A 57,671-nucleotide genomic window follows, 5' to 3' on the forward strand; every position below is an offset into this window, starting at 1 on the left:
AAAGCACCTGTAACAATGCGTTAAAAATATACCAATAGCAATATCTAACACATAATTCAACAAGGTGTAAAACGCTCCATAGTTATCGCGTGTATACACAGTATATGCCCAATAGATAGATACAATACTCCATCCTAACAATTGACATGTCCAATAAAGGGATGCTTTACTCTTATTATATACTTTATGACTAGTATTCATTTGTTAACAAAAAAAGAAAATACTTTTAAATAGTAAAAATAAAAGTACAGGAACGTAATTTACAAGGTTTAAGCGTATCAATGAAAATTAAATAATTCAAAACACATGTTTCTCTTTTGTTGATATTGTTGCGCTGTACTCTTATTTGTTTCCCTTTTTCATAAGCACAAGATGACAAGATAGACATGAGATTACTTTGTTGTAGTATGTTAAATTTTAATTAAATAACTAGACTTGGGAAACGAAATGATAGTAATACTATTATATTTGCAAGTAATAATTGTAAATTATGAATAACTTACTATCAAACATTAAAATTGAAGTCCCTTCAGGCACCTATTTAAAGGATCCTGAATCCTCTACTTTAGGTAAAAAAATACTCACTCACAGTATTATTTTAATTGATGAGATGGGATTTGAGAGTTTCAACTTTAAAAAGTTAGGTGCTGCTATACAGTCCAACGAAAGCTCAATATACCGCTATTTTGAAAGCAAGCATAAGCTGTTAGTGTATTTAACCTCTTGGTATTGGGGTTGGTTAGAGTATCAATTGGTTATTGAAACCTATAGCCTTACTTCTATTGAGGATAAGCTAAAAAAAGCGATTGAAGTTTTAACACGTACTACAAAAAACGACAATACCTATACGCATATTAATGAGGTATTGCTAAACATTATCGTTATTAACGAAAACTCAAAATCATACCTTACCAAAGATGTTGACGACGATAACAAAGAAGGGTTTTTTATGCCTTATAAACGTGTGGTGAAACGTTTTTCTGAACTCATTTCAGAGTATCAACCAGACTACGACTATCCGTTAAGTTTAGCAAGTACTGTAATACAAAGCGCATTACACCAACAGTTTGTTAAAGATCATTTTAAAACCATTAGCAATTTTGACAAACAGCACACGCCTACTCAATTTTTTACTGACCTCGTTTTAAACGCTTTAACATATGGCAAATAACAGTTTAACGCCTTGGCAACGCTTTATTGGATTATTAGAGTTAGAAAAAAAGGACATCTTTCAAATTTCGTATTACGCTATTTTTGAAGGTATTGTTGCTTTATCATTACCTCTAGGTATACAAGTTATTATAAACTTATTACAAGGCGCACAGGTTTCGGCATCGTGGGTGGTCTTGATTATTTTAGTAACTACAGGAGTGGCTTTTACTGGTATTTTAAAATTGATGCAATTGCGTATTATAGAAACCATACAGCAACGTATATTTACCAGAGCTTCTTTGGAGTTAAGTTATCGCTTTCCTAAAATAAAAATGAACGAACTGCGTAGGTATTACCTTCCAGAGTTAGCCAATAGGTTTTTTGATACGCTTACGATACAAAAAGAACTGTCTAAAATTTTAATTGATGTGCCTTCGGCATTATTGCAAATTATTTTTGCGCTTATCTTATTATCGTTTTACCATCCGTTTTTTATTGTATTTGGGTTATTACTCATCCTATTAGTGTACATCGTGTTTAAGTACACTGCCAAAAAAGGCTTGGAAACAAGCTTAAAAGAATCTAAGCACAAGTATAGGGTTGCGCACTGGTTACAAGAAGTATCTAGAGCTGTAATAAGCTTTAAGCTTTCAGGGAATACGAATCTTGCAATGCAAAAAAGTGATGCACTCGTTAATGATTATCTAAAATCTAGAGAAAGTCATTTTAAGATTTTGATACTTCAGTTTATACAAATGATAGGCTTTAAAGTACTTGTAACAGCTGGGTTATTGCTTATTGGTGGATTTTTAGTACTTGATCAACGTATGAATATAGGACAGTTTGTAGCTGCCGAAATTATCATCATCCTTGTGATTAACTCAGTTGAGAAATTAATATTAGGACTTGGGTCTTTTTACGATGTGCTAACGAGTATAGAAAAACTAGGACAAGTTATAGACAAACCTATTGAAGCGCAAACAGGAGAAGTTGTAAAGTCTGGAAACAACTTAAATATTGAACTTAAGAATGTGTTTTATGAAGTAAAAGAACGTAACACTCCTATTTTAAAAGATATAAATTTAACCATCGCACCAAAAGACAAAATACTCATTAAAGGCGAAAGTGGTGCTGGTAAGTCTAGTTTGCTACAACTTATTACAGGTGTTATCATGCCAACATCAGGATATATTTATGTGAATGACCTATCTATGGAAAGTTTATATATTAATAACTATAGAGCACAGTTAGGCTTATCATTATCTACCGAAACACCTTTTGAAGGTACCATTCGAGAAAACATCACTTTTGGAAATCCTAATATTAGTGATGATGCCATTTATGATGTTTTTGCTCAAATAGGTCTTACCGAATTTTTACAACAGCAACCAAAAGGATTAAATACTATACTAAAACCTGAAGGTAAACAGATAGCTTATACCACAGCAAAGAAAATAGTACTAGCTAGAGCTATTGTTAAAAAGCCTAAGGTATTGATACTAGAAGATCCATTAGATCAATTTAAGAAAGCAGAATCTAAACAAATTATAGACTTTTTAATATCAGAAAGCCAAACTTGGAGTCTTGTAGTCATTAGCAATAATGATTATTGGAGCTCAAAGTGCAACAAACAAATTACCCTTAAAAAAGGTGAAATTATAAACGTTAAATCTTAGTGTATGTTAAACATTTCAAAGAATAGTGTTTCAGAATATGTAGACCTAACCAAGTTTAAGTCTTGCCAAGAGATTTTTCATAAAGAATACCACAAGCGATTTAAAAGCTTTTTAATGGTATTTACTGTGATAATGATTATGATATTATTTTTACCTTGGACACAAAACATTACTAGTTCAGGTAATGTAACTACACTTAAACCAAACCAGCGACCACAAACCATTCAATCGCAAATACCTGGACGCATAGAACAATGGTTTGTACAAGAAGGCGACTTTGTAACCGCAGGTGATACTATACTTCGAATATCTGAAGTAAAAAGTGAGTATTTTGATGCACAACTTGCTGAACGTACTAACGTACAGCTTAACGCAAAATCATCGTCAGTAGACGCATATAAAAACAAGATTAATGCGCTAAACAATCAAATTTCTGCATTACAACGTGAACGTACCTTAAAACTTGAGCAAGCACAAAACAAGTTAAAGCAAGCCTATTTAAAAGTAAAGACAGACAGTATTGACCTTGAAGCCTTAAAAATTAAAGCAGCTATTGCCAACACTCAATTTGAGCGAACATCTAGTTTACAAACCGAAGGTTTAAAGGCTGTAAAAGATGTTGAAGATGCCAGAAACAAATTGCAAGAAGCTAGTGCTAAGTTGGTTTCAGCAGAGAATAAGTTTTTAGTTGCAAAGAATGAAGTTATCAATAGTCAGTTAGACATTTCAACATTACAAGCAACCTATGCTGATAAGATTTCAAAAGCGCAGAGCGATTTATACGCTACACAATCTAGCGCTTATGATACCGAAGTTCAGGTGTCAAAACTAGAAACTGATTTGGCAAACTACACCAAACGTAACAGTTTACTTTATGTAACTGCACCACAAGACGGTTACATTAACAAAGCTATAAAATCTGGTATTGGTGAAACCTTTAAAGAAGGCGAACAACTTGTAAGTATTATGCCTTCTAATTATGAATTGGCTGTTGAAATGTATGTAAGACCAATAGACTTGCCACTTATTCATGTGGGCGAAGATGTACGCGTACAGTTTGATGGTTGGCCTGCAATTGTATTTAGCGGTTGGCCTAATGTATCTTATGGTACTTATGGTGCAAAAATTATAGCGATTGAAAACTTTATAAGTAACAATGGTATGTATCGTGTTTTACTTGCTCCTAACAAAGAAGATGTTGAATGGCCAAAAGACATTAGAGTAGGTTCAGGAGCGCGAACTATTGCGTTACTGGACAATGTGCCAATATGGTTTGAGATTTGGAGGCAAATTAACAGCTTCCCTCCTAACTTCTATCAACCAGAACAAGCCACAACTAAATAAAAACAGATTATTGTAATATGAAAACAGTATTAAGTTATTTGTTGGCACTCATGTGTTTTAATGGATTTGCGCAAGAATCGTTAACTACATTAACCCTTGAGGAGTATTTAGGATACGTAAAAAAATACCATCCTGTGGTTAAGCAAACTCAATTACTGGTTAGCGAAGGTGAAGCAAAATTGTTAAAGTCTAGAGGTGCTTTTGACCCTAAAATTGAAGTTGATTTTGACAGAAAAAAGTTTAGCGAAACTACTTATTACAATAAGCTTAACACTACGTTTAAACTTCCAACATGGTATGGTGTAGAACTAAAAGCTAACTTTGAAAACAACGATGGCACATATCTCAATCCTGAATTACAAACTCCTGATGATGGTTTATACAGCGCAGGTGTTTCGGTATCTTTAGCCAAAGGGCTGTTTATGAATGAGCGTATGGCAACGTTAAAGCAAGCAAAACTGTTTACTCAACAAGCACAAGCCAACCAGCAATTGTTGGTCAACGATGTTATTTATAATGCTTTAGTAACCTATTACAATTGGCTTAAAAACTACCAATCATTAAAAACCTATGAAGGTTACACTCAGAATGCTAAAACACGATTAGATATTATAAAAAAGAGTTACCTAGCAGGAGACAAACCAGCTATTGACACTTTAGAAGCAAGTATTAATTTAAAAAACAGAATGGTTGATTTAGAGAAAGCTAAAATTGGCTATATCAAATCTAAGCTTGAGCTTTCAAACTATTTGTGGATTGATAACAACATACCTTTAGAGCTTGAAGAAGCCATTATACCAGACTTAAACACTATTAGCATCATTGATCAGGTTTTGAACAGTTCACTTTTAAACAGTGATGCTATTGACATTACTAATCACCCAAAACTAAAAGCACTACAAGTAAAAAAAGATATTTTAACTATAGATAAAAAACTAAAAACAAACAATCTACTTCCTACTGTTAACTTACAGTATAATTTTTTAACGACAGACTATGACAATTTAAACTCGTTAAACACTGCTAATTACAAAAGTGGGTTGCAAATTAATTTTCCTTTGTTTTTGCGAAAAGAACGAGGCGATTTAAAACTAGCACAAATAAAGCTACAAGACATTAACTTTGAACTTGCTACTACAGAAGTAACTTTAAAAAATAAGATTAACTCCAACTTACAAGAAATAGAATCTTACAACAACCAGCACATCATACTACTTGATTTGGTTGAAGATTACAAAGCCCTTATACAAGGTGAAGAACGCAAATTTGAAATTGGTGAAGGTTCTTTGTTTTTGGTAAATTACAGAGAGGTAAAACTTATTGAAAATGAATTAAAACGAATTGATGCCGAATACCAGTTACTAAGTAGTAAGTCTAATTTATCAAGAACTATCAATACACTGTTTTAATACCAAGTCTTAAATATTGCTTGTATTAGTAAAGAATATTTTTACGCGCTCTTCTTGCAAAAGTGCATTAGTATATTCGTCTACAGTTTCAGAGGTTAATTGAGGGCTTTTAATTTGTAATGACCTCAATGTACCATCTTTTTGTGGCGCTATAAGAATGGTGTTTCCAAAATTTAAGTCAAATAATCGTGTGTTTATAATAGCATAGCTATTGCTTTCAGCAGTATCAAATGCAAAGTAATCTATTCTATTTTCTTTAGTTTTCACAAAACCTTGCGCAACATAGTCTGGATGGTTTCTAGAAATACCTATATTTTTGTTCAGGTTATAATTTATGGTATCTAAAGTATCAGTTAGTACCAACAATTGAAAAAACACTTCATTATTTTTACCATTTAGTCGCTTTTTGTTTATTTCGTTATCAGCTACAAAAAAACTATTCATGATAACCATTTTATCGCCTATTTGATAGTTTTCGCCTTTACTACCCAATCCTTTAAAGCTGTCTTTCCCTAAAAGGTCATATTTTGGCACAGGAAAAACTCCAATCTCAAACGGACCAAAATCACCAATACCAATCATTTGCTTGTCAGTTTCAAGCATTTTAATGTCCCATGTTGTTGAATCGTTTCGGTTGGTAAGGTATTGTTCTCTTTTTTGTAGGTTCCAAGTTGAATTAGTTTCTATTGAATTTGAAGACCTATGATTTCTATCACAGCTAACAACACACAGAAATAGAATGACAACTATATTTTTCATGTATTTAGAGTTTAATTGCAAGATTAATCTGCCCAATTAATGGCGTTGGTTTTATCAAGATAAATAATAGCATCAAAAGCGCTTCCAAATGCTTTAGATTCTGTTTTAGAACTTCTAGCACGTGCTCCTGCTCCACTCATTGACATCAATGGCGAATTAAGAGTATACGCTAAATTTTTATTTGCTCTTGCTGCTCTAAAGTTTAGGAAAGTGTTAGGGGTTCCAAAGTTTTTTAGACATTGTGTAAATGTATCTTCAACTACTTTATCAATTGTAATTGTTTTAAAACGCCAATCGTTTGTTTTATTGGCATCATTAGGATATGCTATAAAATTGCCTGTACCAAAATCGGTAGCTATGTTAAAGTAATAATCGCCATACAGTTTTCTTAACTGGTGACCTGTAACATCTACAATACCATTATCTACCCAATCTCCTACATGTGCATTATGTGCCCAATACATTGCTTTTTTATTATGGTTATAATAATTCATAATCCATAGTATGTTTTCACCCATGTAAATATCTCTAAAATCGGATTTTCTCTGTTCGTTATTTTGATTGATGGTAGTGGCAAACTGACCAAGTATTTCCACTAGATGAAAGTTTAAGTTGAATTCTTCTTCTGAAGACTTGCTTTTAAAGTTCTCATGGTTTTCAACAAAGTGTTGTTTTAAATTTGCATATGCCATGAAATACATTGTTTTTTCCTGTTCATTAAACGCTTGCCAAAGGTGTTTTTCAAACCCATCTACTTTATAATCAGAACCTACTTTTAAAAGGTATTCTTTAATTCTATTCACTTCTGAAGCTACGTACTGCATCTCACAACCGTATAGATACAATTTATCTTCATTATTTTGATTGTAGGTTCGCATCCAATCCATTAACTGATAAAACTCTTTGGTTCTATACCTCCAAGATGAATTGTACTGATTTAGGATAGTTTTTAAATCGTCTCTTTTCCCTTGCACATAATCATTGAGATACAAGCCTTCACCAAAACCGGTTTCGATAATCAGTATTTTAAAATCGTGTTGTTCAGAAAGGTATTTCATTAATTCTTGAGCTAGTAAAGTGAACTCAGCTGTTCCATGAGTATCTTCACCATAACCCACAATTCTTATATCGCTGAGTACATTGTCTAGAAATGAAAACTCACTAGCTTGAACCGATTTAAAGCCTGTGGTGTATTGTTCTAATTCGGTATGGCATTGTGCAAAACTTATTTTTGTTGCCAGTACAAAAGCAAGCAGAAAAATGTAGTTTTTCATAGTTTATCTTGTTTTAAACTCTATTAAATAAGGCTTTAACGGTCTGTCGTCTGGTGTCCTAAAATTATTTGTTATAAATATTTGATAGGTTTTGTTAGGTTCTAACTCCACAGGAATTGTCCAAGACCTGTTATCTTCAGCCCATGTTCTTCCGTTTAAAGTTCCTTTTGGGAATGCTTCTCTTCCTAAGTTACCCAAATCCACACTTGTATGATAGCCATTTAAAGCTTCAGAAAATTTTATAGTAATGGCTTTTGTACTTGGATTTACATTTTGACTTTTATTTTCAAATTGTTCAATACCTATAACGGTTGGTCTTTTGCTTTCAAAGCTTTGCTCCAATTCATTTAGAGACGCTGAAAAATAATTCGCTTTTTGAACAAACGCTTCAATTATAGATTCGTTTTCATAATCTAATTCAATCATAGACTTTATAGCAGCTTGCTTATCTTCTGCTTGATTATAATAGTTCTCACAAATTTGATAACCTACATAATAGCCTAAATCTCGCATACCAAATTCGTTAGCCTCATTACTATTTAACCATTTGCCAAAGTTAGCAACGTAAAACATTTCGTCTTCAAACACTTCTCTAATACGTTCTGCGTTGTTTTTTCCGAATTCTATTTGCGGATTTGGTGATGGCTGATTGAGTGCTTGTACTGTTACAAACTCTGCAACACCTTCATAAATTACTGAAGATAATAAATTATTAACTCTCGATTTTTGTTGGGTATGTACAAACTCGTGGATGTTTAAAAACACCAAGTTTTTATTAGGATTAGTGGCATAATATGATTTTAAATGCGATATGCTTTCAGGAAACTCGCTTGTATCTGTATTAGGATTACCCATTGCTAATTCTGCACCTATAAGCACCAAACTGTCTATTGTAGTTCCTGGTGTACGGAAAGTTCCAATTGTAAAATATATTTTGGCAGGTTTTAATTCTGGATATAATGTTTTTAGTTTTTCAATTCCAACTTGTAATTTTGAACTGACTTTAGGAGCCTCTAATGTGTTCTCTCTTATAGAATTCCAAAATTTTGGATAGTTGTTGATAGCCTCAATATAATCTTGTGCTGTATAGTTTCTTACTTGTCTAACACCTTCTAACCCAACAGTTCCTTTCTTGAAATATAAGCTATCTAAATAGTTATATTGTAATACTGAATCTTGAGTTGTGACGATATGATCATAGGCATTCCAAAAGTTTATAACATCAGAAGTAATGACGTTGTTGCTTTGCGGATTTTCTTTTTCAGGATTTTTACAAGCTATTGCAATAAATACTAAAAAGAATAATAGAATTGATTGATGCTTCATTTTATTTCTTTATGATTAACAGGCTTTTAGAATAACAACTCATAAAACCTAATTTTATGATATTGTGAATTATTTCTCTGGTTTAATATTCCCTTCTTCATCAATCTGGAACTGCTCTACAGTTATTTCCTTGTCTTCGAGCCATAAGGTATATGTTCTTTCAATAGTATGGTTTTCAATTTTTGAGGTTATTCTTGCAATTCCTTCAGCAGTTTCATCATAAGCTACAACTTCATAGTCGATAATTTCACCATTAAGATCGTAATTGATTAGTACAGACTCCATTTCATTATTGTCTTTAAGAGCTGTTATTACAGCTGTATGAAAGTTATGAGACATTTCAATTTTGTATGAGGCTATCGCTTTGAAATTATAACCTTCTTTGTAAAAGTTTGGATAAACATCTATTAATTTAAAACCTTTAACATCAACTACTTTATAATCATCTTCATCAATAAAATCATCAAAATTTGTGCTATCTGTTATTGGTAGCGTTCTGGTTTTAGTATTGGCAATTAGTCTATCAAAGTTTACTGTGTTTTCTTCTGCAATGACTTTCATAGCTTCATATGATTCATTATTAAATTTTAAAAAATACTGCTGTTCACTTTTACTTTTCTCGATTGGATTACACTCCTCGTTTTCATCCTTGGCATAATTAATTTGTGTTATGGTTTGTAAGACTGTTATATCGTAATACCCATTTGTTGTTATATCGCTTATTTTTAGTTCATTTTTTTCTTTAACTATATCAGCATAACAATCACTAAAATTGACATTTACCTCTCCTGAACTTTCGTAAGTTGTAAAATTGTCTAATAGCTTTTGTAGAGTATGATTTTTCTTAGCGTATAAAGATACTATTGAGGTACTGTAAGGATTAGGTTGAGAATTATTTCTAAACTTGACCATGACTCCAAAGGCAGTAACGGAATCGTTAAGTGTATATTCTGAATCTTCTATCGCAATGTCTTCAGTAAATACCGCATCGGAAATCCAACCGTTTGTTTTAGAACTTTCAAAATACTTGTGTTTGATGTTTGCCGTAGTAGTATTAGCTATAACAATATGACTGTTGAGTTCATAAATATCTTCTTCTTCATTTACTATTTCAGGAATAATTATAATTATTTCATCTGAATTACTTGGGAATACTTTAGATACAATAGTTCCTAATTTGATTTCGTCTTGATCTAAATGAAGTGTTTTAACAACAGAATTTATAATTTCCTCCTGAGATAATGCAGTTTCTTCTGCTGTTTTTTCTTTTGGTTCTTTTATGTTTTGAGCACAAGAGCTTAATAGGCACAGAAATAAAACGTAAACGATTTTCATGATTTGCAATGTTAAACCCCTTAAAGTTATTCTATTAACGCTAAAAATAAGCTTTAAGGTATCATTTATAGTAATTCAATACGGTTATAAAAAAGAAATGAGCAGTAATTAACCCAAATATTACTGCTCAATCTTGCAACAAACTAAAGCACTACAACACAATCCATAAAATAATAGCAGTGTAGAATACTAATAAAAACAATTCTAATTTATATTCTTCTAATAGTTTAACCATGTTTTAAAGTGTTATAGTTATTGAATGACATAAGACTCCAAGCGCTTTTCTATGAAGTGTTCAGATTGGGTTACAAAAGACATAGTACTTAACACCTCTCCTATCCCATCTTCTCTATAGATATGATCTAATGCATTAGCGATATTACCATTGAAATCTTTAAAATAGTAATGATTATCATAGCAGGTAAAACTGCCTGCGTTGGTTGTGATGTTATCCATGACATTAGATAGCGCCAAATGACACGAATAATCAAAATCTAAATTGAACATAAAATGCTCATTATAATCGCTATTGTTGTATTTGATAAGCCCAACCTCGTCTATTAGAAATCCTAGAGAGTCTCTTAACGTGTAGTTTCTTTCGCCATTATCAGGAAAGTAAGGGTAAGTTCCATCATTACCTGTTACCACATGCTTAAAATTAAAGTAGGTATTATTATCAATTTCTACAGTCTCAGTAATATTAACCGTTTCAATTATTGTTGTGGGCAAAAAGGTGTTTGTGTCGTTATCTTTGAGGTAATAGACATACTCCCAAGTATTCCCTACCGTTAAGGCATAAAAATTGTCTGGTTGTTCATTTGGGTTTGTGTTGTCATCTGAACTACAAGCGTAACCCAAAATAAGCACACACAGAATTAACATTTTTCTTTTCATAGCATTTTATTTTAATTAAACATTTCGTTACAATTTTTGTTAGAACGTTAGTTTCTTTAGGACAGTTCCTATATTAAAATCTAGTTTTACAAAATAAATCCCTTTAGATAACTGAAACGTTTCTATCTTAGACTCATTTCCTTCTTTTACTTGATTACCAGATATATCATACATAGTATATTTATACAAGTGCGCGCCAGAATTGAGAGTATTTATCTCAATAGTGTTTGAGTTTTTACTGTAACGTAATTGCACACTATCAGACAATAAATAAGACTGATTATGTAACGTTGAGGATGACCAGTTGATACTGTCAATACCTAGGTTACCCAAATCGGCACAAGTAATTACTATTTTATCTACATCATCAAAAGCAGCATTGGGAGTAAAAATTGAATTCATTCCTCCAACCGAGAATGCTTGAGAGCCTGTTGATACATTGTTTTTAAAACCCTCAATTGTCAATTCGTAAGCGAAAACATAACATTGAAAAAAGTTGTCAAATTGTATAGTTCCAAAATCAACTTCATTTCCACTTTGAGTCTCTATAGTCCAAGTTGTAGCAGGAAATGTTCCTGAACTCAAGTGACTTAAACTTGTATTACCACAACCAAAAGAATCTGTAGTTCTATACCTATGAGTTGTTGGCCCTCCAGTTACTCCACTAACAGTAAACACAAAGGTTTCTCCGTTATTTGCTATCATGTATGGGTTTCCCAAAGCTTGACCATCAACACTACCTTGGTCATCAAAAGTAATGACCTGTGCCCAACTTATTGTAGACCCTAAGAATACACATAACAATATTACTATTGCTTTCATAACGCCGATTAATTAATCATTACTTTTTTAATCAGCATTCCTTGATCAAAATCTAATGCAAGGATGTAAATACCTTTTGACATTGTACTAGTTGAAATTTCGGTACTTGCACCAGTATGTATTTTTGCTCCAGTAATAGTATATAGTGTATAACTATTCAACTGTAGGTTATTAGTTGAAGTTATAGTTAAGCTTTCAGGGTTTGTTATGATTTTTACAGCATGTTGTAGCTGAAACTCATCAACACTTAAAGCGTCTTCGGTTACTGGATTAAAGCCTGTCCATAATGCTCCTGGATCAGTCACATACGCTCCCATAGTACCAGGAGGTATATGTAGATGGATATTACTACGGTACGTTGCAAATGTATCATAAGTACCACCAGTAGTAATTGTTGGAGGTGTTGTAGCAAGTACTGTTACATCGGTTAATGAAGAAATCCCAAAAGCATACTCTCCAATTGTAGTAACACTTGCAGGTATTATAACATTTGTGAGTATTGATAATGAAGGATTCATTGCAAAAGCAAAATCACCTATATTTGTAACATTATTTCCAATAACTAAACTGGTCATATTATCACTGTATATAAAAGCATTGTCTCCTATAGAAATTACACTATCTGGAATAGTAAGACTTAGTATATCATTCTCGGAAAAAGCTGAATCACCTATAATTTCAATACTACTACCTAAACTTAAATTTGTGATGTTATTATTACCAAAAGCATAAATACTAATACTTGTCACACTGTTAGGAATAGTAAGACTCGTTAAACTATTGTGCCTAAAAGCCCAATTACCAATAATCTCAACATTACTTCCTAGTGTTAATGAACTAATGCTATTGTTATTAAAAGCTCCTTCACCTATAGAAATAACTGTATCTGGAATGGTTACGCTTGTTAATTGATTTTGAAGAAAAGAATTGTTACCTATTTCAGTAACAGTGTAGGTTTCACAACCTCTAGTAACCGTAGCAGGTATATTAACCACAGCACCTCCAGTAGTATTATAATCGGTAGTTTTTACAGTATTATTTGTTGAAGAAGTTATTGCATATGTAATATGGTTTACAGTAAAATTTCCTGTTATTCCTTCCGCAACACTATTAAAACCTGTCCATGTTGCAGCTGCATAATCATTTGCTGTTCCTGTTGGTATGGTTAAGTCTATGTTGCTACGAGTGTTAAAAGAATCGCCTGTACCAGTAATTATTGTAGGTGGTACTGTAGCCTCTACTGTTATACAGGTTAGCTGATTATTACTTTCAAATGCTCTCCAACCAATCGCTGTAATATTATCTGGAATATTAAGACTTGTAAATTGATTATTTTGAAAAGATTGTTCGGGAATACTTGTTAAACCACTTCCAAAGTCTATATTAGTTAACTGATTATTTAAAAATGAATAGTTCCCAATATTTAAGACATTATCGGGAATCACAACATTGACTAATTGATTTTGTCTAAAAGCTGATTGACCACAGCTAATAATATTATTCCCAATGGTAATACTAGTTAACTGCTTATCAAAAAAACATGCTGAACCTACACTTGTTACATCAAATACAATGTTATTATAAGTGACAGTATCAGGAATAGTAACTACTGTACCTCCATTTGTATCATAATCTACAGCTTCAACATTGTTAGGTGAAAGTGAGGTAATTTCATAGGTTATAAAATTGTCTATAAAAGTATCTCCAATAGTTTGGGCGTAACTTACTGAAAATAATAAGGTTGCCATTAAAAGAAGTAATTGTTTTTTCATGATTTAAGGTTTATAATTAATAACTGTTTTTTTAGTAATCCATTTTAATTAGGTTGCCATCTAAAGTGTAGAAAAAGCTAAATGCTGTTCCTCCATGTTCAGGCTCTAGCGTTACTAGGTATTCTGCTTTAGAGACATCACCATTTTTTGGGAACTTTATAGACGCAATACTTAATTTTGGGTTTTTAAGGTTTTTCATATCCTTTAGTTTTTGTGTAGACGTTTCTACCAAACCACCCAATTTTGTCAGGTTTATATTGTCCCCTAGTTGATACATATAATCGGTAGCTTTTGTGCCTTGAGGCACTTCAATTATAATATCAGAACTTTGTTTCCAGTTGTTTTGCACCACATTCCACTCTTCCATTTTCATGGATTCAGGATCTTGTGCAACAGTTACATTAATAGTATTACCAATTGTTTCATTGTAAATAACACTTAAGTTGGTATAGTATGCATCTTCACCAAATTTGCTTTTTAGCTCTTGCTCTATAGCACTAAAGCCTTTTGCTGTTGTAGGCTGTTGACTTAAATTATCGCTACATGCCATAAAAAGTAGTGTTGTAATACATACGATTACAACCTGCTTGTTTAATTTTGAAATCTTGTTTTTCATACACTTATAGTTTTAGGTAGTATAAATGTATGTTACGATGATTGTCTATGAAATAGGAAATGGATTTCTACTATTTATGAATCCATAAGCGTGGTACTTCAAAACATATTTGAAAAACAGAATGTGCTAGATGTTCTAATTCTTGTTTAAGAACGCAGCTACAAATTGGTCTTTCTTTCGAGAAGATACTGGTATTTTTTTACCGTTTTTTAAATAAATGATACCAGATTTATCATATTTATCAATAAACTGAAGATTCACCATATACGATTGATGAGGACGCGTAAAGTTTGCAGCACTAAGTTGGTCCTCAAAGGCCTTTAGTGTTTTTGAAACCACATGTTTTTTACCATCACTACAATAAAAAGACGTGTAACCTTTATCAGATTCGCAATACATAAGTTCTTTTAAGTCTATAACCTGAAAACTATCATGAAGCGACAAAATAATTTTAGAATCTTCATTATTCCAAACAGACTTAACAGTTTTAATTTGTTGTTTTTGCTCAGCTACAGTTAAGTTGGTCACTTTTTTTAAAGCAACTTCAAGGTCTGATATATCTACAGGTTTAAGAATATAGTCTACAGCTCCTATTTTTAAAGCTTGTAGCGCATATTCTTCATAAGCAGTAATAAATATTATTTTGAAGTTGAGGTGTTCTGTTTGATCCAGAAAATCAAAAGCAGTGCCATCAGTAAGATTAATATCTAGGAAAATTAAATCTGGTTTACAAGCATTGGCTACTACAACTGCTTCTTTAACCGATTCGCACTCACCCAACACATTCACATTAGTATCAACAAGTTGCAAAAGATTTAATAACCCTTTTCGTATGTACGCTTTATCTTCAACTAATAGTGTTTTCATGAAATAGCAATGATTTTATGAGGAATTACTAAAGTAACTAAAGTTCCTTGCTCATCAAACTTTTTTCGATCTTCAATAGTTACCGACCCTTCCATGTTATAATCTTTTGATAATACTGCAAGACGTTCGGCAGTAATAACTGTCGCTAATGAACTTTTATTTTTGTTCTCAGATTTTGTAGCACTATCAATACCAATACCATTATCAGCAATGGTACATAACAGTTTTTTGTTAGTGTATGCAAGTTTTATATCTATACGCTTGTTATCTGTTTGGTCTTTAAACGCGTGTTCAATAGCATTTTCCACAAAAGGTTGAATGAGCATTGGCGGAACTTCAAACAATGTCACATCTATAGCTTCATCTACCAAAATAGTGCAATTAAAAGTGTCATTCTCTAAATTTTGAAGCGTAAGATAATTTTGAATAGCCAATAATTCTTGCGAAAGCGATACCATTTTATCTCGTGAATTTTCTAAGGTTATACGCAGTAACTTTGAAAACTTAGATAGATACTGAATGGATTTTTTTTCTTCTTTGTTTAAAATCATTCCTTGTAGTACTGACAATGAATTGAATATAAAATGAGGTGTCATTTGCGAGCGTAATAGTTTTTGCTCCATAACCACGTTTTGGGTTTTTGACTTTTCGTTTTTTAATCTTTGACTAAAAATTATAGACCCAAGGATAATTGACACCAATAACACACAAATAATTGCCCATAAATAATTACGCTTTGACTTTTGTAAATCTTGAGATGTAGCTTGTACTGTTTTAGTTAGTTTAAGCTCTCTTATACTTGCAGAGTCTAGTGCTTGTTTGTATTTGTATTCGTACTCTAATTGCGTCATTTTTTCAATATTATCTTCATTGAAAATACTGTCATTTAATATTTTGTATTGTTGATGGCTTTCAAATGCTTTTTTATAATTTCGGGTTTTCCCATAAATATCAGAAAGCAAACCATAGGCATTTTTTTTATGCCTTAAAAGACCATGCTTCTCCGATGAATCTGCTAATTTTTGAGCATTCTCCAACGCCAGATCATATGTTTTCAAACGATAATAGGTGTCTGCTAAACCATGATAGGAATCCATCAAATCGTACGATTGGTTAATTTTCAAATTTATGTTTAAGGCTTGATCAAAATAGCTCAAAGCTGTCTCATAATCTTTCCTTTGAAAATAGACAAACCCCAAACCGTTAAGTGCAGTAGCTAAATTTACTTTATCATCAATTTCTTTACTCAACACTATAGATTCCTTAAAATAAGTTATGGCTTTGTCCAACTCATCATTATCATAATAAATACCCGCAATATTATTTTTTAAGGCTGTTATATTTTTTACATTGTATTTAGCATTATCTATGGCATGCGCTCTGTTATAATAGCTTAAAGCCTTATCATTTAAGCCTTGAAATCGGTACAAATTCCCTAAATTAATCAGGGATTGGAATATACCAATAGAGTCTTTGCTTTTTTGCGCTATGTCTAAAGATTGATTGTGATAATTTAAAGCTAATGGATAATTGCTTTGCTGGTAATATACATTCGCAATCGAATTGTAACAATTCAACATACCCAATGAATCTCTGTTTTTTATGTTGTGTTCTAAGGCTAGTTTAAAATTTTCAAGAGCTTTTTGATACTCACCTGTGTCTGAATAGACATTTCCAATGTTATATAAATAACTATGTTTATTGGAATTATCTCCTAACTGTTCTGAAATGCTTAAGGTTTCTTTGAAATGTTTTAAGGCCAAATTATAATTACCTCGATATTGATGCAAAACGCCTAAACCATTGTTGCATTTTTTCAAACCATTTAAATCATTTATGGAGTTGTAAACTTCTAGGGCTTTGTTGTAATTCTTTATGGCAACTTCAAAATTGACTTGCTCTGTGTAAACAACGGCTCTTATGTAGTAGCTGTGGGCTATAAACTTGGTAGCGTTTAATGTTTTGGCTAGATTTAATGCTTCTTCGTTATAAGCTATAGCTTGAGGTGGATTGTTTCTATAATTATAAAACGCCAAGTAATTGAGTGTATTAACTCGAATCGTGTCTTGCTTTTGATAAGTTTTCAATACATTTTCCAAGCTATCTATTGCCCTATTTTGGGAATAGATTGAAATTGATTGAAATAAAATGCAGACTAAAACAAAACAAGACAAATGGATTCTTTTCATAAGTAGATTAGATAGATATTCTGTAAAATTTTCCGTACAAAAACAAAATAGAAAATTAATGGTTTTTAAGTATAAAGTTTTAATATAGACTTTAAAATTTAAATAAATAATCAAAATAACACTATAAAATGTACTAAAGTATATAGAGAATCCATTTTAGAAGGTTTTCAAGACATATATGTTGAGGATTAATACATATTTGTTAAGCCGATTAAACCAATTTACTTAATAAAACTATTTTCACTGCTGTAAAAGTTTCCATAGCACCTTTTATTTTATTTTTTGCTTTTACATCAAAGCGTGGACACATTCTCATATCTTAGGTTTAAATATTTGTAAAAATGAAAAGACTACCAAAATGGTAGTCTTTTCTGCTATTAATCAATGAAATGTCTTTTTTAATTATTAGGAAAATTAAATTTACCATTGGTGTTTTTTCTATCGGCTTCGGGTAAAATGGTTTCCATAACATCCCAATGTTCAGCAATTTTACCGTCTTCAACTCTAAACAAATCATAGTATGACGTTGGTTTACCTGCAAAACGACCTTCGCTAATGGTTAACACAAAATTACCTTGACCAATGATTATCATAAGCCACAATACCTCGTTTAAAATCAGCTTCAAGGAGTTTTTCTTGTTGTTCTAGTTCTTTACGAGCTTTAAAAATATAGTCATCGTCACGCCTTGGTTGCTCTGCCATTCGCCTTAAACTGGCTTCATCATATTTAATAAAATTTTGCACCTGACGGTTTAAAGTATATTTTCTAAACCCAAGCTTATGAAGAGCATCACTAGCTAAAGCCAATGACGTATCTAAGGTTTCACGATAAATATTATTTACATCCATATTAAGAAGCTCATAAGCGTCATACCTATTTTTGGTTCTTACCAAAAGTTCTACGTGTGGATATTTTTCTTTTACAATTTTGGTAATAGCTTTAGCAACAGACACTTTGTTAGTAGCGCAAATCAATAATTTAGCTTCAGCTATTCCTGCAGATTCTAATAAATCTTCGCGTGTGGCATCACCATAATACACTTCAAATAGTATTTTAGCACTAATAATTACTATTACTATGGAAATTGAGTATAAAAAACGCCTGATTAAGTTTAACGAAAAAGAGTACTCCTGCTCTACAAGTGTTGCTATGGAACTTATTGGGGGTAAATGGAAAAGTGTGATTCTTATTTATTTGCTCAACGGAAAGAAACGCTACAATGAGTTGTATAAACTTATATCAACAATTACTGAGCGCACATTAAGTTTACAGTTAAAACAACTTGAACAGGATGGACTTATTATTAGAAAAGTGTATACAAAGAAACCTCCATTGCGTGTAGAATATGAATTGACTGCCTTTGGTGAAAGTTTAAGACCTGTTTTACTTGCTATTGCTGAATGGGGAACTTATGTAGTTGCTGAAAAAGGTGAAGTTATTGCTTAGGTTAGTCTTACTGTATTACTACTATATATAGTCGGGTGTACCCAAACTCACCCGAGTAGACCCGAAGATAACCCGAAATAAACCCGGAGATGACCTAATAATGTGATTGGGTTCTTAGGTTTACTATTGTTTTTTTATTTCTCCAACATATACTTCATTTTCAAAATTGGCTTTGTAGATATAGCTATCTTCTAACAGTCCAATAATGTTTACATAGATAGTTTTTCCTAAAAGGGATTTGTTTTTTTCTTCTCGTACTTTGGTATAGGTCATGTTGTATTGACATGGTGTTACCCAATCTAGTTTATATTCAGCTTTAAAGGAGTCGCTTTCTTCTACTTGTTTTTTATTGTTTCGTTTTATTTTGGCATCGGCATATCTTAAATCTAGATACTTAAACTTACCTTTTTGGAACTTTTTGCATTTATCCCAATTGGACTCAGAAATACTTGCGTTTTGGTATTTTTTGTTTATTAATTCTGCTGTTTCAGTATAGCAATTGTTTTGGTATCCGCCATCTAAATCGCCTTGTTTACCAATAAAATCTCTTTTGATTTTATCAATCATCTCTTGATTGTTGTAAGATGTTAAGTCGTTAATTATTGTAACTTTATCCACAACAGCGTCATCATTAAAACATACTTCTATGGTTATAATTTCGACAGTTTCTACATCATCAACATAGGCTATTTTACTTTTTTGTGCATAATTAATTGATGAAAGTAATAAGCAGATAAAACAAATGGGAAGGGTTTTCATTTTTAATAGATTGGTTTAAAAACAAATATATGTTTTTATGTACATATTCTTTGCTTGTCCAAAAAAACGAACCAAAAGAAAAGACCCTTGTCTTAGTAATTTTGAATGCTTACTAGCTTTGAAACCACAGATATAAATGAGATTACTTTAATATGTTTTTAATGACAATAAGAAAAGATATTTTGTTGTTGTTGTTTGTTTTTATGCTAAAAGAGAATTGGTAATGTAAATTGCACATTAACTTTTTCATTATCATGCATACCTGGTTCAATCTTAGGTAGTGATTGTATAATTCGTATTGCTAATTGTTTTAATTCATCATTTTTTGCACGTGCTGTTATTTTTTTTATGTCACCTTCTTTAGTAATAACAAAAGACACATAAATAGCTTGATTAATTTTACCCTTATTTAATTCATTAATATAGTCTGGATTTTGCATTACATATTTTGTGATTTTTTGATTGAAACAATTTCTTCTTTCAGAAACTCTAACATCTTCACAACCAGGAAAAACAGGAGGTTGCCGTACTATAGCTATAGGATATGAATAACCTATGTTTTCTACTTTTTCTACTTTTTTGGTTTTTTTAGGCTCTTCAGGTTCTAACTTAATTTTTAATAGTTTTTGTCCTGTAGCGAAACGATATAAGTTTTCTCCGAATTGATTTCTCTCTTTACTATTACAGCTAAAGGATTTGAATAGAACTATTTGATGCACAGAAAAGTCTCCAAATTTTTCATAGTCAGATAATAATTTTTTAACAACTTGCCCAGAAAATCCTTTATCAATATATCCTTGTGCTACTTTTTGAAATTTAGGGTCTACATAAATAGTTTGCTTTTGAGTAGACTTTTTATTTTGGTACATATCAATAAATGGCATAGTGTTTCCTCCTGTATAAAAAGTGTGACTATATACTTGGCTAAAAACAGCTACATCTACCTGATATTCTATTTTATTAGATGGTAATGCCTCGGGACAACTTGAGGACATAAAGTTAATGTAGCTAAGAAATAATGTTTTAAAATAAATATCGTTTTCAATGTCTCCAAAATGACCATAATATATAGCTCTAAATAGGTTTTCGCTTTCTCCAAATTGATGCCAGTTAATTTTATCTTGAGCTGTTGCTTGCTTGACTAAAAGCAAACAGATAAAGAATACTATTTTTTTCATTTTATGCATTTAAATTGTGCTATACTTAATTTTTACTGCATTTGTAAAGCAGGTTTATTTAATGCCATTTTAGTCATATTTGTATATAGTTGCTTTGCCTCTTTACTATTACAACCAAATTTGGCGTTAAACTTATAAAGTAATGTTATTAATTGAGTCATTTCGGAATAATTGACTACGTGATACCTTAGGTTGATTAAAAAATAATTGTGTAATTGACCATCAACTAGAATATCTTGATAATATGAAATATAACCTCTACCATCATTTTCGATTTGCGACATGGCTTGAAACTCTGTTACTTTAACTGAGACCGTTTTGCCGTCACTAATACTTGAAGAGCACTTATTGGATTTGTATAAAATATACTCCCATAGTACCCAACTTTTTGACTTATATGGTATGAGATCAAAATGACCTTCAAAAACGCTCATCAATTGTTTAGCCTCATCAGTAGTACCAAAAGTGTTCCACCAAAACGAATCTTCAAAGGTTACAATATTGTTATTTTCTTTTTTATAGGCTTTCTGTTTTTCTTTTGAAACCAATAATGCTTGTTGCCAAGCTAATTCTTTGGCTTGTTGTTTTTCTTTATACTCTTTATATATTCTCTCTTGCTCTTGTTCTCTAGCTTTTTTTAGTTCTAACTCCTTTGCTTTTTTTGCTTCAATAGCTGTTATTTCTTTGTCCTTTAAAGCTATTGCTTCGTTTGTATTATTTATATCGAAGCTTAAACCGTAGCTTTCATGTTTGACATTTAACTTATATAGTAGTGCTTTGCTTTTACCATCTCTTACATGAATTTTATTTAAATTAGGGAAGAAATATGCTAATGGTTCCATGTTAGTGCCTCGTTTATGATTAAGAGCACTTGACAACATGTTTTGTTCATCATCAGTTTTTGAAGTGTACTGTAGTTGTCCGTCATAATCAGAAATCATTTCGATAGTAGAAGCGTTGTATAGCTCTATGACATTTATGAGCTTTGAGGTTAGCTCAATACCACTCTTTTTTACACTATTGTATCTTTGCCCTGAGTTTGCGGTTTTAGTTCCCCAAATGATTTCGTCATTAGCTTGTCCGTACACTCGATATTTCTCTAATAGTTTAGTGTAACTTACGTTTAAAAAATCATCAAAATCTGCTGCACTTACTGGATGACGCTTGTAAGTACCAGTGATGGTATTGTATGAATTTGTTTCGTTGCTTATTATAGAAACACTCGTATCAGAAATAATATCTATTCCTTTAATATTAAAATGATGATTTCCTATTTTGTGAAGAGTAAATAAACTACGTACATCAATATTTTTACTATAAACTTCTGTAGAGCCTACAAAATAACTTGCTTTAAATTTTCCTGAAGCGCGTTTACCTTGATATTGTATTACCTTACAAAAAAATCTACTACCCGTATTAGTTTTTCGATATTCATAAATGTAAATTTGAGTTAATCGTGGCCTTTCAAAATTTTTACCATCAATAATTGCTGAATAAAAACCGTTTATTCCAGAATTATCTATTTTAAATTTGGTTTGTGCACCCACAGAAAGGTTAAAGAATACAACAAGGCCTAATAAGAAAAGTTTTGACTTAATTGTAGGAGGTATGCGTTTAAACATAATAAGTGAAAGAAATAATGATTAATAGCTAAGAGTAAATATACAAATTACTAACTACTAAAAATCAATTATTTACACTTTTTACTAATATAGCTTGTTTCTGTTTTTGATTATATTTATTTATTTGATTACAATTATTGATTAATATCTTATAATGTGTGTTGTTATGTTTATTTTACCTTGATGCAAAATGAACCAAAACATCAAAACAGACTATAGGATATTCTTTCTTACCACTCGCCTCTTTATTTAGACCGCTTTTAGAATTTTTAATGATACTTGTTACTTGTTCAACTCTTCAACAAGATCTGGGTGACAAGACGTATTATAATAGAGATAAATGTTATGTTATATTCAGAATTACAGAACTTTAGAATTGCTGTTTTCGTATTTATAATGACTATGAATAGAAGTAATCGTTAGGTGATTTTATAAAATTTTTCCTACATTTATATGCATGTAGTTTTGTATATGAAAAACACCAACGAACATACACATTTCGCAAGCAGGTTGAAGCTTTTTGACCTGCTTTTTTTATTGCTACTTGTTGTGTCGGTTGTTATTGGTATAGTTGCAGAAATGCAAGATTTAATATATACTATGCCGCTTGTTGTATTAAGTATAATAGGGAAATATATCTATGAAACTAAACGGAAGTTTAAGGTCTTATTTTTAATTGCATTATTGTGTATTCTTGTTTCTGATGTGTTGGTCTTTACTTCTTTTAAAGATTATCTTTTATGGATTTCGCTACTTAATACATTTTTTTTAATATGCTCTGCACTAGTATTAAAGCCTTATGTAAAATATGGAAAAACAAGAGCTTCGATGACTATTTCAGTATTTATAAGTATCGCTTTTGTTGTTTACATTTTATATACTGTTTTTAATTTAATTATTACTGAAGTGTATGGTATAGAGGTGTATTTTGCTGTTTTATGTGAGCTAAGTATGCTTTTATTTTTATTCCCTATTGGAAAAATTTATTTGAGTGATTACTATGACACAGGTACAATACTGTTAGCTTCAGGTATTTTTTCTTTATTTCAAGTAGCACTAAGTATTATTAATGAATTTCTTTATTTCGACTCCACGTTTACAGTATTGATTATTATTTGTCATTCATTGTCATTATACTTACTTACCAAGTTTTTAACAAACACTAAGGCGCTAAAAGACGAAGCGTTACGTGAAAACTATTTGTAGTAACAGATTTTAATTTTACCAACTTCATATTTACCAAGCAATTAACAGCTTTTTTGTTAACTAATTTTTGTACACTAGGACACACAAATTATCTTCTTAAAAATATAAAATTGGGGTGCCTAAAGTCTATATCCTGAGTTTGCGCGTACATATACATATAAACCAAAAACGATAAACAATTCAATTATGAAAAAAACAGCAATTATTTGTTTTAGCGCTTTAGTATTAGCTTCTTGTGTATCAAAGAAAAAATATTTAGCTCTAGAGCAAGACAATGGCGAACTAAAAAGCGAACTGACCAAAACCAAAGTAGAGAATGAAGAACTGGAAGCAAAGTTTGCAGCAATACAAGCACGTGTAGACCAGTATAACACAAAAATAAACTCCCTTACCAAAGACAACGACTCTAAACTAGTGAATGTAGATGGCGTAGTAATGTCTGAAAACACTAAAGCGCAAATGCGCGAAACCTTAAAGAGCGTCCCTCCTGCTTACTTAATGGGCTCAAAAACTTTAAAGGACTCTATGAATGCTGCAATATCCTATAACCTTAAAAACTCGGTTGATACTATTGATGAAAGTGATGACATTGCCATTAATATAGAAGAAACTGTAGTGATGATTTCCATTTCGGACAAGATGCTATTTAAATCGGGAAGTTATAAAGTTAGCGATAAAGCTGATGCTATATTACAACAGATTGCTGATGTGATAAACTCTGAAGAGAGCTTAGACGTTATGGTTGAAGGACATACTGATGATAAAGCAATGGTACAAAACGCATCGGTAAAAGATAATTGGGACTTAAGTGTATTGCGTGCTACATCGGTAGTAAAAAAATTACAAAACGACTTTAACATTGCACCTGAGAAGCTTATTGCTGCAGGTAGAAGTTTTTACCAGCCTATTGCTGCTAACGACACCAAAGAAAATAGAGCTAAAAATCGTAGAACACGTATTGTGATTTTACCTAATCTTGATAAGTTTTTTGCACTTATGGCTAGCAACTAATAGCTCAAACCATATTAAAACTTAACCACGTTAATTATTCCATTTAATAAAAGGACCGTTATTAGTTTAACGGTCTTTTTTGTTTGTTCTTCTTAAATGTTAGGGTTTTGTTAAAAAACTTTTTACATTTGGTTTACTTTGATTACCAAACCCTAACGTATTTGCTTATGAAGAACATTACTTTACTCTTATTAGTTTTTGTATTATCATTTAGCACAACTCGTGCTCAAGAATCTGTTGCTAGAGAATGGAACGAGACTTTACTTAGTGCTATACGACTAGATTTTGCAAGACCTACTGTACATGCTCGTAACTTATTTCATACTTCAATAGCTATGTATGACTCTTGGGCTATTTTTGATACTACTGCTGAAACAGTATTTTTAGGAAAAGTCTTTGGTGGTTATAACTGTGGTTTTAATGGTATAACAACACCAACAGACGTTGCTGCTGCACGCCATGAAATGATGAGTTATGCTATGTACCGATTGTTAACCCATAGATTTGCCAATTCGCCTAACCCAGGAACAACACAACAATTGTTTGATGATCATTTTTCTAGTTTAGGATACGATAGCAGCTTTACTTCTACTGACTATTCAACAGGTTCTTATGCTGCACTTGGTAATTATTTAGCACAAGAACTTATAGCTTTTGGATTGCAAGATGGTGCCAATGAGCAAGGTGGCTATGCAAATGTATATTACACACCTAGCAACACACCATTAATTATGCAGTCTGGTTATTATGATGACATGAACGATATGCAAGACCCAAACCGCTGGCAACCTTTATCGTTTGACACGTTTATAGACCAAAGTGGTAATGTGTATCCTGTAGATACACCTTCGTTTTTAAGCCCTGAATGGGGAGCAGTTACACCGTTTTGCTTAAAACCAACCGATCTTGATATTTTAAACGATGGTTTTGATTGTTATGTATATAACGACCCAGGACCACCAGCTTATATTCAAAATTCTAATGAAGATGGATTTGATGACCCTTACAAATGGAACTTTTCATTAGTAGCTTCATGGTCTTCACATTTAGACCCTGACGACCCAACACTAATTGATATATCACCAGCATCTATAGGTAATATTGATTTTGCAAGCTTACCAACTACTTTTGAAGAATATAAAGTATTTTATGACTTTATGGAAGGTGGTGACCCAAGCCCAGGATATACTGTAAATCCGTCAACAGGATTACCATATACACCACAAATGGTAAAACGAGGTGATTATGGACGTATACTTGCTGAGTTTTGGGCAGATGGACCTGACTCTGAAACACCACCAGGACACTGGTTTACAATATTAAATTATGTAAGTGACCATCCTGAATTAGAAAAACGTATAGGAGGTGTAGGCCCAATTGTAGATGACCTAGAATGGGATGTAAAGAGTTATTTAGCTCTTGGTGGTTCAGTACACGATTGCGCAGTAAATATTTGGGGAATTAAAGGTTATTATGACTATGTACGACCAGTGTCTGCTATTCGTTATATGGCTTGGAAAGGACAAAGTAGTGATATGTCGTTACCAAGTTACGATCCACATGGCTTACCATTAATACCTGGACGCATTGAACTTATTGAAGCTGGAGATCCACTAGCTGGTTCGGGAGATGAGAACGTAGGAAAGATTAAAATATATGCTTGGAAAGGACCTGATTATATTAGTGATCCTGAAACTGATATTGCACATGTAGATTGGATATTAGGTACACGTTGGTGGCCCTACCAAAGACCTAGTTTTGTATCTCCTCCATTTGCTGGGTATTTATCTGGTCACTCCACATTTTCAAGAGCTGCAGCAGAAACTTTGACTTTATTTACTGGTGACGCTTATTTTCCTGGAGGAATGGGAATTTTTGATGCTGACCAAAACCAATTTTTAGTGTTCGAAGAAGGTCCGTCACAAAACATTGAACTACAGTGGGCAACCTATAAAGATGCATCAGACCAATGTAGTTTATCTCGTATTTGGGGTGGAATTCATCCACCTATTGATGATATTAGAGGACGAATTATAGGTAATAAAATTGGCGTAGAAGCTTACAATTTAGCTACTCAGTATTTTAACGGAACACTTAACACGCAAGAGCAAGAATTTGAGACTAGTAGTATTAAGCTTTATCCTGTTCCTTTTAAAGAGGAATTACACGTATCTCACAATTTTGGAAGCACTTTACAGTTGTCACTGTATAGCTTAGATGGTAAGCAAATACTAGATACTACCGTTACTAATAATGGTCCTACTTCCCTATCCTTAAACAATTTATCAACTGGTGTGTATGTAGCAAAGTTTATTGATGCCAACAACCACATTGTAGACGTTAAAAAAATTGTTAAAAACTAGATAAAACACTTTACATAAGGTACTTTTGTAGTAAAATAAAGTACCTTATGTTTTCATTGTTTAACACCTTTAGAATTGTCGCCTTTTTAGAAGGTCTTTCATACATTTTATTACTATTTGTTGCAACTCCTATAAAGTATCTTGCTGACGACCCACAGTATGTAAAACTATTGGGTATGCCTCATGGTTTATTATTTATTGCTTATATTATCCTAGCGATAATGGTAGGAAGTGAAATGAACTGGAGCAAGAAAACATCAGCAATAGTACTCGTAGCTTCAATTATACCATTTGGTACTTTTTACATTGAAAAAAAATATTTAAAGACTGCTAAGTAATGCAAGACATTCAGTGCTTTTTTTATGATCTTTTTGTAGCCTCTGGAGTTTCAGAAACTGCTGCGAAGTATTTAAACATGCTATGTTTATTGATTATATTATCAATACTACTGTTTATTGCTGATAGAATAGCACGCAGAATTATTATTCGGTTTTCTACTGCTTTTTCAGAAAGAACTAAAACCGATTTTGACAACCTTTTAGTAAGTCATCGTGCACCAAGACGCATTGCGCACCTTGTTCCGTTAGTGCTTACCATTAATTTGTTTCCTATCGTTTTTCAAGATTTTCCACATTTTGAAAAATACATCATAATGATTCTTAAGGTGTATGGTATTTTACTTACCATCTGGATTATAAGAAGTGTATTAAAAACTTTTGAATCATACTTTAAAACCTTACCAAGACTAAAAGACAAGCCAATTGACAGCTACATACAAGTAGCTATGCTGTTTATTTGGATTATAGGTGTAGCTTCTATTCTTGCAATATTAATCAACCTTTCGTTTATTAAGTTTTTTACCACATTAGGAGCAGCTTCTGCAGTATTACTTTTAATTTTTAAGGATACTATTTTAGGTTTTGTAGCTAGTATACAAGTAGCCATAAACGATACTGTACGTATTGGTGACTGGATTACCATGGAAAAATATGGCGCTGATGGTGATGTGATTGAAATTAACCTGTCTACTGTACAAGTGCAGAACTTTGACATGACCATCACTAATATTCCAACCTATGCACTAATCTCTGATTCGTTTAAAAACTGGAGAGGTATGCAAGCTTCAGGTGGTAGACGTATAAAGCGTTCTATACTACTAAAAGGAAAAAGCGTTAGCTATCTTACTGATGAGCAAATAGAACGTTTTAAAAAAATACAATTGATTACCGAGTACCTAAACCAACGTCAAAATGATATTTTAAAATCTAATGAAGAACGTGGAGCAGATAAATCGGTTTTAATTAATGGTAGAAACTTAACAAACCTAGGTGTATTTAGAAAGTATTTACAATCGTATATTGAAGGTCACTCGGCAATTAATAAAGACATGTTTATTATGGTACGCCAATTAGCGCCAACACCACAAGGTTTACCATTAGAAATCTATTGTTTTAGTAGTGATAAACGCTGGCAAAACTATGAGTATATCATGTCTGATATTTTTGACCATGCTTTAGCAGCAGTACCTTATTTTGACTTAGAACTGTTTGAACTAACAACAGGGATTATTAACGAGTAAACGTTACTCTTCTAGCCTATCTTTTACAAACTCTACTTTGGTTTTACCATGAGGAGCAGGTTTACCGTCTTCACCAAGGTTTACCATAATGATGTTATCAACCGTTAAAATGGTTTCTCTAGTCATTTTGTTACGCACTTCGCATTTCATTGTTAAAGAAGTTCTACCAAATTTTAGGACTTCGATACCAATTTCGATAATATCACCCTGTTTTGCTGATGACATAAAATTGATTTCAGAAATGTATTTAGTTACAATTTTGGAGTTTTCTAACTGAATGATAGTATACAATGCAGCTTCTTCGTCAATCCAAGCTAATAGCTGTCCTCCAAATAAGGTTTGGTTTGGGTTTAGGTCTTCGGGTTTAACCCATTTGCGTGTGTGAAATCTCATCTATTAAAATAATGTGTTTGTACTTTGATTACCCATTTGCGGAACAACTAAATCGGTTCCTAATGTGGCGTTTAATTGTTTTATAAAATATGCTGATAATAAAGGGGATGCCTTTTCAATGTTTTGATGCACAAAAAAATCTATTTCCTTAATGCCTTGTGCTTTCCATTCGTTGAGACGTTTTACCCAATCGTCCAATCGTGTGTAATCGCTTTCATGGTTGGCTCCTACATAACGTACAAAAGCTGTAGCGTTGGTTAGTCGCATGTGCATAAGATCGCGACGACCTGCAGTATCAACAATTACATTTGAAATATTATTGGATTCCAATAAATCGTATAACTGATTTGCTACTACTTCGTCGTTGTACCAATTGGTATGTCTAAACTCAATAGCCAAAGGGACTTCTTTAGGCCAACTTTCAACAAAATGAACTACTCGGTCAAAATCTTTTGGTGCAAAATTATTATGCATTTGTAAAAAGATAGTTCCTAACTTCTCTTTTAAGTTAGACGCATTATAGAGGTAGTTTTCTACAACTGCTTTAACCTCGTTTAAGCGTTTCCAATGGCTAATTTCTTGATTTAGTTTTGGAAAGAATTTAAAATTTTCAGGTGTTTTCTCATACCAAGTTTCAAACTGTTCCGCAGGAAAAATACGATAGAATGTTGCATTAAGCTCTATAGAGTTAAACTGTGTAGAATAATACGCCAGTTCATCTTTTGTACCTCTTGGGTAAAAACCTTTAAGGTCTGCTCTATTCCATTTTGCGCAACCTACATAAACGCTTGGAAAATTATCATCCTTTACTGCGTTTAGTACTCTTAGTGTATCTATGTGGTCGTTAGGAAAGGTAAAGTCTATATCTTGAGGGTTGCTAACACTTCCAAATTTCATTTTGAACTCATTTTTTAAATGCATTCAAAGATACGCAAAAGCATGCATACCGCTTATTGCAATCCATATCAAAGACTTATATTATTATCAGTAGAATCAATATTGTTAATAACGCAGTTAACAACATATTTCAAAGACACTCTTATGCAGAGTCTTAATTTATATTTTTAATAAAACAAAAGTTCCATGTCAAACAGATCTACACAATTAGAACAGATTCGTCCTGTTATTTCTTCGGCTTTAGTACATGATAATATGAGTAGCGATGAACGCTTCCAAAACAACACTTTACGACCAGTAATAAAATTGCAAAGTGACTTGTTTATTGAAGTGTTTAAAAACTATGTTGCGAAGCACAAAAATGTGTTTTACGACTTGTCGCATACCAAACAATTGGACTATATAGAGAATGCCATACACAAGGATATGAAGTTTAGAAACTCCTTAAAGGGTATGATTATAGGACAGTTTACAATTGAAGAGTACCGTATTTATATTCAAAACTCTTCAGCTTTAAACAAACGCATGATGAACATTGTAAAAGAAGGTTTTATAAATAATATTCAACTTTTTCAGCATCCTATTGCTAAGGCTATATAATGATTAAACACGAATTACTAGACGCTTGTTTTAGCTACGTTAACAAGCGTATATCGAGTTATAAAGACGAGATAGAGACCATAAAAGAGTCTATTGAAAACAATGACAAAAGCAATGATGAGGATGACGACTCAGGTAACGGAAAGCTTTTTAACGACTTAGAAAAAAACGCTCAGTACCTTAGTGATGCTACCAAAATGCTAGACATCTTAAAACTTATTAACCCAAAAACGGTAAATGACTATGTGGTTTTAGGCAGCTTAGTGAAAACCAATAGCACTTCTTTTTTTATTGCTGTAAGCGTTGGTAAGGTTGAACTTGCCAATGATAGCTTTTTTGTAATTTCTAAGTCTTCACCTATTGGTGAACTCTTGATGGGAAAAACCAAAGGCGATGTTATTAGCTTTAACGAAACAACATATACCATTACTGAGGTTAGTTGATATTTGAGAAAGTGAATTTGTCTCTTTTCATAACCCATTACACAAAAAAATCATAACACATTAAAAACAAACCAAATGCACAATAATCAACCAAATGAAAGTCAAAAACTAATTTTAGCCGAAAAAGGAACAAGGTTTGGACATAATATAATTGACACTATCGGATTTTATTTTATTGTTTTCTTACATGCAATGGTATTAGATGAATGGTTAGGGATTATACCAGAAGGAGGTTCAGATTGGTTTGTGTTTTATTTCTTTTTTCTATATGTGATGTATCATGCCTTATTTGAACATTTTTTCGGAAAAACACCTGGTAAATTTATAACGAAAACTAAAGTTGTAAAAAATGACGGAAGCAAGCCTTCATTTATGAATATTCTTGGACGAAATACAGCTAGACTTATTCCTTTTGATCCTTTGTCATTCTTGTTTTCAGATAGAGGTTGGCACGATCAAATATCTAACACTTATGTTATAGTAGATAAAAAGAAAGAATAACATCTTATAACAACTAGTTTAAACCTAAGATGAATTAAAAATTAAATCTTATTTGCTATCTTTCACAAAACAAGTCATATACAAACTGTTGTACTGCATTTGAGAAATGAAATACCGAACGAATAAATATCTGACTTTAAAAGGCAAAATTGAGGAAATTTCTCTTCCTGATTCTGCTTATGGAGAATGGATTGTTTATGAGAACAATGAACCTAAATTTCACGTAAATATTTTTAATTACGAATCGAAAAGTAACTGTTTGGTAAATGTGATTATGACTGAAAGTAAATCAGAGTTTAAAAGTGTTCTGAAAGACATCAATGAGCGATATAAACGGAATTTAACCTTGTCATCCAAAACAAACTTCGGAATTAAATTAAATTCAAAGCTTATAGAATCCGAATTAGATTCTTTACCATTCGAATGGCTTGAGCATTATACCGAATTGATAAAAGCACCTTGGGAAAAATATCCTGATATCAATCCAAGCGATATGTTTTGGAGAATGGGAAAAGGAGAAGATGCTATTTCAATTTTTGCACGATATTACAACTCGCTAACTCGGACAGAAAAGAATGAATTTGAAAAAGAATTTAAACCGACAGCTGAATGGGCTGACTTTTATGAATAAAAAACGCAGTACAACAATGTATAACCGCAATACTGTTGAACTCTTCTAAACCTATAGTTACCGTTTACAATTGCTTTTAAATAATAGACTCTCCGTTTATGTTTGTTGTTAACACATCGCTCATATAATCAAAATAGGGTCTTATGGCTTTAAAAGCTATATTGACTTCGTCTATAAAATTATTGCTTAACACATTTTTATCAGTATAATTTTTGGTGAAAATATATTGCTTTTTTCGTATTAAGTCTATTGCAGGATGCTCTTTATCAAAGCCTTTAGGTGCAGTTTTAAGCTCATCGCCAACAAAGTCTCCCCAAACCGATTTAAATGACTTGTTGTTTATGATTTCACGAATTTCGGTATCGTCAGCCTCAAATTCTTTTCTAATTCGCAATAAGTCTTCTTTGTTAGGTTCCCAAAACCCTGTAGCAATAAACGATTGATTGTTTGGTGCAATGTGCAAATAATAACCACCACGTAGCTCAGGCTTTTTTCTATGGAATGATCCACCAAAATGCGTTTTGTAAGGAGTTTTGTTTTTTGAAAAACGCACATCGCGATAAATGCGAAATAGTTTAAGACGGTCAATTTCATCATGTGTTTTTAAAGCTTCAAACAATTCGTTGTACACCTTTTTGGTATTGGCTTCAATGGTTTTAAATTCTTTTTTATGGTCGTTAAACCAATCTCTATTATTGTTTTGCTCTAATCTGTTTAAAAAATCGAAAGTGTCTTTGGAAATCGAACTCATTGGTGTTGCTTAAATTTTTATTTAAAAGTACAAAAAAAGTTCTGCATAACGCAGGACTTTAATTGAACTGATCATAAGAGAATTCAATTTAGTTATTAATTATCATCAGTTACTTCGTCAACAGCATCCTCTACCTCGTCTCCTACATCCTCAATGGCTTCTTCAACGGTTTCGTCTGCTGATTTCTTTTCTCTACAGCTTGTAAATACTGTAGATAATGCGAACATTAATGTTAATGCTAAAACTATTTTTTTCATGATATGGTTTTTAATGGTTATTAATTGTTTTATTGTTTTGGTACTGATTAGCTTTTCTTCATAAGCCCTCTAAGTAGTGATACTACAAAGAGTATTAAAAAGATAAAGAAACATATTTTAGCTATTCCAGCTGATGCACCTGCAATTCCACCAAATCCTAAGAATCCAGCGATAAGCGCAATAATAATAAAGGCAATTGTCCAACGTAACATAATTTTATTGTTTTATGATTACACTAAAAGCTTTGTGAATACAAAAAGCTACTCTAACGTTTAGAGATTTTAAATACGTAAAATAAAGCTTAAAAGGGGAAAATACTTGAATAAGTAATTACTGTTAGCTAAGCGGATAATACCAACAGCATTTACCTCTAAATTACAAACAGTGAGCGAATTACCATAGTTTTTAACAGATGTTAACTGAATAGAGACACATTTAACACAAATTATGTTAAAGCCAACGTTTTCTTCTAAAATAAATTAACATTAAAATAAACAGAACAATCATAACAGCCCACACTACATAGTAACCATATTTGTAATGCAGTTCTGGCATATTATTGAAGTTCATACCATACACACCAGCTATAAAGGTTAACGGAATAAAAATAGTAGCAATAATGGTAAGCACTTTCATAACTTCGTTCATCTTATTGCTAATAAGCGTCATGTACATATCCATAATACTCCATATCATTTCGCGATACAAATCAATGGTTTCACTCACCTGAATGGTATGGTCATACAAATCTCTAAGGTAGCTTCGGGTTTTAATGTCTATGATTTTACATTCAGATTTTTCTAAACGGTTAATGATTTCCCTAAACGGAAATATAGACCGTCTAATTTTTAGAATTTCTCGTTTTAACCCTTGTATTTGACTTGGTGTACTTCCATTTGATTCCGAAGCAAAAACATCTGTCTCCAAATCCTCAATCCTATCGCCAAAATCTTCAATAACTGACATATAGTTATCCACAACAGCATCTAAAATTGCATACATTAAATAATCGGAACCTTGAGACCTAATACGACCTTTAGCGTTAGAGATACGCTCTCGCAATTCATCAAAAACATCTCCATCGGCTTCTTGAAACGTAAGTACGTAGCTTTCACCAACTACCATGCTCACCTGTTCATAGTTTAACACACCATCATCTTTAAAATAAAGCATTTTAAAAACGATAAATAAGTAATCTTCAAACTCATCAATTTTAGGACGATGTGTGGTATCAACAACATCTTCGAGTGTTAGTGGATGTAAGTGATAATGCAAACCAAGTTTTTCAATGTTTTCAGTTGCGTTTAACCCATTTACATTAATCCAAGTTACCTGATTGGTTTCTTTAAAATTAAAGGCATCCTCAACATTTTTAGAATCTAACTTTGTGTAAGAATCTATACTGTAATTGATAATTTCAACAGTAGTAACATCAGAAAACTTTTTCCCTTTATAGGAAATAGTTCCTGGTGGAAGGTTGGATGCTTTGTTGGGTTTTCTACGTTTTTTGATTTTCATCATTAAAATAACTTGGAGACTAAAAGTATAAAACTTAGAGCAATTGAACACATCAATTTAAGAATAACTAATAACAATTGAAATTTGACTGTAAAAAAGTTAAAACCAGCTATATTTGAATAATTGGAATTCGACTTGCATTTTGGATAAATTTTTATTATTATGCAAATTAAATCCTTCAAATAGAATATATGGGAAGACCAGCGACAAAACCTAAGAAACTCAAAGATGGTTTTTATTTAGAAATTAGAAACAAAGGGTCAAAAACAGGAATTAAACTTTACAGAGACACTAAGGCTCAAATGCTTAGAACAATTAAGGAGTATGAACAAGCCAAAGAAGTTATTATTTTAGGAGAATCTAAAAACGGAAAATGGGTTAACAAAGAACCTGTTTTACACGTTATGGAAGATTAACTTCTTATACTTTTTTATTCATTTCGCAATTATTTAGATATACTTTTAGATTATTTTCATAAATTGTTTTAAAATTTTACTAACTAAACAAAACAATTTATGAATCATTCAACTAGAACAAAACCACCAATTTGGTTTTGGATTATTAGTGTTATTGCATTAATATGGAATTTAATGGGTGTTATGGCCTACTTGGGTCAAGCCTATATGTCTGATGCTGATTTAAGCGCTTTACCTGAAGCCGAACAAGCCCTTTATACCAATGTGCCTGCTTGGGCAACTGCTGCATTTGCTATTGGTGTTTTTGGAGGTGCGTTAGGATGCTTACTTTTACTTTTAAGAAAAAAATGGGCTAAAAGCCTATTTATTATTTCGTTAATAGGTGTATTGATACAGACTTCTTACAATATTTTTGTAAGCGATGCTTTAGGCGTTTATGGTACTAAAGGATTAATTATGCCTATAATTATATTGATTATTGCGCTATATCTTATTATGTTTTCTAACAAGTCAATAGCTAAAGGTTGGATATCTTAATGCTATTATAAGTTAATAAAAATCAAAAGCATCTTATTTATAAGGTGCTTTTTTATTTAAACAACATCTTGTTAAGAATTAAACCTGAGGCAGGTGCAATGTAGTCAATTGCTGTATCACTATCTTCTTGCAAACTCGCAGTAATATCATCTAATGTCATTTCTCCCTTTCCTAGTTTTATCAAAGCTCCCATCATTAACCTTATTTGATTTCTACCAAAACCTTCTCCTCTAACCCTTAGCATGTATGTGTTTTTTGGAAAGAAACTTGCTGTGTATTCTTTGTTTTCTATAAGCTCGCAGCTTTCAATAGTTCTGGTGTATAATCCATTTCCTGTTGCTTTATAGCAATAACTTTTAAAATTGTGCTCACCTTGAAAAAGTTTAGCGCCTTTAATCATTACATCTATACCCAGTTCATCTAAAATAGTTGTGAGTATTGGTGCACAAAACGGATGGCATTTTTCGCCATGAGCAAACAAGTAAATGTACTCTTTAACTTTTGGGTGTTGAATGATATTAAACTCCTTATCGACTTCTTCAATTGATAAGGCTCTAACATCTTGTGGTAAGTTGTAGTTAAACCATTTTAAAAAATAGTCTTTATCGTCAATTTCATGCTTTAAAAATAGCTCTATAGCCGTTTCATTTGCTGACACCATTGCATCGGTTCGACCTGCAACTAAGGTTTTAAAATATTTGCCTTCAAGTATGTAATTAAATGTACGATCCACCATAAGGTGAAGGGTTTTTAAGTTGGGTTGTTTTTGCCAACCATGAAACCTATAGCCTAAATATTGAATTTTTATGAGGTAGTAATAGCGCTTATCAAACATAATGGCAAGAACGTTATTTTATTGAACAATCCAAAGTCTAATATTTATAAAAAAAGACCATCAAGCACGAAGCTTGACAGCCTTTTAAAAAATTACTAACTAATTATTAATCTATAACTACTTTCTTAACTTTTAGTTGAGATTGATTTGATACTTTTACAATGTAAATTCCACTGTTTAAACCTGATACATCAATACTGTTTCTTGTTGCAGAAGTATCTAACATTTTAGTTTTAACTAAACGACCTTGAATATCATATAAGTTAACTGTTGATTCACCAAACAACTGTCCTTTTACAATTAATTCATTATTGGTATTATCAGAAAAGATATTCAATTCACTAGCATTAGCTTCACCAATTGATAGCGTCCCAGATGGTTCAACATAAATTGTATAGTCCTCAGTTTGTCCATATACTAAAGAGGTGTAACACGCTGAGTCTATTAGATTAACTCCTCCAAATCTATCATCAACATCAGTCATCAATCTTAATCTCACATAACTATCATAAGGAATGCTCGCAGGATATGCTATTGTTACTGGGACAACTGCACCTCCATCTATATCTTGAGTAAAACTTTGCGTTTCAGCATCGTCATCAAAATCACCATCATTATTCCAATCTATCCACACACCTAACTGATGAAAGTTACCAGGCGCAACTTCAACATTCATTGTATAAGAATTTGCTGCATCAATATTGAAAAGACCAGTACAATTAACACTTCTATCAAGATTACCACCATCAATTCCTGTAGTAGATGTTGTATATGTTGTATTGTTTAATTCAACACTCATCACACCTGAGTAATTGTTTCCAGCAGGTGAATTTGCTAAACATACTGCTGCAGGAGCTGTAAATCCTGGTGATGGAGCTTCATCTCCTTTTGACGCTACAATTCCAGTATCAGTCAGTGCTGCTCTTGCTCTTGTTTTTTGGTCTTCGGTTAATCTATCAGTACAATAATAATAACTCATTATATTATTAACAGTATTGTTATCAACCCAAGGACTACCTGTACATGTGTTATTTGCTGGACAAGTACTTGTTTCTCTTAAGTGAGGAACAGTATCAGCACAACCATCACTATCTACACCTACAGTAGCATCGGCAGGACAAGTATCACCTACTCCATCACTGTCAGTATCATCTCCTTGAAACGTGTGATATAAATGGAAATAGTGACCAACTTCATGCACTACAGTACTATTGTCTCCATTGGAGTTTAATCCCCAACCATTAGTATTTCCTGGATCGTAACCAAAAACGGTTGACATCATTACCGATCCATGGCTACTAGAACTTTCGCTATAGAAATATGCATATCCTTGGTAACCATAGCCACCATTATTATCGTCTAATTCAGTTACAACCCAAACATTAAAATAATCAGTTTGCGGCCAGCTAATTAAAGTCTTAATATCATTGTAACTAGCTCCATTTGACTCAGCAACATTAACACCATATTGTGAGTAACCTGGTAAACTAGAAGCATTAATTCTATTAATACCTGTTGTAGCGTTACAGTTCGGGTCTCTTTGTGCTAAAGCAAATTCTATTTCAAAATCAATAGAACTATTAGGAGTTAAACCTCTGTAAAAATCGTTTAAGTTGTTTATACTACTTAAAATTTGAGCATCAGAAATATTAGATCCTGTACCTTCTGCTTCTCCAAGATGCAATACATGCACAACAACAGGAATAGTATATACTGTTCCATTTCGTTGAGTTAACGTATTGTTTGAAATAAAGTTTTGAATTTTCTGTTCAGCAAGTTGCTCTTGTTGAACATAGTTAGGGTCTTGTAATAATAATTCTCTTTGAGTATCAAATGCACATTGCTGAGCAAAAGTAGAATAGCTAAACAAAGAAAACACTACCATTACAACATAAATAGTAAAGTTTTTCATGAAATCTAGTTTATAGTTTTGGGCTTGCAATATACACTTTTTTACAAAAAAACAACGCTTTATCGAAAATATTTACGTTTAATCGATGATTTTTAACTTAGTGTCTTTGTTTAAGAATAGATACAATATCCTCTAACTTAAACCCTTTAGCCTGAAGGAGAATTAGATAGTGAAACAACAAATCTGCACTTTCATTTAAAAATAAATCGTCATTATCATCCTTTGCTTCTATGACAACTTCAACAGCTTCCTCACCTACTTTTTGAGCAATTTTATTTATTCCTTTTTCAAAAAGTGCAACAACATAAGATTCTTTAGATTTGGAATTATGTTTCCTATCAGAAATAATATGTTCTAAACTAGACAAAAACCCATAAGTTTGTGAGTTATCTTCATCCCAACAAGTATCAGTTCCTTTATGGCAGGTAGGACCCAATGGCTCAACTTTTACAAGCAATGTATCATTATCACAATCTACCTTTATATCTTTTAGCATTAGCATATTTCCACTTTCTTCTCCTTTAGTCCAAAGACGCTGCTTACTTCTACTAAAAAACGTCACTCGTTTTGTATCGATTGTTTTATTATACGCTTCTTCATTCATATAACCTAACATTAATACTGTTTTGGTTGTTACATCTTGAATGATAGCTGGTATTAATCCGTCGTTGTTTTTATTAAAATCTATGTTCATAACCTTACAGGAATATTTTGCTTTTGTAATTCTTTTTTAAGTTGAATAATTTCTATTTCTCCAAAATGGAATACGCTTGCAGCCAAAGCAGCATCAGCTTTTCCTTTAGTAAATGCATCAGAAAAGTGTTGAATACTTCCTGCACCACCAGAGGCTATTATTGGAATGTTTACCATTTTGGATAATCTTGCTAAGGCCTCATTTGCAAAACCATTTTTTGTTCCGTCATGATCCATAGAAGTAAACAATATTTCACCAGCACCTCGTTGTTCTACTTCTTGAGCCCAATCAAACAAATTCAATTCTGTTTCAATTGTTCCTCCTGCTAGGTGTACTTTCCATTTATCATTTACTTGCTTCGCATCAATAGCAACAACTATACATTGACTACCAAACTTTTCAGAAAGCTCATTAATAAGTTGAGGTCGCTTAACCGCAGATGAATTTACCGAAACTTTATCTGCTCCATTTTTCAATAATATACTTACATCTTCAATGGACGAAATACCACCACCTACCGTAAACGGAATATTAACTTGTTCAGCTACTTTAAGCACCATGTCTTTAGTGGTTTTTCTCGCTTCTTGAGTTGCTGAAATGTCTAAAAACACCAATTCATCAGCTCCATGAGTAGCATATTCTTTAGCTAACTCAACTGGATCTCCTGCATCAATAAGGTTGACAAAATTGACACCTTTTACAGTTCTACCGTTTTTGATATCTAAACAAGGTACGATTCTTTTTGTTAGCATTTTAAAACTGTTTTTCTAAGTCCTTTAAGTTTATAGCGCCTTCATAAAGTGCTTTTCCTATTATAACTGCTTCACAACCTAAATCTTCGAGTTTATTAATATCATCAATTGAGGTTACACCTCCTGAGGCGATTAGTTTAATAGATTGACTTTCGCTATTAGAACAGTTGTCAATAATTTTTTTATACAAATCAAACGAAGGACCTTCTAACATGCCATCTTTAGCAATATCAGTACAAACAACGTATTGTATTCCTTTCTTTTGGTACGTTTTGATAAAGGGAACTATTTCTAAACTACTTTGCTCCTGCCAACCATTGATAGCTACTTTTTCGTTTTCACAATCGGCTCCTAATATGATTTTTGTTCCACCATATTTTTCAATCCATGTTTCAAAAGTTACACTGTCTTTTACAGCTATACTACCTCCTGTAATTTGTTTTGCACCAGAATTGAAAGCGATATGTAAGTCTTCATCAGATTTTAAACCACCTCCAAAATCTATTTTAAGACTAGTTTTAGAGGCAATAAGCTCCAAAACTTTATAGTTTACAATATGTTTTGCTTTTGCACCATCTAAATCTACTAAATGCAAATACTCAATACCTGCGCCTTCAAACTGTTTTGCAACTTCTAAAGGGTTTTCATTATATATTTTTTTGGTATTGTAATCGCCTTTAGTTAAGCGCACACATTTACCGTCTATGATATCTATTGCTGGAATTATCCTCATGATTTCTTTCCTGCGAAAGCAGGATTCTTTTTAATTAATAATTTATATTAAAATGCTGAAACTAGTTCAACATAACATTATAGTTCTATAAAATTCCTTAAAATTTGTTCTCCTGCTGTACTACTTTTTTCTGGGTGAAATTGTACGCCATAAAAGTTTTTATTTTGTAATGCAGAAGAATATGTCAAACCATAATTAGTTTTGGCAATGGTTTGATTACATACTTCCGCAAAGTAACTATGAACAAGATACATATAGTCTTGCTCATTACTGTTTTTAAATAAAGGTGACTTCAAATCGGTAATGGAATTCCATCCCATTTGAGGTACTTTTAAAGCATCAGAAAACCGTTTTACACTAACATCAAATATACCTAAACCTTGAGTGTTACCTTCTTCTGTAAAATTGCAAAGCAATTGCATTCCTAAACAAATCCCTAAAACAGGTTGCTTTAACTCTGGAATTAAAAGATTAAGTTTTGATTTCTTCAACATATTCATTGCTGATGATGCTTCTCCTACTCCTGGAAAAATTACTCTGTCTGCTGATTTAATTTCTTCAGAATTATTTGTCAATATCGCTTCTACTCCTAACCTATTAAAAGCAAACTGAATACTCTTAATGTTTCCTGCTCCATAATCTATAATAGTTACTTTCATTTCTTATCGATATAATTTTTGTTGTACAAAATCACTCGAAGTGACATTTACAAAACTCCTTTAGTTGATGGTAAAATCATTTTTTCTACATCTCGTTTTACTGCCATTTTAATAGCTTTAGCAAATGCCTTAAAAATGGCTTCAATTTTATGATGTTCGTTAGTACCTTCAGCTTTTATATTGAGATTGCATTTGGCACCATCAGTAAACGATTTAAAAAAGTGAAAGAACATTTCGGTTGGCATTTTACCTATCATTTCTCTTTTAAAATCAGCATCCCAAACCAACCAATTTCGTCCTCCAAAGTCAATCGCAGCTTGAGCTAAACAGTCATCCATTGGCAAACAAAATCCGTAACGTTCCATTCCTAACTTATTGCTTAATGCTTTTGAAAACACTTCGCCTAAAGCAATTGCTGTATCTTCTATAGTGTGGTGTTCGTCAACTTCTAAATCACCATTGACTTTAATATCTAAATCAAGCTGACCATGTCTTGCAATTTGATCTAACATGTGGTCAAAAAATGCAATTCCTGTATCAATATTACTTTTACCAGTTCCGTCAACATTAAGATTGATTGCTATTTGGGTTTCTTTAGTATTTCTTTCAATACTAGCCGAACGATCTTTAACTTTTAAGTATTGATAAATTGCTTTCCAATCTGTTGTTGTTATTGAGATACAATCTATAATACTCTGTAAAGATGTTTCAATTTCATTGGCTCCTAAATTTGGGTCTTGAGATAAATAAATCCCTTTAGCTCCCAAGTTTTTTGCAAGTTCCATGTCAGTAATTCTGTCTCCAATAACAAACGAATTTTCTAGGTCATACGCATCAGAAAAATACTTAGTCAGTAAGCCTGCTCTAGGTTTACGAGTATCAGCGTTTTCTTCAGGAAATGTTTTATCAATATAAACTTCAGAAAAAACAACACCTTCATTAGCAAATGCATTGATTATCTTGTTTTGAGCTGGCCAAAACGTGTCCTCAGGAAAAGAATTAGTCCCCAAACCATCTTGATTAGTAACCATAACCAATTCGTAATCGAGCTCACTAGCTATTTTGCTCATATACTGAAATACCTTTGGATAGAACTCCAATTTCTCTAAACTATCCAATTGATAATCTACAGGAGGCTCAAGTACCAACGTTCCATCTCTATCTATAAATAATACTTTTTTCATTGGTCTAAATATTTTAATGTCTTAATTAATTTTTTATTTTCATCAGGTGTTCCAACTGTTATCCTTAAACAGTTTTTGCATAATGGTTGATTAGTTCTATTACGAACCACAATTCCTTCTGCAATTAATTGTCTATACCTTAAATTGGCATCATCTACTTTCATCAAGATAAAATTTGCATCAGAAGGGTAAATTTTTCCTATAAATTTCAAATCCCCAAGTGCTTTTATCAATACTTCTCTTTCTGAAATTAAAGTCTTTACCTCTTGCTTCACTTTATTAATTTCTAATAATCGTTCAAGAGCTTTTTGTTGTGTTAATGCATTGACATTATAAGGCGGTTTTATTTTGTTTAATATCGAAATTATAGCTTCTGAAGCATAACACACACCTAGTCTTATACCTGCTAATCCGTAAGCTTTAGAAAGTGTTTGAGTAACAATTAAATTAGGAAAATCCTTTAGTTTACTCAACCAACTCTCTTGATTTGAAAAATCAATGTAAGCTTCATCTATAACTACAATGCCATTAAACCCTTTAATTAACTCTTCAATATTTTTCGCATTGAAACTATTAGCAGTAGGATTGTTAGGTGAGCACAAAAAAAGCAGTTTGGTATTTTCTTTTTGACCCTCTAAGATAGGTTTTACCTTAGGTTGAAATGTTTCATCTAAATTAATTTCAATAACCTTTACAGCATTGGTATTTGCCAACACTTCGTACATACCGTAAGTTGGAGGTAAAACAATGACTTCATCTTTAGTTGGTTCACAAAATGCTCTAAAAATCAAATCGAGTATCTCGTCACTTCCATTTCCTAATAAAATCTGTGAACTTTTAACCTCTTTAATTTCTGATAGTTTTTCTTTTAAGCTGCTTTGTTGAGGATCAGGATACCTATTTAATCCGTTGTTAAAAGGATTCTCATTAGCATCTAGAAACATCATGTCTTTATTGAACTCTTTAAACTCATCTCTTGCTGAAGAATATGGTTTTAAAGCCTTAACTGACGGTCTTACTATATTATTTATATTGAAGCGTGTTTTCATTTTATTGATACTTTGTCTGTTCGAGTGATTTTCCTGAAAATCGTATCGAGAACTTATTACATCTCGATACAATTCTTAATTCTTAAGAATCACTCGATGTGACATTTATAACTTAAATCTTTGAGTCTAATAGTAACCGCATTTTTGTGAGCTTGTAAACCTTCAGCCTCTGCCATTAACTCAATGCTTTGTCCTATATTTTTTATACCTTCTTCACTAATTTTTTGAAACGTAATGCTCTTAGTAAAACTATCTAAATTAACTCCTGAATAGGATTTACTAAATCCATTTGTTGGCAAAGTATGGTTTGTTCCTGAAGCATAATCACCAGCACTTTCAGGTGTGTAATTACCAATAAATACAGAGCCTGCATTTATAATCCCATCAATAAAAAAGGCTTCGTCCTTTGCACACACAATAAAATGTTCTGGTGCATATTCATTAATTAACTCTAAAGCTTCAGCAATAGAATTCAGGTAAACAATTTTTGAATTTGAAATAGACTGTTCTGCAACTGATTTTCTTGGTAGAACTTCCAACTGCTTTTTAACTTCGTTCTCTACTTGTAAAGCAATTACTTTTGAAGTTGTCACTAAAATAACCTGACTATCTGTACCATGCTCTGCTTGACTCAATAGATCTGAAGCCACAAAAGCTGCATTAGCAGAATCATCAGCAAATACCAATAATTCACTTGGTCCTGCAGGCATATCAATTGCAACACCATATTTGGTAGCTAGTTGTTTTGCAACAGTAACAAATTGATTTCCTGGTCCGAATATTTTATAAACTTGCGGAATAGTTTCGGTTCCAAATGTTAAACTCGCTATTGCTTGAATACCTCCAACTTTATAAATTTTAGTTACACCACACAACTGAGCTGCATATAAAATTTCATTAGCAATTTGTCCATTTTTATTTGGTGGTGAACATAAAATGATTTCTGTGCAACCAGCAATTTTAGCAGGAACTGCAAGCATTAAAACCGTTGAAAACAATGGCGCTGTTCCTCCTGGAATGTATAAGCCTATTTTTTGAATTGCACGTTTTTCTTGCCAACAACGAACTCCTCTTGTGGTTTCTACGTCTACATTTTGGTTTTTTTGAGCTGTATGAAATGTTTCAATGTTAGCTTTAGCTAATTGAATGGCTTGTTTTAATTCTGAAGGTACACTTTCAACTGCTTTTTGAATTTCTAAGCTTGTAACCAAGCTACTTTTTAAATCTACTCCATCAAAAAGGGAAGTATATTTACTAACAGCTTTATCTCCATTACGCTTAACATCATCAAAAATTTGCGTTACAGTGTTTTCAATGTCGTCAATGGTTTTTGTTGGTCGTTGTAAAATTTCTGACCATTGTGCTTTACTTGGATTTATGATTGTTTCCATACTATACTACCATATTTTCTATTGGACAAACAAGGATACCTTCAGCTCCATTAGCTTTAAGTTCATCTATAATTTCCCAAAAGTCATTTTTATTGATTACTGAGTGTAGTGAGCTCCAACCTTCTTTTGCTAAAGGCATCACTGTAGGACTATTCATTCCTGGAAGAATGTTAATAATACTTTCTAAGTTTTTGTTAGGAGCATTTAGTAAGACATACTTGTTTTGTCTTCCTTTTAAAACCGATTTGATCCTGAATTGTAGCTTCTCTAATACCTGTTGTTTATCTTCACTAATATTAGGAGACACTGCTAAAACAGCTTCTGACTTTAAAAGCACTTCAACTTCTTTTAGGTTATTTTTAAACAAGGTACTTCCGCTGGAAACGATATCTACAATAGCATCGGCAAGTCCTATGTTTGGTGCAATTTCAACCGAACCATTTATTATATGTAATTCAGCATTTACATTGTTTGATTGTAAAAACCCATTAACAGTGTTTGGATAAGATGTTGCAATACGCTTGCCTTCTAAATCTTTAATTGTTGAATATTTGGTAGATTTTGGTACAGCTACCGAAACTTTACAGGTAGAAAACCCTAGTTTTTCAACTATGGAAATATCTTTACCTTTTTCAACCAATACGTTTTCTCCTATAATGGCAACATCAACCACACCATCTCTAAGGTATTGAGGGATATCGCCATTTCTTAAATAAAAGACCTCTAAAGGGAAGTTTCTAGCCGAAGCTTTTAATTGGTCTTTGCCATTATCTATAGAAATCCCAACGTCTTTAAGGATTTTCATAGAATCGTCGTGTAACCGACCTGATTTTTGAACTGCAATTTTTAATTTACTCATTTTGGTTTTAATGTGTTTGAGTAAATCTTTTTTGGGAGATATTTTTACGTTTGTAAAAACAAAAAACCGCTTGATTTACTCAAACGGTTTTAAAAATATCTTGTTTTTATTCAATACATTTTCAGCTCGCTTGAGTGCAAGTATGAAAATGATGATGATGTAATTGAATAAAATTCATTTGTTGTTTTTGTCTATACAAAGATTTAAAATAAAAATTTAAAAATCCAAATCTTATAAGAGGTTTTATGATTTTGTTAGTATTTTAAGTCTAAAATGCGAATTAATCATATTTAGGGCATGTTGTCCAAGGATAAGCACATTGGTCCTTAAAACTTAACCAACCAGACACTGATTTTTTGCCAACATTAAAACTCACTTTAGCCCATAAATCGCTAACTTCTATAATATTGACTTTTTGAAAATCGCTTATTTTATGGATTTTATTAGACGTTTTAGAGGCTAAATCATAAAGATAAACTTTGTTACCATCTTCATAGACATCAACAGAAACTAAAAATCCTGAACTTTTAACCCAATGATTTTCATAGTCGTAATTTTTGTAAGCATCAGGTAAACGTTGTATGTTTTTGATTTTAAACCAACCGTAGCTACTTTCAATAATTGCTATTTTGTACCAAGAATATTTTGATTCGTTATTATATAAGGTGTCAACTATTTTACCGTCAATATCGTCATAAATGTATATTGGTTGCTTTGATTCTTTATCGTAGTAGGATTCAACAAACTCTAGATAATGCGTTTGGTCATTATCTTGAGCAAATAGCGTGAAACTACACAATAGAAAAAGAATAAAACTTCTCATTTAAAAGACTTACTGATTTCCTAAAATAATTGGCATTCCAGAATCTCCTGAACCAATAACAATTACTTTACTATTTGGTGACTCTGATAGTTTAATAGTTGCTTCAATACCTTTGTCTTGAAGAATTTTATCGGTTAAGGAAGCACTTAAAATTTTATTTGCATCTGCTTTACCCTGAGCTTCAATAATTTGCCTTTCCGCCTCTTTTTCTGCAGTAACCAATCTAAACTCGTACTCTAAAGACTCTTGTTCTTGCTTTAGTTTACGCTCAATAGCTTCTTTAATGGTTGGTGGTAATGTAACATCTCTAATTAAAACACTGTTTAATTGAATATATTGACTTTCAACAATTTTTTTGGTTTCTTCAAAAATTTCAGTTTGTATAGCATCTCTTTTTGTAGAATATAATTGCTCTGGAGTGTAACGACCAACTACACTACGAGCTGCACTTCTAATTGCAGGCTGTAATACTCTACTTAAATAGTTTTCACCTTTTTCATTATGCAACTTGCCTAGGTTTCTTTCATCTGGTTCATATAAAACTGAAGCATCTAATTTAATATCCAACCCATTAGAAGAAAGTACCGACATCTTTTCAGGAATCTCTTGTTGGCGAGTTTCATAGTCTATTACTCGATTCCATGGTGCTATTATATGAAAACCTGGGCCTAAAGGTGGTTTTTCTGAATCCACACCGTCTTTTAATGTTTCATACAACACAGCAGCATGTCCAGAATCTATTGTAACAGCTGATTTAGCCAAAATAATTATTAAAACCACCACTCCAATTATGATGGGTAGTCCTAGTCTAGGTAACTTATCCATTTTGTTAGTTTTTTAAATTAATCCGTTATATTTTCTGATAAACCACTCAGCAGTCAAGCTTAAAACTATGACAGCGAGTAAGTATTTCCAATCGATTAAAGGTACAACATTTTTGCTGCTTTTTTGTAGTGTTGCAAACCTAGTATCGCTCGTTAACGTTTTTACTAAGCTGCTGGTATTATCAATGAAAAAAGAGTTTCCTTTAGTGGATGCTGCAAGTCTTTCTAACTTAGCGACATCTGCATTAAGAAACTGTTGTTCTACATTATAGTCTAAAATTTTCAGTTCGCCAGATTGAGATACATTTTCACCAGTAACTGATACCGTAAAACTGTATTCGCCAGCAGGAATTCCACTTAAATCTACCTGATAACCATTATTTTTTAGTACAAAAGGAAGTGTTCTGGAGTTGTTAGCTTCTTTATCTTTTAAAGTGATGTTTAAATTACCACTAGTGTCAAACTCATAGTTTTTATTAAAATATTGAGCATTAATTTTTAAGTCTTCATTTCCGTTGTAAAAAGATTCGTATTCAACATTTAGTCTTGTACGTCTTTGTTTAGAACTTAAATATTGAACCATCTTACCGATAAAATTATCAAACGGTTCAAAAGATTTTTGCTCAAGAAAACTTTGTGCTCGCCATTTCCAAATACCTTCACCATTAAGTAAGGCTTCTCGTGTTTCATTAATTTCAAAAGTAGCTAGTAAGGGTTCTCCTATAGCTATTCCGTTCACAGTTTTATAGCAAATGGTTTGAATTGGTAAGTTAAATTCAGTTTCGCCATATTCTGAACGCAAAGGAGGAAATTCATCAAAACTGACATTTTCAATAATAAAAGGTGTGTAATTTAAGTTTAACTCTGGTAAAAAATCTTCGGTTTGATTGGTTATTGTTTGCTTGTAATTACTTTGTAGCGCGTTAAGTGCATTCCAACTTGTTTTTGTACCAGCAATTACCCATTTATTAATTTTTAAACGATTGATTTCATCAAACGCTTGTTTAAACTTCATATTAGGTTGATACACTATTGCTAGCTGATAGTCGCCTGCGTTGGAAACAAACTCTTCAGGTGTTACAAGTATTGCTTGACGCTGTTCGTTGCTTTCAATACTCTTTTTTAAGGCTCCAATATCAGGATGCAAAATATCAGAAACTATAGCTACGTTTGTTTTTTGGTCTATAACTTCTACAGCAAAGTTTTTGATATTGTTTACTGTGTTTTTTTCGTTCTCTATCGGAACAATTTCAGCTTTATAACTCGACACTCCTGCTCTATTAGCTGGTAAAGTTAAATTAATGACTTTTGAAGTGCTTGTTGCTGTAAAATTGATATTTTGCGAATACACAACTGTGTTTCCTGAAGTGATATTGAAAGTGGTTGATACCGAACCTTCTCCACTGTAAACAAGAATAGCTTCAATAGGAAATCTATTTTTTAAGTATGCATATTTATTGACATTCAACTGCTGGATTTTTAAATCAATAAACTGTGTAGTATCTCCTAAAATTATTGGGTAAATAGGCTGCTTATACTTATTTGTAGAAAACTCATAATCGTTACCGTAGGTTTGGTTTCCATCGGTTATCAATAGCGTTGGAGCTACTGAATTACTATAAATTTCTGATAAGCGGTCAAATGCTAAAGCCATATTAGATTGTCTATCAGAATAGGATAACGAATCTGTTTTAGCTAAGATTTTTCCGAAGGTGTAAAACTCTAGATTAAAATTTTCATTTAAAGAGTCGTTGGCTTTTAAGCGTTCAATTAACTCATTGGTGTTATTGTTTTGGTTTAAATACCTAACAGACTCTGAATTATCAATAGCTACAACAAGTGTTGGTTTTTCATTGTAATAAGTGGTTTGCTCAAATTTTGGATTGATAAGTAAAAGCATAATAGCAAACAAAGTCACAAATCTTAAAAAGGTTAAAAACTTATGACTGTTGCTCTTACTTTTTGATTTATATATATACTGAAAAAGCGCTAATAAAAGCGCTATGATTCCAGATAGTATTATATATATAATGGTGCTTTCTTGCACTATTGTTTAACTTTTATAATTTCAAAACCGTCTAAAAAACGTTCTATTTTACTATTATTATCATTTTCAGGCGTGCAAATTACTTGAGAAATGTACATTGAGTTTGTAACTAAAACAACACGTATGTATATAAAACCGCCTTGAATTTCAATTTTTACATCTCTTCCTGGATAACCATTGAAGGTGATTTTTTTATCAAATATTAAAGAGCCGTTTACATTACTTACTGCTCCTTTAACTGCTCCATCTAAAACAGTAGTATTATACTTATCATCTGCATCTATAAATTGTTCTTCAGGATAATCAGATTTTATTGTACTATACACAACATTATCGTCTTGTTGAGGAGTACACATAACCATATGCATGTCTAGTGTTCCTACTGCTGTTTCTACTTGTTGTACAGTACGCTTAGGCGTTTCAGGAAAATATGCTATAAAGGCTAAATCTTCAGATTTGTACTTTTGCCAATCTTGAGCTATTGCCTGGATAGATAATAAGCAACAAATTGCAATTAAATAAGAGAGTTTTTTCATAAGATTTGAATTAATATATTGATTAGGTTAGCATTCCTCCATCAACGTTTAGGGTTTGACCAGTAACATAAGCACTCATATCACTAGCTAAAAACACACATACGTTTGCAATATCTTCTGGTGTACCACCACGTTTTAAAGGTATTGCATCTCTCCATCCTTTTACTGTATCTTCATCTAGCTTTGCAGTCATTTCAGTTTCTATAAACCCAGGAGCAATCACGTTACTTCTAATGTTTCTTGAACCTAGTTCTAATGCAACCGATTTTGAAAATCCTATTATACCAGCTTTTGATGCTGCATAATTAGTTTGTCCTGCATTTCCTTTAACACCAACAACAGAACTCATATTAATGATAGATCCTTTACGTTGTTTTAGCATAGTACGTTGTACTGCTTTTGTCATATTAAAAACAGATTTAAGGTTAACTTCAATAACCTTGTCAAAATCTTCTTCAGTAATACGCATTAACAGGTTGTCTTTTGTAATACCTGCGTTGTTTACTAATATATCAATGCTTCCAAATTCCTTTACAACATCATCAGCCAACTCTTGAGCTTGATTAAAATCTGCAGCATTACTTTGATAGCCTTTAGCTTTAACGCCTAGTGCGTTTAATTCATTTTCTAATTGATTAGCAGCTTCTACAGAAGAGCTATAAGTAAAAGCCACATTGGCTCCATGTTGTGCAAAAACTTCAGCAATTCCTTTTCCAATACCTCTACTTGCACCTGTTATAATAGCTGTTTTTCCTTCTAAAATTTTCATTGTTAGTTTTAATATTAGTTGATGTTCAAATATAGCAAATACAAGTTGCACGAAATAAAAAAACCTCACAAATTCTTGTGAGGTTTTTAACATTGTTATTGAGATTCCAAAACCTGTTTCGGAATGATAACTTCAATTACAGCTTTACGTCTTCAGGCTTTTCGTAGTTGAATAAATGATCAACATCCATTTCTTGTACTTCACCTAACTTACTTAACGCTTTAAAGTCGATTTCATTTTTGTTACCAATAACCATTACGTTATAGTTTTCACCCTTAATATTTGTATTGAAGAAGTTTCTTAAATCTTCAATAGTCATATCTTTTATAGTGTTATAGATTTCTTCTCTGTTATCGTTTTCTATACCTCTTTTTTGAAGCCCTTCATAAGTCCAGAAGATATTAGATTTTGTAATACGTTGTGCAGCAATCTTTTTTAATGTAGCTTCTTTAGCAGCATTAAATTGCTCTTCAGCTTCAGGCATATTAGTCATAAGCTCCATCATTGCATCTACTGCTTGTGGCATCTTGTTTGCTTGAGTACCAATGTAAGCCATTACATAGTTAGACTCGTCTTTATCACTTGCATTACTATAGCTAGAAAACGCTGAGTAAGCTAACGATTTAGACTCTCTAATTTCTTGGAATACTATTGAAGATAAACCACTACCAAAATACGTGTTAAATAAAGTAGAAGCTGCCATGTTTTCAGCTTTAAAAGGCTCTCCTTTTGCTAAAAACAACATTTCAGACTGTACCATATCGTAATCTACAAAGTACACATTACCTCCTGTTTCTTTTTCAACATAAGCTGTAGCTTCAGGGTATTCTTTTAACTCGGTAGGTAAAATGTGATGTGTATTTAATGCTGCAATAGCAGCATCAACATCTTTACCGTAATAGAATACACGCTGTTTGTAGTTTTTCATGTCTTTAACTAAATCAACTAACTCTTGTGGATTTACTGTTGCTAGCTCACTAGCTTGCATGATGTTTCTTAATCTTGAATTATCACCATACTTACCATAGTTCATTAATCCGTTAAAAAGAATATTTCCTTTTTGAGTTTTACCGTCTTGTCTTCCTTTAATGATTTGATCAACATACTTATCATAAGCTTCTTGGTCTGGAACAGCATTAGCCCATAAATGCTCTAATAACTCTAATCCTTTAGGCAAATTTTCTTTTAAACCACTTAAACCTACATAAGACTTCTCTGAACCTGCACTTACATAATAATCGATACCTAATTTGTAAAATTCTTTCTTAAGATCTTCAGCTGAGTATTTATCAGTTCCTAAGTACTCTAAATATCCAACAGCTAATCCTAACTTTTTATCGTTATCACTTCCCATATCAAAAATGATATTTAAGTCGAAAAGATCGTTCAACTCATTTTCAATATAAGATACTTTAATTCCATTATCGGTTTTGGATTCTTTAATCGCTGTTTTGTAATCAACGTATTGTGGCTGTAATTCAGCAGCTTCAATAGCATTAAAGTTTGTTAAGTACTCAGAGCTCTTATCTCTGTTAAGATTTACAGGAGTAATACCAGGATTTTCAACCTTTACGATTGAGTTATCTTCTCCTTGACGCTTGTAGGTTACTACATAATTGTCTTTATAAAAACCATTAGCAAAATCTACTAATTCTTGTTTAGTGATTTTCTTTAAATCATCTAAAAACTTCACTTTTCTTTGCCAATCTTCGTGGTGAATAAAAGCATTATAATACATTGAAGCTAAAGCAGTACTGTTTTCGTACTGTCTAGTTTCACTAAGCTTAAGGTCATTAATAACTGCGTCTAACATCCAATCTTCAAATTCTCCTTTTTTAAGCTTATCTATTTGAGCTAATAGTAAATCTTTAACTTCATCTAGTGTTTGACCTTCTTTAGGAGAACCATTAAATGTATGGTATCCATAATCATTTAAAAAAGTAGGAGAACATCCAGCATATTGTACAACTTGTTGCTGATTTAAATTTAAATCAATTAAACCTGCTTTACCATTAGCTAAAATCATATCGGCAAGTGTCATTAATTTTTCTTCATCGGTATTTACACCTTTAGAACGGAAAGCTATAGATACACTTTCTGATTCTGGGCCAAACACTTCTTTTACAATTGGAGCAGTTATTGGCTCTTCAACTGGCAACGTAGGGTGTGTAACTTCTTTACGCTCTAATTTTCCAAAAGTTTCATTTACCTTTTTTATTGTAGCATCAAAATCTAAATCACCAACTAATACCATTGCCATGTTATTTGGCACATAATATTTGTCGAAATAATTATGAATTGCTACCATTGAAGGATTTTTTAAGTGCTCTCCTGTACCAATAGTAGTTTGTTGTCCGTAAGGGTGGTTTGGAAACAAACCATCTAACATTGCTGCGTATGATTTTCTAAAATCGTTATCCTGACCTCTGTTAAACTCTTCAAAAACAGCTTCAAGTTCAGTATGAAATAAACGCAATACTAACTGGCTAAAACGCTCACTTTCTAATTTTAACCATTTATCTAACTCATTAGCAGGAATTTTGTTTTTGTAAACTGTTTCCTCAAACCAAGTATGTGCATTTGTTCCTGTAGCTCCAAGAGAGCTAACCATTTTATCATACTCGTTAGCTACACAATAGTTTGAAGCCTCTAGCGATACTTCATCTATCTTCTTATAAAGCGCTTTTTTCTTTTCAGGATCAGTTTCAGCTTTATGCTCTTCGTACAAATCAGAAATTTGCTTTAAATACTCTTTTTCTTTTTCCCAGTCTAACGCACTAATCTCATCAGTACCTTTAAACACCATGTGCTCTAAGTAGTGTGCTAATCCAGTAGATTCTTTAGGATCATAGTTAGAACCAGCTCTAACTGCTATGTAAGTTTGAATTTTTGGCTCATCATTATTTTTACTTAAGTATACTTTTAAACCATTGTCTAGAGTATACAAACGTAAACCTGTTGGATCGTTTTCAACAGTTTCATAAGAAAACCCACTAGCGTCTTTATGTGTTTCAACAGCATAAGCCAAAGTGTCATTGCCTTTATCGGTTTTGCAGCTAAACACTACAAACAGTGATAAACACAAGTAAAGTAATTTAAATTGTTTCATTTGTTGATTTGTTAATTGATAAAAAAATTCCGTTGACTAAGATACAGCCAACGGAATGATAACGAGATATTTTTGTATATATTTTAACAAAAAGTTATGATAAAACTTCTGCTACTTTTTTACCTATTTCAGCAGGTGAATCAACTACATGAATTCCACAATCTCTCATAATTGCTTTTTTAGCTTGGGCAGTATCGTCACTACCACCAACTATAGCTCCAGCATGACCCATTGTACGTCCTGCAGGCGCAGTTTCACCAGCTATAAACCCAATAATAGGTTTTTTGCTTCCACTGTTTTTATACCATTTAGCAGCATCAGCTTCTAATTGACCTCCAATTTCTCCAATCATAACCACAGCTTCAGTTTCTGAATCGTTAATTAACAACTCAACAGCTTCCTTAGTCGTTGTTCCAATAATTGGGTCTCCACCAATACCAATTGCTGTAGTAATTCCTAAACCTTGTTTTACTACTTGGTCAGCCGCTTCATAAGTTAATGTTCCTGATTTTGAAACAATCCCTACTTTTCCTTTTTTGAAAACGAAACCAGGCATAATACCTACTTTAGCTTCACCAGGAGTGATTACTCCAGGACAGTTAGGACCTATTAAACGACAATCTTTATCTTTAATATAGTTTGAAGCCGTAATCATATCAGCAACTGGAATACCTTCAGTAATTGTGATAATTACTTTAATACCAGCATCAGCAGCTTCCATAATTGCATCAGCAGCAAACGCTGGTGGTACAAATATAATAGTTGTATCTGCTCCTACTGAATCAACAGCTTCTTTTACAGTGTTAAAAACTGGTTTATCTAAATGAGTTTGACCACCTTTTCCTGGTGTAACACCTCCAACAACATTGGTTCCATACTCAATCATTTGTCCAGCGTGAAAAGTACCTTCACTACCTGTAAAACCTTGTACTATAATTTTTGAATTCTTATTTACTAAAACGCTCATCTATATTTTGATTTTTATTTTAAAAAACGTTACAAAAATACTGTTTTAACACCTATAAAAAAGTGTTTTATACTTTTATTTTTGAAAATGATTTAAGACTCTCTAAACTTACATCTGCTTGCTGGCTTATTTCGTAACCACGATAGAGTTTATTGTCTTTTAACTCCCAGATAGTTATAAAATGTGCCATTGGTTGTTCTTCATCAGGATCTTCAATTGTTCTTACATGGACAGTATATCTCGTAGTCACAAAATTTTCATCGGCTAACAGATGACTGATTTCAACTCTAAACGACTCATACGTTCTACTGATATCTAAGAATAAATCTTTAATATCATTAAACTTTAAAACAGAAAACCCTTTACTACTACTCCAATGCAATAAACAATCTTTATGTAGATAATTATCAATTACAGTTGTTTCATTGGCAAAATCTGATTCATAAAAACGCTTTACATATTCTTTTGGAGTCATGATTTATTTTTTAATTGTTCTAAAATTTCAGGAATCTTCTTGATAGAAGCTATTTCTTTATATTTAGATCTAAAATCATCTGCTGGTGTCCCAAAATAGCTATTGTTACCTTCAAGAGATTTACTTACTCCTGATTGTGCAGAAATAACTGCTTTTGAACCTATGGTAATTCCGCTGGTAATACCTACTTGTCCCCAGATAGTTACTTCGTCTTCAATTACTACACAACCTGCAATACCCACTTGCGATGCAATGAGACATTTTTTACCAATAACAGTGTCATGCCCTATTTGAATTAAGTTATCTAGCTTAGAGCCTTCTCCAATGGTAGTATCTCCTGTAACACCTTTATCTATTGTACAAGAAGCTCCTATATCAACATTATCTTGAATAACTACTCGACCTCCAGAAAGTAAACGATCAAAACCAGTTGGTCTTTTTTTGTAGTAAAATGCATTTGCGCCTAATACAGTACCTGAATGTATTGTAACATTATCACCAATAACAGCATCATCATAAATACTTACATTGGAATGGATAACACAATTGTCACCTATTATAACATTATTACCAATAAAACAATTGGGCTGAATAACTGTGTTTTTTCCAACTTTTGCAGTCTTTGATATTGCAATATCAGAAGCTTGAAACGGTTTAAAATGTTGCGTGAGTTTATTAAAATCTCTAAAAGGGTCATCACTAATTAATAGTGCTTTCCCTTCAGGACATCCTACCTCTTTATTAATTAATATTATGGTTGCAGCAGATTGTAATGCCTTATCATAATACTTAGGATGATCAACAAACACAATGTCTCCTGGCTCAACCACATGAATTTCGTTCATGCCCAAAACAGGAAAGGTCTCTTCTCCAACATAATCACACTTAATTATGCTAGCTATTTCTTTTAAAGTATGTGGTTTAGAAAATTTCAATTAAAGTTATTCTTTAATTCTTTCTTTGTAAGTTCCTTTTTCAGTTTCAATCTTAATCTTGTCTCCTTCATTAATAAACAAAGGTACATTTACCTCTGCTCCTGTCTCAACAGTTGCTGGTTTTGTTGCATTAGTTGCTGTGTTTCCTTTTACTCCAGGTTCAGTTGCAGTAACTTCTAGAATAACACTTGCAGGCATTTCAACAGATAAAGGTAAATTATCTTCTGTATTGATAAGCACAGTTACTACTTCTCCTTCTTTCATTAATTCTGGTCTGTCTAATGCAGCTTCTAATAAACGAATTTGAGTATAATCTTCAGTATTCATAAAATGGTAAAATTCTCCATCGTTATATAAAAACTGAAACTTGTGAGTTTCTACTCTAACGTCTTCAATTTTATGTCCTGCAGAAAAGGTGTTATCTATAACTTTTCCTGTAGTTACACTTTTTAATTTTGTACGAACAAACGCTGGTCCTTTACCAGGTTTTACGTGTAAAAATTCTATAATTTTATAAATATCATGATTGTATCTAATACACAATCCGTTTCTAATATCACTTGTAGTTGCCATAAATTAATTTGATTTAAAATATCCTTTCATAATACCTCTTTGAGAGTCTTTGATAAATTGAAGTATTTCATCGCGTTCTGAAGTCGCTTCCATTTCAGCTTCAATAATCTCAGCAGCTTGGGTATTGTTATAATTTTTTTGATACAGAATTCTGTATATATCTTGAATTTCTCTAATTTTTTCGGTTGAGAACCCTCTTCGTCTTAGTCCTACAGAGTTTATACCAACATAAGACAAAGGCTCTCTTGCTGCTTTTACATAAGGAGGCACATCTTTTCTTACTAAAGACCCTCCTGTTACAAAAGCATGATTACCAATTGAACAAAATTGGTGTACAGCAGTCATACCAGCAAGTACAACATAATCACCAACAGTAATATGACCTGCTAATGTTGAGTTGTTTGAAAAAATACAGTTATTACCTACAATACAATCGTGAGCAATATGGCAATACGCCATAATTAAACAATTATCTCCTACAACTGTTTTCATCTTATCAGTTGTGCCTCTATTAATGGTAACACACTCTCTTATAGTTACATTATCTCCAATAATTGTAAGCGTGTCTTCGTCTTTGTATTTTAAGTCTTGAGGTACTGCAGAAATTACAGCGCCAGGGAAAATATTACAGTTTTTTCCTATTCTTGCACCTTCCATAATGGTAACATTACTTCCAATCCAAGTACCTTCACCTATAGTTACATTATTGTTGATTGTTGTAAAAGGTTCTATTACGACATTCTTTGCAATTTTTGCTCCAGGATGCACGTATGCTAATGGTTGGTTCATTTTTGTAATTTTAATTTAAATGAATAGGTGAAAATGTATTCGCCTATTTGATTGACCAAAGCACTTAAAATATAAGTTTCTGTCTGGTTCATGTTTATTTCACTTTAGATATTTGAGCCATAAGCTCTGCTTCAGCGCATAACTTTCCGTTTGCATAAGCATATCCTTGCATGTGGCATATACCACGACGAATAGGTGTAATTAAATCACAC

The 57,671-nt window shown here is 32.3% G+C and carries 60 protein-coding genes (2 of these 60 running past the window's edge); 16 read left to right on the top strand and 44 right to left on the bottom strand.

Features of this window, described 5'->3' with window-relative positions; translation table 11 throughout:
• Positions 1–201 carry the 5' end (the start) of a sensor histidine kinase gene (locus tag A8975_RS05300; RefSeq protein WP_134198951.1) on the bottom strand. The gene continues 885 nt to the left of window position 1, outside the view, so only the first 201 of its 1,086 coding nucleotides appear in the window; the start codon lies at positions 199–201; its stop codon lies off the left edge, out of view.
• A gap of 289 nt (positions 202–490) precedes the next feature.
• Between A8975_RS05300 and A8975_RS05305 the strand changes: the two genes are divergently transcribed.
• Genes A8975_RS05305 through A8975_RS05320 form a run of 4 tightly spaced genes read left to right on the top strand, consistent with a single transcriptional unit; the run spans position 491 to position 5,581 of the window.
• A complete protein-coding gene (locus tag A8975_RS05305) occupies positions 491–1,171 on the top strand; it encodes a TetR/AcrR family transcriptional regulator (protein ID WP_134198952.1) in 681 nt (226 codons plus the stop codon).
• The gene (locus A8975_RS05310; protein WP_134198953.1) at positions 1,161–2,828 is read left to right on the top strand and encodes a peptidase domain-containing ABC transporter; all 1,668 of its coding nucleotides are present in this window, start codon (positions 1,161–1,163) and stop codon (positions 2,826–2,828) included. The genes A8975_RS05305 and A8975_RS05310 overlap by 11 nt, the downstream gene beginning before the upstream one ends.
• Positions 2,829–2,831: 3 nt before the next feature.
• Positions 2,832–4,172, top strand: a complete 1,341-nt coding sequence (locus tag A8975_RS05315; protein WP_134198954.1) for an HlyD family secretion protein — start codon at positions 2,832–2,834, stop codon at positions 4,170–4,172.
• Between the two features lie 17 nt (positions 4,173–4,189).
• Positions 4,190–5,581: a TolC family protein gene (locus A8975_RS05320; RefSeq protein ID WP_134198955.1), complete on the top strand. Its 1,392-nt coding sequence runs from the start codon at positions 4,190–4,192 to the stop codon at positions 5,579–5,581.
• Between the two features lie 9 nt (positions 5,582–5,590).
• Here the strand turns inward: A8975_RS05320 and A8975_RS05325 are convergent, their stop codons facing one another.
• The 12 genes from A8975_RS05325 to A8975_RS05380 form a co-directional block, all read right to left on the bottom strand.
• Complete coding sequence (locus A8975_RS05325) at positions 5,591–6,340, bottom strand: hypothetical protein (RefSeq protein ID WP_134198956.1); 750 nt, start codon at positions 6,338–6,340, stop codon at positions 5,591–5,593.
• Between the two features lie 23 nt (positions 6,341–6,363).
• Complete coding sequence (locus A8975_RS05330; RefSeq protein ID WP_134198957.1) at positions 6,364–7,614, bottom strand: erythromycin esterase family protein; 1,251 nt, start codon at positions 7,612–7,614, stop codon at positions 6,364–6,366.
• A 3-nt stretch (positions 7,615–7,617) separates the two neighbouring features.
• Positions 7,618–8,940 (bottom strand): hypothetical protein, encoded by a 1,323-nt coding sequence (locus tag A8975_RS05335; protein ID WP_134198958.1) that lies wholly within the window; start codon positions 8,938–8,940, stop codon positions 7,618–7,620.
• 69 nt (positions 8,941–9,009) lie between these two features.
• Positions 9,010–10,275: a hypothetical protein gene (locus A8975_RS05340; RefSeq protein ID WP_134198959.1), complete on the bottom strand. Its 1,266-nt coding sequence runs from the start codon at positions 10,273–10,275 to the stop codon at positions 9,010–9,012.
• 252 nt (positions 10,276–10,527) lie between these two features.
• On the bottom strand, positions 10,528–11,169 hold the full coding sequence (locus A8975_RS05345) for a hypothetical protein (protein ID WP_134198960.1): 642 nt from the start codon (positions 11,167–11,169) through the stop codon (positions 10,528–10,530).
• Positions 11,170–11,208: 39 nt separating this feature from the next.
• Positions 11,209–11,991: a T9SS type A sorting domain-containing protein gene (locus tag A8975_RS05350; protein WP_134198961.1), complete on the bottom strand. Its 783-nt coding sequence runs from the start codon at positions 11,989–11,991 to the stop codon at positions 11,209–11,211.
• 8 nt (positions 11,992–11,999) lie between these two features.
• Entirely contained in the window at positions 12,000–13,763 is a 1,764-nt protein-coding gene (locus A8975_RS05355; protein WP_134198962.1) for a leucine-rich repeat domain-containing protein, read from the bottom strand.
• Between the two features lie 31 nt (positions 13,764–13,794).
• Positions 13,795–14,379: a hypothetical protein gene (locus tag A8975_RS05360; protein WP_134198963.1), complete on the bottom strand. Its 585-nt coding sequence runs from the start codon at positions 14,377–14,379 to the stop codon at positions 13,795–13,797.
• Positions 14,380–14,514: 135 nt separating this feature from the next.
• Positions 14,515–15,246, bottom strand: a complete 732-nt coding sequence (locus A8975_RS05365; protein WP_134198964.1) for a LytR/AlgR family response regulator transcription factor — start codon at positions 15,244–15,246, stop codon at positions 14,515–14,517.
• Positions 15,243–17,333 carry a tetratricopeptide repeat protein gene (locus tag A8975_RS05370; RefSeq protein ID WP_208325358.1) on the bottom strand — a complete coding sequence of 697 codons (2,091 nt, stop codon included), beginning with the start codon at positions 17,331–17,333 and terminating at the stop codon, positions 15,243–15,245. The genes A8975_RS05365 and A8975_RS05370 overlap by 4 nt, the downstream gene beginning before the upstream one ends.
• Positions 17,334–17,833: 500 nt before the next feature.
• Positions 17,834–18,028, bottom strand: a complete 195-nt coding sequence (locus tag A8975_RS05375) for a hypothetical protein (protein ID WP_208325359.1) — start codon at positions 18,026–18,028, stop codon at positions 17,834–17,836.
• Positions 18,006–18,626 (bottom strand): NAD-binding protein, encoded by a 621-nt coding sequence (locus A8975_RS05380; protein ID WP_317128041.1) that lies wholly within the window; start codon positions 18,624–18,626, stop codon positions 18,006–18,008. Before A8975_RS05380 ends, A8975_RS05375 begins: the two co-directional genes overlap by 23 nt.
• On the opposite strand from A8975_RS05380, the gene A8975_RS05385 reads away from it, so the two are divergent.
• Complete coding sequence (locus A8975_RS05385) at positions 18,514–18,882, top strand: winged helix-turn-helix transcriptional regulator (protein ID WP_134198966.1); 369 nt, start codon at positions 18,514–18,516, stop codon at positions 18,880–18,882. The genes A8975_RS05380 and A8975_RS05385 overlap by 113 nt on opposite strands.
• Before the next feature lie 123 nt (positions 18,883–19,005).
• Here A8975_RS05385 and A8975_RS05390 read toward each other — a convergent pair whose 3' ends face one another.
• The 3 genes from A8975_RS05390 to A8975_RS05400 all read right to left on the bottom strand — a co-directional run bounded on the left by A8975_RS05390 (position 19,006) and on the right by A8975_RS05400 (position 22,441).
• Positions 19,006–19,641, bottom strand: a complete 636-nt coding sequence (locus tag A8975_RS05390; protein WP_134198967.1) for a hypothetical protein — start codon at positions 19,639–19,641, stop codon at positions 19,006–19,008.
• A 206-nt stretch (positions 19,642–19,847) separates the two neighbouring features.
• Complete coding sequence (locus A8975_RS05395) at positions 19,848–20,819, bottom strand: energy transducer TonB (protein WP_166667446.1); 972 nt, start codon at positions 20,817–20,819, stop codon at positions 19,848–19,850.
• A 32-nt stretch (positions 20,820–20,851) separates the two neighbouring features.
• Complete coding sequence (locus A8975_RS05400) at positions 20,852–22,441, bottom strand: hypothetical protein (protein ID WP_134198969.1); 1,590 nt, start codon at positions 22,439–22,441, stop codon at positions 20,852–20,854.
• Positions 22,442–22,912: 471 nt separating this feature from the next.
• Between A8975_RS05400 and A8975_RS05405 the strand changes: the two genes are divergently transcribed.
• The 5 genes from A8975_RS05405 (at position 22,913) to A8975_RS05425 (ending at position 28,600) form a co-directional block, all read left to right on the top strand.
• Positions 22,913–23,647, top strand: a complete 735-nt coding sequence (locus A8975_RS05405) for a hypothetical protein (RefSeq protein ID WP_166667447.1) — start codon at positions 22,913–22,915, stop codon at positions 23,645–23,647.
• A 186-nt stretch (positions 23,648–23,833) separates the two neighbouring features.
• Complete coding sequence (locus A8975_RS05410; protein ID WP_134198971.1) at positions 23,834–24,658, top strand: flagellar motor protein MotB; 825 nt, start codon at positions 23,834–23,836, stop codon at positions 24,656–24,658.
• A 167-nt stretch (positions 24,659–24,825) separates the two neighbouring features.
• Positions 24,826–27,021 carry a DUF6851 domain-containing protein gene (locus A8975_RS05415; RefSeq protein WP_134198972.1) on the top strand — a complete coding sequence of 732 codons (2,196 nt, stop codon included), beginning with the start codon at positions 24,826–24,828 and terminating at the stop codon, positions 27,019–27,021.
• Between the two features lie 47 nt (positions 27,022–27,068).
• Positions 27,069–27,359: a DUF3817 domain-containing protein gene (locus tag A8975_RS05420; protein WP_187347845.1), complete on the top strand. Its 291-nt coding sequence runs from the start codon at positions 27,069–27,071 to the stop codon at positions 27,357–27,359.
• The gene (locus A8975_RS05425) at positions 27,359–28,600 is read left to right on the top strand and encodes a mechanosensitive ion channel family protein (protein ID WP_134198973.1); all 1,242 of its coding nucleotides are present in this window, start codon (positions 27,359–27,361) and stop codon (positions 28,598–28,600) included. Before A8975_RS05420 ends, A8975_RS05425 begins: the two co-directional genes overlap by 1 nt.
• Positions 28,601–28,603: 3 nt before the next feature.
• On the opposite strand, the gene A8975_RS05430 is transcribed toward A8975_RS05425, so the two are convergent.
• Both A8975_RS05430 and A8975_RS05435 read right to left on the bottom strand, forming a co-directional pair.
• A complete protein-coding gene (locus A8975_RS05430; RefSeq protein ID WP_131506709.1) occupies positions 28,604–28,993 on the bottom strand; it encodes an acyl-CoA thioesterase in 390 nt (129 codons plus the stop codon).
• 3 nt (positions 28,994–28,996) lie between these two features.
• Positions 28,997–29,890 carry a DUF72 domain-containing protein gene (locus A8975_RS05435; protein ID WP_134198974.1) on the bottom strand — a complete coding sequence of 298 codons (894 nt, stop codon included), beginning with the start codon at positions 29,888–29,890 and terminating at the stop codon, positions 28,997–28,999.
• Between the two features lie 186 nt (positions 29,891–30,076).
• On the opposite strand from A8975_RS05435, the gene A8975_RS05440 reads away from it, so the two are divergent.
• The 4 genes from A8975_RS05440 (at position 30,077) to A8975_RS05455 (ending at position 32,065) form a co-directional block, all read left to right on the top strand.
• Positions 30,077–30,490: a glyoxalase gene (locus tag A8975_RS05440; RefSeq protein WP_129760072.1), complete on the top strand. Its 414-nt coding sequence runs from the start codon at positions 30,077–30,079 to the stop codon at positions 30,488–30,490.
• Positions 30,490–30,933, top strand: a complete 444-nt coding sequence (locus A8975_RS05445) for a GreA/GreB family elongation factor (protein ID WP_134198975.1) — start codon at positions 30,490–30,492, stop codon at positions 30,931–30,933. The genes A8975_RS05440 and A8975_RS05445 overlap by 1 nt, the downstream gene beginning before the upstream one ends.
• 75 nt (positions 30,934–31,008) lie before the next feature.
• Positions 31,009–31,434: an RDD family protein gene (locus A8975_RS05450; protein ID WP_131506713.1), complete on the top strand. Its 426-nt coding sequence runs from the start codon at positions 31,009–31,011 to the stop codon at positions 31,432–31,434.
• 106 nt (positions 31,435–31,540) lie between these two features.
• Positions 31,541–32,065, top strand: a complete 525-nt coding sequence (locus tag A8975_RS05455) for a hypothetical protein (protein ID WP_134198976.1) — start codon at positions 31,541–31,543, stop codon at positions 32,063–32,065.
• 76 nt (positions 32,066–32,141) lie between these two features.
• Here A8975_RS05455 and A8975_RS05460 read toward each other — a convergent pair whose 3' ends face one another.
• From A8975_RS05460 to corA, 4 genes are all read right to left on the bottom strand, one after another.
• Positions 32,142–32,816: a DUF2461 domain-containing protein gene (locus tag A8975_RS05460; RefSeq protein ID WP_134198977.1), complete on the bottom strand. Its 675-nt coding sequence runs from the start codon at positions 32,814–32,816 to the stop codon at positions 32,142–32,144.
• A 95-nt stretch (positions 32,817–32,911) separates the two neighbouring features.
• Entirely contained in the window at positions 32,912–33,073 is a 162-nt protein-coding gene (locus A8975_RS14520; protein ID WP_165353676.1) for a hypothetical protein, read from the bottom strand.
• A gap of 47 nt (positions 33,074–33,120) precedes the next feature.
• Positions 33,121–33,285 carry a DUF1328 domain-containing protein gene (locus A8975_RS05465; RefSeq protein WP_131506716.1) on the bottom strand — a complete coding sequence of 55 codons (165 nt, stop codon included), beginning with the start codon at positions 33,283–33,285 and terminating at the stop codon, positions 33,121–33,123.
• A 238-nt stretch (positions 33,286–33,523) separates the two neighbouring features.
• Complete coding sequence (gene corA, locus A8975_RS05470; RefSeq protein ID WP_134198978.1) at positions 33,524–34,594, bottom strand: magnesium/cobalt transporter CorA; 1,071 nt, start codon at positions 34,592–34,594, stop codon at positions 33,524–33,526.
• A gap of 188 nt (positions 34,595–34,782) precedes the next feature.
• Between corA and A8975_RS05475 the strand changes: the two genes are divergently transcribed.
• A complete protein-coding gene (locus A8975_RS05475; RefSeq protein ID WP_129760079.1) occupies positions 34,783–35,007 on the top strand; it encodes a hypothetical protein in 225 nt (74 codons plus the stop codon).
• Between the two features lie 99 nt (positions 35,008–35,106).
• Entirely contained in the window at positions 35,107–35,544 is a 438-nt protein-coding gene (locus A8975_RS05480) for a hypothetical protein (protein WP_134198979.1), read from the top strand.
• Positions 35,545–35,596: 52 nt separating this feature from the next.
• Here the strand turns inward: A8975_RS05480 and A8975_RS05485 are convergent, their stop codons facing one another.
• The 22 genes from A8975_RS05485 to A8975_RS05590 form a co-directional block, all read right to left on the bottom strand.
• The gene (locus A8975_RS05485; RefSeq protein WP_134198980.1) at positions 35,597–36,379 is read right to left on the bottom strand and encodes a tRNA pseudouridine(38-40) synthase TruA; all 783 of its coding nucleotides are present in this window, start codon (positions 36,377–36,379) and stop codon (positions 35,597–35,599) included.
• 106 nt (positions 36,380–36,485) lie between these two features.
• Positions 36,486–38,291: a zinc-dependent metalloprotease gene (locus A8975_RS05490; protein WP_134198981.1), complete on the bottom strand. Its 1,806-nt coding sequence runs from the start codon at positions 38,289–38,291 to the stop codon at positions 36,486–36,488.
• A gap of 97 nt (positions 38,292–38,388) precedes the next feature.
• Positions 38,389–38,985, bottom strand: a complete 597-nt coding sequence (gene hisIE / locus A8975_RS05495; protein WP_134198982.1) for a bifunctional phosphoribosyl-AMP cyclohydrolase/phosphoribosyl-ATP diphosphatase HisIE — start codon at positions 38,983–38,985, stop codon at positions 38,389–38,391.
• Entirely contained in the window at positions 38,982–39,737 is a 756-nt protein-coding gene (hisF, locus tag A8975_RS05500; protein WP_134198983.1) for an imidazole glycerol phosphate synthase subunit HisF, read from the bottom strand. The genes hisIE and hisF overlap by 4 nt, the downstream gene beginning before the upstream one ends.
• A gap of 1 nt (position 39,738) precedes the next feature.
• Positions 39,739–40,470: a 1-(5-phosphoribosyl)-5-[(5-phosphoribosylamino)methylideneamino]imidazole-4-carboxamide isomerase gene (hisA, locus tag A8975_RS05505; protein WP_134198984.1), complete on the bottom strand. Its 732-nt coding sequence runs from the start codon at positions 40,468–40,470 to the stop codon at positions 39,739–39,741.
• 77 nt (positions 40,471–40,547) lie between these two features.
• Entirely contained in the window at positions 40,548–41,129 is a 582-nt protein-coding gene (gene hisH / locus A8975_RS05510; RefSeq protein ID WP_134198985.1) for an imidazole glycerol phosphate synthase subunit HisH, read from the bottom strand.
• A gap of 47 nt (positions 41,130–41,176) precedes the next feature.
• On the bottom strand, positions 41,177–42,313 hold the full coding sequence (gene hisB / locus A8975_RS05515; protein ID WP_134198986.1) for a bifunctional histidinol-phosphatase/imidazoleglycerol-phosphate dehydratase HisB: 1,137 nt from the start codon (positions 42,311–42,313) through the stop codon (positions 41,177–41,179).
• Positions 42,310–43,362, bottom strand: coding sequence for a histidinol-phosphate transaminase (gene hisC / locus A8975_RS05520; RefSeq protein WP_134198987.1), 1,053 nt, complete (start codon positions 43,360–43,362; stop codon positions 42,310–42,312). The genes hisB and hisC overlap by 4 nt, the downstream gene beginning before the upstream one ends.
• Positions 43,363–43,451: 89 nt before the next feature.
• Positions 43,452–44,753, bottom strand: coding sequence for a histidinol dehydrogenase (hisD, locus tag A8975_RS05525; RefSeq protein WP_134198988.1), 1,302 nt, complete (start codon positions 44,751–44,753; stop codon positions 43,452–43,454).
• A 1-nt stretch (position 44,754) separates the two neighbouring features.
• Positions 44,755–45,612, bottom strand: a complete 858-nt coding sequence (hisG, locus tag A8975_RS05530; RefSeq protein ID WP_134198989.1) for an ATP phosphoribosyltransferase — start codon at positions 45,610–45,612, stop codon at positions 44,755–44,757.
• 280 nt (positions 45,613–45,892) lie between these two features.
• Positions 45,893–46,435 carry a hypothetical protein gene (locus A8975_RS05535; protein WP_134198990.1) on the bottom strand — a complete coding sequence of 181 codons (543 nt, stop codon included), beginning with the start codon at positions 46,433–46,435 and terminating at the stop codon, positions 45,893–45,895.
• A 9-nt stretch (positions 46,436–46,444) separates the two neighbouring features.
• The gene (locus A8975_RS05540; RefSeq protein WP_134198991.1) at positions 46,445–47,260 is read right to left on the bottom strand and encodes a prohibitin family protein; all 816 of its coding nucleotides are present in this window, start codon (positions 47,258–47,260) and stop codon (positions 46,445–46,447) included.
• Between the two features lie 12 nt (positions 47,261–47,272).
• The gene (locus A8975_RS05545; RefSeq protein WP_243832951.1) at positions 47,273–49,159 is read right to left on the bottom strand and encodes a VWA domain-containing protein; all 1,887 of its coding nucleotides are present in this window, start codon (positions 49,157–49,159) and stop codon (positions 47,273–47,275) included.
• Positions 49,160–49,305: 146 nt separating this feature from the next.
• Positions 49,306–49,842, bottom strand: coding sequence for a hypothetical protein (locus A8975_RS05550; protein WP_134198993.1), 537 nt, complete (start codon positions 49,840–49,842; stop codon positions 49,306–49,308).
• A 22-nt stretch (positions 49,843–49,864) separates the two neighbouring features.
• Entirely contained in the window at positions 49,865–50,611 is a 747-nt protein-coding gene (gene fabG, locus A8975_RS05555; protein ID WP_131506733.1) for a 3-oxoacyl-[acyl-carrier-protein] reductase, read from the bottom strand.
• Between the two features lie 136 nt (positions 50,612–50,747).
• On the bottom strand, positions 50,748–53,720 hold the full coding sequence (locus A8975_RS05560) for a M16 family metallopeptidase (protein WP_134198994.1): 2,973 nt from the start codon (positions 53,718–53,720) through the stop codon (positions 50,748–50,750).
• Positions 53,721–53,814: 94 nt separating this feature from the next.
• A complete protein-coding gene (sucD, locus tag A8975_RS05565; RefSeq protein ID WP_129760095.1) occupies positions 53,815–54,687 on the bottom strand; it encodes a succinate--CoA ligase subunit alpha in 873 nt (290 codons plus the stop codon).
• Positions 54,688–54,754: 67 nt separating this feature from the next.
• Positions 54,755–55,162, bottom strand: coding sequence for a nuclear transport factor 2 family protein (locus tag A8975_RS05570; protein WP_134198995.1), 408 nt, complete (start codon positions 55,160–55,162; stop codon positions 54,755–54,757).
• Entirely contained in the window at positions 55,159–56,097 is a 939-nt protein-coding gene (locus A8975_RS05575) for a UDP-3-O-(3-hydroxymyristoyl)glucosamine N-acyltransferase (RefSeq protein ID WP_134198996.1), read from the bottom strand. Before A8975_RS05575 ends, A8975_RS05570 begins: the two co-directional genes overlap by 4 nt.
• Before the next feature lie 6 nt (positions 56,098–56,103).
• Positions 56,104–56,670 carry an elongation factor P gene (gene efp, locus A8975_RS05580; protein ID WP_129760098.1) on the bottom strand — a complete coding sequence of 189 codons (567 nt, stop codon included), beginning with the start codon at positions 56,668–56,670 and terminating at the stop codon, positions 56,104–56,106.
• A gap of 3 nt (positions 56,671–56,673) precedes the next feature.
• Positions 56,674–57,459, bottom strand: a complete 786-nt coding sequence (gene lpxA / locus A8975_RS05585) for an acyl-ACP--UDP-N-acetylglucosamine O-acyltransferase (RefSeq protein ID WP_129760099.1) — start codon at positions 57,457–57,459, stop codon at positions 56,674–56,676.
• 94 nt (positions 57,460–57,553) lie between these two features.
• Positions 57,554–57,671, bottom strand: the final stretch of a protein-coding gene (locus A8975_RS05590; RefSeq protein WP_131506737.1) for a bifunctional UDP-3-O-[3-hydroxymyristoyl] N-acetylglucosamine deacetylase/3-hydroxyacyl-ACP dehydratase. It continues 1,289 nt past the right edge of the window; the window shows 118 of its 1,407 coding nt (coding positions 1,290–1,407); the start codon falls outside the window, past its right edge — the gene reads right to left on this strand; its stop codon occupies positions 57,554–57,556.

It is taken from the genome of Meridianimaribacter flavus, from assembly GCF_004366715.1.
GTDB lineage: Bacteria > Bacteroidota > Bacteroidia > Flavobacteriales > Flavobacteriaceae > Gaetbulibacter_B > Gaetbulibacter_B jejuensis.

Coding starts and splice junctions, on each gene's coding strand:
- A8975_RS05330 (WP_134198957.1), bottom strand. CDS start 7,614: ATGAAAAACTACATTTTTCTGCTTGCTTTTGTACTGGCAACAAAAATA.
- A8975_RS05405 (WP_166667447.1), top strand. CDS start 22,913: ATGAAAAACACCAACGAACATACACATTTCGCAAGCAGGTTGAAGCTT.
- A8975_RS05395 (WP_166667446.1), bottom strand. CDS start 20,819: ATGAAAAAAATAGTATTCTTTATCTGTTTGCTTTTAGTCAAGCAAGCA.
- A8975_RS05415 (WP_134198972.1), top strand. CDS start 24,826: ATGAAGAACATTACTTTACTCTTATTAGTTTTTGTATTATCATTTAGC.
- A8975_RS05490 (WP_134198981.1), bottom strand. CDS start 38,291: ATGAAAAACTTTACTATTTATGTTGTAATGGTAGTGTTTTCTTTGTTT.
- hisC (WP_134198987.1), bottom strand. CDS start 43,362: ATGAAAACACGCTTCAATATAAATAATATAGTAAGACCGTCAGTTAAG.
- lpxA (WP_129760099.1), bottom strand. CDS start 57,459: ATGAACCAACCATTAGCATACGTGCATCCTGGAGCAAAAATTGCAAAG.
- hisD (WP_134198988.1), bottom strand. CDS start 44,753: ATGGAAACAATCATAAATCCAAGTAAAGCACAATGGTCAGAAATTTTA.
- A8975_RS05325 (WP_134198956.1), bottom strand. CDS start 6,340: ATGAAAAATATAGTTGTCATTCTATTTCTGTGTGTTGTTAGCTGTGAT.
- A8975_RS05360 (WP_134198963.1), bottom strand. CDS start 14,379: ATGAAAAACAAGATTTCAAAATTAAACAAGCAGGTTGTAATCGTATGT.
- A8975_RS05335 (WP_134198958.1), bottom strand. CDS start 8,940: ATGAAGCATCAATCAATTCTATTATTCTTTTTAGTATTTATTGCAATA.
- efp (WP_129760098.1), bottom strand. CDS start 56,670: ATGGCAACTACAAGTGATATTAGAAACGGATTGTGTATTAGATACAAT.
- A8975_RS05465 (WP_131506716.1), bottom strand. CDS start 33,285: ATGTTACGTTGGACAATTGCCTTTATTATTATTGCGCTTATCGCTGGA.
- A8975_RS14520 (WP_165353676.1), bottom strand. CDS start 33,073: ATGAAAAAAATAGTTTTAGCATTAACATTAATGTTCGCATTATCTACA.
- A8975_RS05450 (WP_131506713.1), top strand. CDS start 31,009: ATGCACAATAATCAACCAAATGAAAGTCAAAAACTAATTTTAGCCGAA.
- hisH (WP_134198985.1), bottom strand. CDS start 41,129: ATGAAAGTAACTATTATAGATTATGGAGCAGGAAACATTAAGAGTATT.
- A8975_RS05320 (WP_134198955.1), top strand. CDS start 4,190: ATGAAAACAGTATTAAGTTATTTGTTGGCACTCATGTGTTTTAATGGA.
- A8975_RS05400 (WP_134198969.1), bottom strand. CDS start 22,441: ATGTTTAAACGCATACCTCCTACAATTAAGTCAAAACTTTTCTTATTA.
- A8975_RS05425 (WP_134198973.1), top strand. CDS start 27,359: ATGCAAGACATTCAGTGCTTTTTTTATGATCTTTTTGTAGCCTCTGGA.
- A8975_RS05410 (WP_134198971.1), top strand. CDS start 23,834: ATGAAAAAAACAGCAATTATTTGTTTTAGCGCTTTAGTATTAGCTTCT.
- sucD (WP_129760095.1), bottom strand. CDS start 54,687: ATGAGCGTTTTAGTAAATAAGAATTCAAAAATTATAGTACAAGGTTTT.
- A8975_RS05350 (WP_134198961.1), bottom strand. CDS start 11,991: ATGAAAGCAATAGTAATATTGTTATGTGTATTCTTAGGGTCTACAATA.
- A8975_RS05455 (WP_134198976.1), top strand. CDS start 31,541: ATGAAATACCGAACGAATAAATATCTGACTTTAAAAGGCAAAATTGAG.
- hisA (WP_134198984.1), bottom strand. CDS start 40,470: ATGAGGATAATTCCAGCAATAGATATCATAGACGGTAAATGTGTGCGC.
- A8975_RS05340 (WP_134198959.1), bottom strand. CDS start 10,275: ATGAAAATCGTTTACGTTTTATTTCTGTGCCTATTAAGCTCTTGTGCT.
- fabG (WP_131506733.1), bottom strand. CDS start 50,611: ATGAAAATTTTAGAAGGAAAAACAGCTATTATAACAGGTGCAAGTAGA.
- A8975_RS05390 (WP_134198967.1), bottom strand. CDS start 19,641: ATGAAAACCCTTCCCATTTGTTTTATCTGCTTATTACTTTCATCAATT.
- A8975_RS05540 (WP_134198991.1), bottom strand. CDS start 47,260: ATGGATAAGTTACCTAGACTAGGACTACCCATCATAATTGGAGTGGTG.
- hisG (WP_134198989.1), bottom strand. CDS start 45,612: ATGAGTAAATTAAAAATTGCAGTTCAAAAATCAGGTCGGTTACACGAC.
- A8975_RS05365 (WP_134198964.1), bottom strand. CDS start 15,246: ATGAAAACACTATTAGTTGAAGATAAAGCGTACATACGAAAAGGGTTA.
- A8975_RS05430 (WP_131506709.1), bottom strand. CDS start 28,993: ATGAGATTTCACACACGCAAATGGGTTAAACCCGAAGACCTAAACCCA.
- A8975_RS05460 (WP_134198977.1), bottom strand. CDS start 32,816: ATGAGTTCGATTTCCAAAGACACTTTCGATTTTTTAAACAGATTAGAG.
- A8975_RS05420 (WP_187347845.1), top strand. CDS start 27,069: ATGTTTTCATTGTTTAACACCTTTAGAATTGTCGCCTTTTTAGAAGGT.
- A8975_RS05355 (WP_134198962.1), bottom strand. CDS start 13,763: ATGAAAAAACAATTACTTCTTTTAATGGCAACCTTATTATTTTCAGTA.
- A8975_RS05345 (WP_134198960.1), bottom strand. CDS start 11,169: ATGAAAAGAAAAATGTTAATTCTGTGTGTGCTTATTTTGGGTTACGCT.
- A8975_RS05485 (WP_134198980.1), bottom strand. CDS start 36,379: ATGTTTGATAAGCGCTATTACTACCTCATAAAAATTCAATATTTAGGC.
- A8975_RS05435 (WP_134198974.1), bottom strand. CDS start 29,890: ATGAAATTTGGAAGTGTTAGCAACCCTCAAGATATAGACTTTACCTTT.
- A8975_RS05305 (WP_134198952.1), top strand. CDS start 491: ATGAATAACTTACTATCAAACATTAAAATTGAAGTCCCTTCAGGCACC.
- A8975_RS05570 (WP_134198995.1), bottom strand. CDS start 55,162: ATGACTCCAAAAGAATATGTAAAGCGTTTTTATGAATCAGATTTTGCC.
- A8975_RS05550 (WP_134198993.1), bottom strand. CDS start 49,842: ATGAAAAAACTCTCTTATTTAATTGCAATTTGTTGCTTATTATCTATC.
- A8975_RS05480 (WP_134198979.1), top strand. CDS start 35,107: ATGAATCATTCAACTAGAACAAAACCACCAATTTGGTTTTGGATTATT.
- A8975_RS05310 (WP_134198953.1), top strand. CDS start 1,161: ATGGCAAATAACAGTTTAACGCCTTGGCAACGCTTTATTGGATTATTA.
- A8975_RS05535 (WP_134198990.1), bottom strand. CDS start 46,435: ATGAGAAGTTTTATTCTTTTTCTATTGTGTAGTTTCACGCTATTTGCT.
- A8975_RS05445 (WP_134198975.1), top strand. CDS start 30,490: ATGATTAAACACGAATTACTAGACGCTTGTTTTAGCTACGTTAACAAG.
- A8975_RS05440 (WP_129760072.1), top strand. CDS start 30,077: ATGTCAAACAGATCTACACAATTAGAACAGATTCGTCCTGTTATTTCT.
- hisB (WP_134198986.1), bottom strand. CDS start 42,313: ATGAAAAAAGTATTATTTATAGATAGAGATGGAACGTTGGTACTTGAG.
- A8975_RS05315 (WP_134198954.1), top strand. CDS start 2,832: ATGTTAAACATTTCAAAGAATAGTGTTTCAGAATATGTAGACCTAACC.
- corA (WP_134198978.1), bottom strand. CDS start 34,594: ATGATGAAAATCAAAAAACGTAGAAAACCCAACAAAGCATCCAACCTT.
- A8975_RS05475 (WP_129760079.1), top strand. CDS start 34,783: ATGGGAAGACCAGCGACAAAACCTAAGAAACTCAAAGATGGTTTTTAT.
- A8975_RS05545 (WP_243832951.1), bottom strand. CDS start 49,159: ATGCTTTTACTTATCAATCCAAAATTTGAGCAAACCACTTATTACAAT.
- hisF (WP_134198983.1), bottom strand. CDS start 39,737: ATGCTAACAAAAAGAATCGTACCTTGTTTAGATATCAAAAACGGTAGA.
- A8975_RS05375 (WP_208325359.1), bottom strand. CDS start 18,028: ATGATAATCATTGGTCAAGGTAATTTTGTGTTAACCATTAGCGAAGGT.
- A8975_RS05560 (WP_134198994.1), bottom strand. CDS start 53,720: ATGAAACAATTTAAATTACTTTACTTGTGTTTATCACTGTTTGTAGTG.
- hisIE (WP_134198982.1), bottom strand. CDS start 38,985: ATGAACATAGATTTTAATAAAAACAACGACGGATTAATACCAGCTATC.
- A8975_RS05385 (WP_134198966.1), top strand. CDS start 18,514: ATGGAAATTGAGTATAAAAAACGCCTGATTAAGTTTAACGAAAAAGAG.